Genomic DNA, 56365 nt, shown 5'->3' on the forward strand with positions numbered 1-56365 from the left:
GCATCAAGCCGCTGCCCGGCAGCCTCGAGCAGGCGCTGGAGGTCATGGAGTCCTCCGAGCTCGTCGCCGAGACCCTCGGCGAGGACGTGTTCGAGTTCTTCGTGCGCAACAAGCACCAGGAGTGGACGGACTACCGCGCCCAGGTCACGCCCTACGAGCTGCGTAGCCTGCTGCCCGGCGTCTGACCGCCGTGCGCGCACCCACGCCCACCCAGGAGCTGCTCCGGCTCGGCTTCACCGACCCGCGCCGGGCCGAGGGGCTCCTGGACGCACCGGTCCTCGCCGAGCCGCTCACCCGCGCCGAGGACGCCGGTGCGCCGCTGCCCGTCGCGCTCGGGCAGGTGGCCGACCCGGACCTGGCCCTGCTCACCCTGGTCCGCCTGCTCGAGGCGGCGGAGGACGACGACGGCGCCCCGGAGCTCGCGGCCGTCCTCGCCTCCGACGGTGGTCACCGCCGGCGGTTGCTCGCCGTCCTCGGCTCCTCCAGCGCGCTGGGGGACATGCTCGTCGCCCGGCCCGCGGACGCCGCCCTCCTCGCCGACGAGCACGCCGAGGGCGTCCTCGACCTCACGCCGCAGGACGAGCGGGAGCGGGCGCTGCGGGTCGTGGGGGCGGACCCCGGCGAGGCCGCGCCTGTCGCCACCGTGACCGGCACGGACGGGGTGGAGGCGCTGCGCCGCTGCTACCGCCGGCGGCTGCTCGAGGTCGCGGCCGCCGACCTCACCAGCCCCGACCCCCTCGCCGCCTTCCCCGCCGTCGCCGCGGCCCTGTCCGACCTCGCCGCCGCCGCCCTCGAGGCGGCGCTGGCCGTCGCCCGCGCGGACCTGCCCGACCACGGCCGCGGCGCCCGTCTCGCCGTCATCGGCATGGGCAAGACGGGAGGCCGGGAGCTCAACTACATCTCCGACGTCGACGTCGTCTACGTCGTCGCGCCAGCGGAGGACACCGACGAGGACGAGGCCACCGCGGTCGCCACCCGCCTGGCCGGCGCGCTGGCGCGCAACGTGAGCGGCGCCGTCGGGACCGAGCCGCCGCTGTGGCCCGTGGACGCGAACCTGCGTCCCGAGGGCAAGGACGGTCCGCTCGTGCGGACCGTCGCCTCCCACGTCGCCTACTACGAGCGCTGGGCCAAGACGTGGGAGTTCCAGGCGCTGCTCAAGGCGCGGCCGGTCGCGGGTGACGCGGGGCTGGGCGCCGAGTACGTCGCCGCCGTCGACCCCTTCGTGTGGTCGGCGGTGGGCCGGGAGAACTTCGTCGAGGACTCCCAGGCGATGCGCCGCCGCGTCGAGGACACGATCCCCGTCACCGAAGCAGAACGCCAGCTCAAGCTGGGCCGCGGCGGCCTGCGCGACGTCGAGTTCACCGTCCAGCTCCTCCAGCTGGTCCACGGTCGTACCGAGGAGGCGATCCGCACCGCGGGCACGCTCGACGCGATCGCGCGCCTCGCCGAGACCGGCTACATCGGCCGCGACTCCGCCGAGCGCCTGGACGAGTGCTACCGCTACCTGCGCGTGCTCGAGCACCGGATGCAGCTGCACCGGCTGCGCCGCACGCACGTCATCCCCTCCGGCGAGGCGGACCTGCGGCGCCTGGCGCGCGCGCTTCCGGGGGACGGGCCGCGCAGCGCCGAGACGCTCGAGCAGCGGCTGCGGGCCGTGCGCCGCGAGGTTCGCGACCTCCACGAGGACATCTTCTACCGGCCGATGCTCCCGCTCATCGCCAGGCTCAGCCCCGAGGACGCGCGGCTGCGCCCCGAGGCCGTCCAGGAGCGGCTGGCGGCGATCGGCTACCGCGATCCCGCCGGCGCCGTCCGGCACCTCGACTCCCTCACCGCCGGCGTCTCGCGCACGGCGGCGATCCAGCGTCAGATCCTGCCCGCGATGCTCGGCATGTTCGCCCGCGGCGCGGACCCCGACGGCGGGCTGCTCGCCTTCCGCAAGGTCTCCGAGGCGCTCGGCAGCACCCACTGGTACCTCCAGATGCTCCGCGACTCCGGAGTGGCCGCACCGCGGCTCAGCTACCTCCTGGCCACCAGCCGGTACGTCGCAGAAGGGCTGGAGGCGCTGCCCGAGGCGGCGGCGTGGCTGGGGGAGGACGAGGCACTGCGTCCGCGCACGCCCGAGCAGCTGGCCCGGGAGGCCGCCGCCCTCGTCCGCCGGCGCCCCGACCCGGAGGAGGCCGTCCGGGCGGTGCGCTACCTGCGCCGCCGGGAGCTGCTGCGCGGCGCCGTCGGGGACGCCCTGGACGGTGTGTGCGACGAGCGTGACCGCACCGTCCTGTCCGTGGCCGCCGACCAGGCGCTCACCACCGGGCTCGAGGTCGCCCTGCGTCGGGCCGCCGAGCAGCGCGGGCTCGACCAGCCGCCGGTCCGCTTCGGGATCATCGCGATGGGCCGCCTCGGCGGGCAGGAGATGGGCTACGGCTCCGACGCCGACGTCCTGTTCGTCCACGAGCCGCTGGAGGGCGAGGACGACGACGTCGCCCAGGAGTTCGCCGTCGCCGTCGCCGGGCACGTCCGCGCCCTGCTCGGGGACCCGGGCGCGGAGCTCCCGCTCCCGGTCGACTCCGCGCTGCGGCCCGAGGGGCGCAACGGGCCGATGGTCCGCTCCCTCGCGTCCTACGCCCAGTACTACGAGCGGTGGGCCGAGCCGTGGGAGCAGCAGGCGCTGCTGCGCGCACGGCCGGTGGCCGGGGACCCCGGGCTGCTCGAGCGCTTCTGCGCCCTCATCGACCCGTACCGCTACCCGGCCGGCGGCCTGGACGACCGCGGCGTGCGAGAGCTGCGGCGCGTCAAGGCCCGGGTGGAGTCCGAGCGGATGCCCCGCGCAGTGCCGGCCAACCGGCAGCTCAAGCTCGGTCGCGGGGGACTGTCTGACGTCGAGTGGACCGCCCAGCTGCTCCAGCTGCAGCACGCGGGCCGCGTCCCGGAGCTGCGGACCCCGCGCACGGTCCAGGCACTGGAGGCCGCCCGTGACGCCGGGCTGCTGGGCGTGGCGGACTGCGAGCTGCTCGTCACCGCCTGGACGCTCGCCTCACGGCTGCGTGCGGGGATCGCGCTGGCCACCGGGCGCGTCACGGGCGCGAAGACGGACGTCCTGCCGCACGACCCGGCCCAGCTCACCGCCGTCGCCCGGCTCCTCGGTCACGGCCCCGGCGAGACCGCGGAGCTCGAGGAGCACTACCTCCGCGCCACCCGCCGCGCCCGCGCCGTCGTCGAGCGCATCTTCTTCGCCTAGCCCACCCCACTCGCCGCCGACAGCGCACTTACCGCCGAGAGCCCACTTGTCGCCGACAGCGCACGTGCCGTCCCCTCCTCAGCGCCACTCGACCAGGCGGCCGGCGTGACGAACCATCTCGTCGAGCACGTCGAGGTCCAGGACGTCGGCGGAGGTGAAGGAGATGCTCGCCGAACCGACCTTCGTGCGCCCCAGGCGCGGCCCGTAGAGCTTCGCCAGGTACTGCTTCCCCTCGGCGGCGTTGACGTAGAGGCTGATGGACGTCGACTGGCGGGCGAGCCCGACGAGGAACCACTCGACGTCCGCTCCCCGTGGGCGGGGCTGGACGGTGGCGCCGTAGCCGATGATCGACTGGTCCGTGCCGCCCCAGAACACGCCCTGCCACAGCACGCGGGTCGCGCCGGGGAGCGCGGCGGTGATGACGCCGTCGAGCGTGGCGAGGGAGCCGTCGGGGTCGTTCGCGGCGATGAACGCGTCGACGGACGCGTCGGTGGGGCGCATGGACTGGCTCATGGCGCCAACCTACGCCGTGGGCGCCCCGCCCGTGCCCGGACACCTGCCGTTCGCCGGACTGGGTCATCATGGACGGCATGCGTCTCATCCTCGTCCGCCACGGCCAGACCAGCTCGAACGTCGCCGACCTCCTCGACACGGCCGAACCCGGCGCCGACCTCACCGCGCTCGGCCGCCAGCAGGCCGCCGCCGTCCCTCGGAGCCTGGCCGAGGAGGACATCGACGTCGTCTACGCCTCCACCCTCGTGCGGACCCAGCAGACTGCCGCGCCGCTCCTCGCCGAGCGGGGGCTGGAGCTGCGCGTGCGTGACGGCATCCGGGAGATCGCCGCCGGTGACCTCGAGATGCGCGGCGACGAGGCGTCGGTCCGCGCGTACGTCGGCACCATCTTCAGCTGGGCGGACGACCCCCACCGTCGGGTGCCCGGCGGGGAGAACGGGCACGAGGTGTGGCAGCGCTTCGACGAGGTCGTCGCCGAGGCCCACGCCGAGGGCGCCGGGACCGCGGTGATGTTCAGCCACGGCGCGGTCATCCGCTCGTGGACGGCGGTGCGCGCCGAGAACGTCACCGGCGAGCACGCCGCCTACCACCCGATCAGCAACACCGGCGCCGTCGTCCTCGAGGGCAGCCCCAGCGAGGGCTGGTGGGCCGAGCTGTGGGAGGGCGAGCCCCTCGGCGGCGACCGCGTGAGCGACGCCGCCCACGACGGCCCCGCCGCCGACCCGGCGCCCGCGGAGGCGGTCCCCTCCGAGTCCTGAGGACGACGACGGCGCCCGCGTGCGTCGGCACCCCGCCGTGGCACCGTGGAGGCCATGCGCGTCCTCCTCCTCGCCGACACCCACGTCCCCAAGCGCGCCCGGCAGCTGCCCGAGCAGGTGTGGCAGGAGGTCGAGGCGGCGGACCTCGTCGTCCACGCGGGGGACTGGGTGGCGCCCGAGCTGCTCGAGGAGCTCGAGGAGCGCTCGGGCGCGCTGCTCGCCTGCTGGGGCAACAACGACGGCGCCGAGCTGCGCCGCCGGCTCCCCGAGGTCGCCCGGGCCGAGGTCGAGGGGGTGCGCATCGCCGTCGTCCACGAGACGGGCCAGTCGCGGGGCAGGGACGAGCGGATGCGGGCCGCCTACCCGGACACCGACCTGCTCGTCTTCGGGCACAGCCACATCCCGTGGGACGGCACCGCGGACGGGCTGCGACTGCTCAACCCGGGCTCGCCCACCGACCGGCGCCGCCAGCCATACTGCACGTACCTGACGCTCACCCTCGAGGCGGGGCAGGTCTCCGACGTCGCGCTGCACCGCTTGCCCCCGAGGGGGCGCGCCGGTTGAGAGCCGGACGGGCCGCCGGACGTCGGAAGGTCCGCATAGGCTTCCGCCGGACCCGCCCACGCCCGCACGGAGCCTCATGACCGCCACCGCCCTGCCCGAGCACCCGCTGCGCACCGAGCGTCTGACGCTGCGCCCCGCAGTCCGCGGGGACGCCGAGCTCACCTGGCGCTACCGGCGCCTGGACGACGTCGGCACCTGGCTCACCCGCCACCACGCCGACCTCGCCGCGCACCGCGCGCACATGGAGGAGCCCGCCAACCTGGCCCTCACCCTCGTCGCCCAGCTCGGTCACGAGCCGGACGGCCCGGTGATCGGCGACCTCATGCTGCGCCGGGTCGACGCCTGGGGTCAGGCCGAGGTGGCCGACCGGGCGGCCGGGACGGAGGTCGAGCTCGGCTGGGTGCTCGACCCCGCCCACCGCGGGCTGGGCTACGGCACGGAGGCCGTCCGCGAGCTGCTGCGCTACTGCTTCACCGAGCTCGGCGTGCGCCGCGCCGTCGCCAACTGCTTCCTCGCGAACGAGCCGTCCTGGCGGCTCATGGAGCGGGTGGGCATGCGCCGTGAGGCGCACGCCGTCCGCGACTCCCTGCACCGGTCCGGAGAGTGGCTCGACTCGCTCGTCTACGCCGTCCTCGCCGAGGAGTGGGAGGCGGCCACCCGGTGACACGCCGCAGCCCCCGGCACCGAGGACGGCGCCGGGGGCTGCGGGGACGAGCGGTCTAGATGTCGAAGTACAGCTCGAACTCGTGCGGGTGGGGACGCAGCCGCAGCGGGTCGATCTCCTGGGTGCGCTTGTACTCGATCCACGTCGAGATGAGGTCCGGGGTGAACACGTCGCCCTCGGTGAGGAAGTCGTGGTCGGCCTCGAGGGCGAGGAGCGCGCCCTGCAGCGAGTCGGGAACCTGCTCGATCTGCGCGTGCTCCTCCGGCGGCAGCTCGTAGAGGTCCTTGTCGATCGGCTCCGGCGGCTCGATGCGGTTCTTGATGCCGTCCAGGCCGGCCATGAGCATCGCGGAGAACGCGAGGTAGGGGTTTGCCGACGGGTCCGGCACGCGGAACTCGATGCGCTTGGCCTTCGGCGAGGTGCCCGTCACCGGGATGCGGATGCACGCGGAGCGGTTGCGCGCCGAGTACACGAGGTTGACGGGTGCCTCGAAGCCCGGCACCAGGCGGTGGAAGGAGTTGACCGAGGGGTTGGTGAAGGCGAGCAGCGCCGGCGCGTGCTTGAGCAGGCCGCCGATGTACCACCGGGCCGTGTCGGACAGGCCGCCGTAGCCGCGCTCGTCGAAGAACAGCGGCTTGCCGTCCTTCCACAGGCTCTGGTGGGAGTGCATGCCCGAGCCGTTGTCACCGAAGATCGGCTTCGGCATGAAGGTGGCGGTCTTGCCGTTGGCCCACGCCGTGTTCTTGATGACGTACTTGAACTTCATGACGTCGTCGGCGGCGGCGCGCAGCGTGTCGAAGCGGTAGTTGATCTCCTGCTGGCCGGCGGTGCCGACCTCGTGGTGCGCGCGCTCGACCTCGAGGCCCACCTGCTGCAGGACGGTGACCATCTCGTCACGCAGGTCGGCCATCTGGTCGTTGGGGGAGACGGGGAAGTAGCCGCCCTTGTAGCGCGTCTTGTACCCGAGGTTGCCGCCCTCCTCCTCGCGGCCGGTGTTCCACGCGGCCTCGCTGGAGTTGAGGTGGTAGAAGCTCGAGTGCTGGTTCGTCTGGAACCGCACGTCGTCGAAGATGTAGAACTCGGCCTCGGCACCGAAGTAGACGGTGTCGGCGATGCCCGTGCTCCGCAGGTAGGCCTCGGCCTTGGCCGCGATGTTGCGCGGGTCGCGGGAGTAGGCCTCGTCGGTGAAGGGGTCGACGATGGAGAAGTTGACGACGAGCGTCTTCTCCTTGCGGAACGGGTCGATGAAGGCGCTCGTCACGTCCGGGATGAGCTTCATGTCGGACTCGTGGATCGCCTGGAACCCGCGGATCGAGGAGCCGTCGAACATGAGGCCGTCGGTGAAGGCGTCAGCCGCGAAGGACTCGACGGGGATGTTGAAGTGCTGCATCACGCCCGGCAGGTCGCAGAAGCGGACGTCGACGAACTTGACGCCCTCCTCCCGGGTGAAGGCGATGGCCTCCTCGGCATTGCTGAACATGTACCGCTCCTCTGGCATGGGATTCCGGGGGACCGTCACGGTCCCGACGTCGACGAACGTTATCGGCGCCGCGTTTCGTCGTCGTCACCCCTATGTGTCCGGCATGTTACGTGGACGACGACGGCGGGGGCTGCGTCAGGTGCGGACGATCCGCGTCCCGGCCCACACGTCGTGCAGACCTCGCCCGTCCAGGCCCCAGACGACCGGCGGGATGACGAGGCACAGGCTCGCGGTGCGGATGAGCACCTGGAGGGGGCGCGCCGCTCCGCCGTCGACGGCGCGGACCCGCAGCCCGAGCAGGGTGTGGCCGATGGTGGCGCCCCGCGTGGCGAGCAGGAGGAGGGTCATGACGGCGAGGACGCCGACGGTCGCCAACGGGTGGTAGTCGAGGAAGCCCGCGGAGATCGCCGACGCGATGGCCCAGTCGACGGCGAGGGCGAGGACGCGCCGGCCCAGCGGCGCCTGGACGGTGCTCGCCTCGGCGGTCACGGACGGCTCCTGTCTCACGCTCAGCGTCCGCGCATGCCCTTGCGGTCGGGACGCGCACGCATCGGGTCCACGCCCTTGGGGATCGGCGGGCGCGAGGACTGCAGTGCGCGCAGCCGCTTGGACACGGCCGCGACCTCGGCCTTGGAGAGGCTGGGCCGGAGCTTCTGGATGGTTCGCACGAGCTTGGGCAGCGAGGTCTGCCCCTCGTCGCGGCCGACCTCGACGAGGTGGATCGTCACGTTCGGCGCCACCCGCGCGACCTTCTTGCGCTCACCCTCGAGGAGGCGCTTGACGCGGTGGCTGGGCCCCTCACCGATGAGGACGACGCCGGGACGTCCGACGGCACGGAAGACGACGTCCTGGGTGCGCGGGTCGATGGCCACCGGCTGCTCCTCGACGTTCCACCCGCGGCGGATGGTCCCCAGGGCGGAGGCGGAGGCGCCGGGCGTGCCCTCGATACGCGAGTAAGCGGCCCGCTCGGCGCGCCGGGAGAGCAGGAGCATGACGACGATGAGCGCGACGGGCAGGCTCAGCAGCGTCACGTACACCGGGTGCCCGACGGCCAGACCGATGACGAGCCCGAGGGCGAGGATCCCCACGAAGGCACCGAGGAGCCACCAGACGATCGAGGGCTGCGCCTCGCGGGTCATCTGGAAGACTTCCCACAGCTGGTGGTACCAGCGCTTCTTCTTCTGCTTCGGCGCGGCGCCCTCGGCGGCGTCCTTGTTCTTCTTCAGGGCCATGATCGCCAATCCTACCGGCCTTCCGAGGTGCCTCTGCTGCCTCCGGGCCTGTGGATGACGCCAGCGGGCCGCGCCGTGGTGCGCTTGGCTTGGACCATGGCACGACGACGGCGCACCCCTGGCGTGACGGGTGGCACGCGCCCGCCGCAGCTGCCGGGCCACGAGGTCGTCGGCACGGCCGGTTTCGGCGCGAACGGGGCGGTGTGGTCGGCGCGTGACCGGTCCGGGCGGGACGTCGTCATCAGCGTGCTCGCCCTACCGCCTGGAGAGGCGGGCACGGCGCAGCTGCGGCGCCTGGCCGCGCTGCGCCCCGGCGCCCACCCCCACCTCGCCTGCATCCGCCAGGTGCTCGCCCTGGACGGTGCTCGGTGCGCCGTCGTCAGCGACCGCGTCCCGGGACCCACGCTCGCCACGGTGCTGGCGGCCCGGGGGTCGCTGCGGCCGCCCGAGCTCGCCGGTCTGCTCAGTGCGCTGGGCAGCGCCCTCGGCCACCTCCACGAGCGCGGGGTCGTCCACGGGGACGTGTCGCCGGCGAACGTCGTCGTCACGGGCGACGGCGTCCCGGTCCTCGTCGACCTCGCCGGGCAGGGCGCCCACGAGCTCGGCACCCCCGGTTTCGTGCCGCCCGAGCGGGAGCGGGGCAGCGTGGCGGGCGCGCCCGGTGACGTGTGGGCGCTGGCGCGGCTCGTCGAGTGGGCGGCCGGTCCGGTGCCGGACCCCCATCTGCTCCGGCTGCTGGGTCCAGCGCTCGACGCCGTGCCGGACCGCCGTCCGTCCGCGCGCGACCTCGCGAGCCGGGCCCCGGGCATCGGCCCTGCCGCTCCGGTGGCCGTGCCGCCCGCCGCCGCGCTGGCCCAGGCGCGGATGCGCGACGACGTCGCCACCACCCGCAGGCGCGCACCCACCCGCCGGGAACGGGAGGCCGAGCGGAGCGCGGGCCGTCCTGCGGGGACCCGTGGTCGTGTGGTCGCGGCGCAGGCGGCGGGCACCGCCCCTGCGGGGCGCCCGGGCCCGGCCACGGCCGGTGGAGGTCCGGCCCCGCCCGGCCGGACGGCCGCCCGGGCTGTCCCCGGCGCACACGCGCGCGCCCCGGCTGGACCGGCACGGGCCACGCAGGCGGCCCGACACGTGCGTGAGCAGGCCCTGCCCACCCCGTGGCTCGGTGGCGCCCTCACTCTCGGGGTGGCGGCACTGCTCACCGGGCTCATCGTCTGGTCGGCGCCGGGGGAGCGGTCCGCCGGCTACGGTCACGGACCGGCGGCCATGGGCGCGGAGCAGTACACCCAGGTGGTCGGCACGCTGCTGGCCCGGCGCGACGGCGCGCTCGTGGCCGGCGACGCGGCGGCCCTCGCGGCCACGACGGTCCCCGGAGGTCCCGCGGCACGTGAGGACGTCGCTCTCCTCGACCGTCTCGCGGCGACCGGGACGGAGCTGGAGAACCTGCGCACCGAGGTGGGCGCCGTGGACGGTGTGACGGCGGTGGACGAGGGCGTCGCCGTCGACGTCGTGCTCGTCCAGGAGGCGCACGAGCGCGTGGTGGCGGGCCGACGGACGACCGTCCCGGCGCAGGAGCCGGCCTGCGCCCGGCTCGTCCTGGAGGTGGGCCCCGGCGAGGCGTGGCGGCTGCTGGACAGCGGCCCGTGCCCCTGAGGCAGGAAGACGACGGGGCCCGCACCGGAAGGTGCGGGCCCCGTCGGAGGGGAGGTGCTCAGAGGCCGAGCTCGGCCTCGAAGGCACCCTCCTCCAGGCGCTTCTTCACCGTCTGCAGGAAGCGGCCGGCGTCCGCACCGTCCACCAGTCGGTGGTCGTAGGTGAGGGGCAGGTAGACCATCGAGCGGATGCCGATCGTCTCGTTGCCGTCCGCGTCCGCGACGACGACCGGGCGCTTGACGATCGCCCCCAGGCCGAGGATCGCGACCTCGGGCTGGTTGATGATCGGGGTGTCGAACAGCGCCCCGTTCGAGCCGAGGTTGGTGATCGTGAAGGTCGAGCCACCGAGCTCGTCCGGCTTGACCTTGTTGTCGCGGGTGCGGGCCGCGAGGTCCGCGACGCGCTTGGCGATGCCGGCGATGGTGAGGTCACCGGCCTCCTTGATCACCGGGACGAGCAGGCCGCGCTCGGTGTCGACCGCGATGCCGATGTTCTCCTCGCCGTGGTAGACGATCTGGTCGCCCTCGATCGAGGCGTTGAGGCCCGGGTGGGCCTTGAGCGCCTCGGTCGCCGCCTTGACGAAGAACGGCAGGTAGGTGAGCTTGACGCCCTCCCGCTCCTGGAAGCTGTTCTTCGCGCGGGCGCGCAGCTTGGCGATGCGCGTGACGTCCACCTCGATGACCGTGGTCAGCTGGGCGGAGGTGTCGAGGGACTCGACCATGCGCTTGGCGATGACCTTGCGCAGGCGCGACATCTTCTCCGTCGTGCCGCGCAGCGGGGAGACCTCGGGGACCGAGGGCGCCTTGGCGGCGGGGGCCTCGGACGGAGCCGGGGCGGCCTGCTGCTGGGCCTTCTCCGCGGCGGCGAGGACGTCCTCCTTGCGGATCCGACCGCCCACGCCCGTGCCCTGGAGGGACTCGAGCTCGACGCCCTTCTCCTTGGCGAGCTTGCGCACGATCGGGGTGACGTAGGAGGTCTTGGCGGTGTCCGCGGCGCTCGGGCGCTCGGGAGCCGGGGTGGTCGAGGCCTCCTGCGGCGGGGTCTGCTGCTGCTCCGCCTTCGGCTGCTCGGACTCGTTGGACCGGGGTGCCGCCTCCTCGGAGGGGACGGTGCCGGTCGCCGCGCCCTGGTGCTGGTCGGCGCGCTGCTCGGAGGGCTGCTCGGCCTCCTTGGCCTGCTCCTCGGCGTCCTGCGGGGTCTCCTCGGTCGCGGACGCGGACGCGGACGCGGACTCGGAGCCGCCGCTCTCGCCGCCGATGACGGCGAGGTCGGTGCCGACGTCCACGGTCTCGTCCTCCTGGACGAGGATCGTGCTCAGCACACCGGCGTAGGGGGAGGGGACCTCGGTGTCGACCTTGTCGGTCGAGACCTCGAGCAGCGGCTCGTCGACCTCGACCTGCTCGCCCTCGTTCTTCAGCCAGCGGGTGACGGTGCCCTCGGTGACGGACTCACCGAGCGCCGGCATCTGGACCTTCTGGCCCTCGCCGGACCCGGACGAGCCGGACCCGGCCTGCTGCTTGGCCTCCGTGGCGACCTCCTGCTCGGAGGGCTCGGAGGACTCCTCCGAGGCGGGCTCCTCCTTTTCGGCGGGCGACTCGTCGGACTGGCCCTCGTCCTCGGCGGGCTCCTCGGCGGGCTGCTCGTCCTGCGCGGGAGCGGCGTCGCCGCCGCCCTCACCGGAGCCGATGACGGCGAGCTCGGCGCCGACCTCGACGGTCTCGTCCTCCTGGACGAGGATCTTCTCGAGCACGCCGGCGAAGGGCGAGGGGACCTCGGTGTCGACCTTGTCGGTCGAGACCTCGAGCAAGGGCTCGTCGACCTCGACGCGGTCCCCCTCGTTCTTCAGCCAGCGGGTGACGGTTCCCTCGGTGACGGACTCGCCCAGGGCGGGCATCTGCACGGAGTCGGACATGACCTGGTGTCTCCTTCGATCGAGGGTCAGTTGTGGGAGTGCAGCGGCTTGCCCGCGAGGGCGAGAGCTGCCTCGCCGAGGGCCTCGTTCTGCGTCGGGTGGGCGTGGATGAGGGAGGCGACGTCGTCCGGGTACGCCTCCCAGTTGACGATGAGCTGCCCCTCGCCGATGAGCTCGCCGGCGCGGGAGCCGATCATGTGGACGCCCACGATCGGGCCGTCCTTCTGACGGACCAGCTTGACGAAGCCGGTGGTCTGCAGGATCTGGCTCTTGCCGTTTCCGGCGAGGTTGAAGTCGACCGTCTCGATCTCGCCGTACTGCTCCTTGGCCTGCGCCTCGGTGAGGCCGACCGAGGCCACCTCGGGCTCGCAGTAGGTGACGCGCGGGATGCCGGACTCGACGATCGCCTGCGGCTTGAGGCCGGCGATCTCCTCGGCGACGAACACGCCCTGCTGGAAGCCGCGGTGGGCGAGCTGGAGGCCGGGGACGATGTCACCGACGGCGTAGATGTTGGCGACGCCCGTGTGGAGACGCTCGTCGGTGAGGACGAAGCCGCGCTCCATGGGAACGCCCTGCTCCTCGTAGCCGAGGTTCGCCGTCGCCGGCCCACGGCCGACGGCGACGAGCAGGAGCTCGGCCTCGTAGGTCTTGCCGTCCTCGGTGGACACGACGACGCCGGAGTCGTTCTGCTCGACGCCGGAGAAGCGGGTGCCGGTCGCGAAGGCGATCTTGCGCTTGCGGAAGGCACGCTCGAGAGCCTTGGACAGGGCGATGTCCTCGTTCGGGACGAGGTTCGGCAGCGCCTCGATGATCGTGACGTCCACCCCGAAGGACTTCCAGACGGAGGCGAACTCCACGCCGATGACGCCGCCACCGAGGACGATCGCGCTCTTCGGCACGTAGTCGAGGTTCAGGGCCTGCTCGCTCGTGATGACCCGGCCGCCGATCTCCAGGCCGGGCAGGGAGCGGGCGTAGGAGCCGGTCGCGAGGATGATGTTGCGGCCGCGGTAGGTGGTGCCGTCGACCTCGACGGTGTCCTGACCGGTGAGGCGCCCCCAGCCGGTGATGTAGTCGATCTTGCCGGCCTTGATCAGGCCCTGCAGACCCTTGTACAGGCGGCCGACGACACCGTCCTTGTACGTGTTGACCGTGGGCATGTCGATGCCCTCGAAGGAGCTGTTGACGCCGACGTTGGAGCTGTGCTGGATCTCGTCAGCGACGGCGGCGCTGTGGAGGAGGGCCTTGGTGGGGATGCACCCGCGGTGCAGGCAGGTGCCGCCGACCTTGTCGGCTTCGATCAGGGCGATGGACAGCCCGAGCTGGGCGGCGCGCAGTGCAGCCGCGTAGCCTCCGCTTCCGGCTCCCAGGATGACCAGGTCGTAGACATTTCCTTCAGGGCTGTCGGTCACAAACCTCTCCTCGAGCACACGTGGATCCCGGCTGGCAGCCGGAGCTTGTCGTCCATCTTGTCACCGTCCACGCTACGGGGACCACCTGACACAGTGTCCGTCCGGTCACAGCCGGAGCCGTACGCTTGACGCATGCGGTTGTTCTCCCGACGCAAGCACCAGGGCTCGACGAGCACCGAGGTTCCCCCCGCGCAGCGACGCGCGGAGGTCACCGCCCACTTCCGTGACTTCGTCGCGACCCGTGTCGGGGTCGAGGCGTACATCGAGCCGCCCACCCCCAACGACCCGACGACGATGGTCCTCGTCGCTCGCACGGGGGAGTGGACGCGCCGGCGGATCCCGGACCCCAAGGCCGCGTGGGCGCTGGCCCGCGAGCTGGAGATCCCCGTCTACGACGTCAACCTCACCGGCTACCCGAGCAGCATGCGCCGCTGGAGCGCCGCCCAGCGCAGGAAGTAACAACTCAGCTCTCGACGAGGGGTTGGTGCCCCTGCGTCGAGGGCTGAGGGGGTTCCCCTGCGTCGAGAGCTGAGTTGTTACCGGGTCAGCGGATGGCGGCCTTCTCCAGGACGGTCAGGAGGGTGCGCACGCCCATGCCGGTGCCGCCCTCGGGGGTGTAGCCGCGGGGGCTGCCCTCGTTGAAGGCGGGGCCGGCGATGTCGAGGTGGGCCCACGGGGTGTCCCCGACGAACTCCTTGAGGAACAGGCCGGCGACGAGCATCCCGCCGAAGCGGTCCCCCATGTTCGCGATGTCGGCCACCTGGGACTTCATCGAGTCGGCGAGCTCGGCGGGCAGCGGCATCGGCCAGAACTGCTCACCGGCGGCGCCGGCGGCGGCCACCACCTCCTCGCGCACGTCGTCGGTGCCCATGACGGCGCCCACCTGTGAGCCGAGCGCGACCATCTGCGCACCGGTCAGCGTCGCGATGTCGATGAGGAGGTCGGGGTTCTCCTCGCCGGCGGCGACGAGCGCGTCGGCCATGACGAGGCGGCCCTCGGCGTCGGTGTTGAGGACCTCGACGGTCTTGCCGCCGCGGATGGTGATGACGTCGGAGGGGCGCTGCGCGGTGCTCGAGGGCATGTTCTCGGCCAGCGCCAGCCAGCCGGTCACCCGCACGGGCAGCTCGAGGGCCGCGGCGGCGAGGACCGTGTGGAGCACGGTCGCGGCGCCGGCCATGTCCATCTTCATCGTCTCCATACCCTTGGCGGGCTTGATGGACAGGCCACCGGAGTCGAAGGTGATGCCCTTGCCCACCAGGCCCACGTGGGCCTTGGCGCGCGCGGGGGAGTAGGTCACCTTGACGAGGCGCGGGGGACGGGCCGAGCCCATGCCCACGCCGACGAGGCCGCCGAAGCCGCCGGCCGCGAGCTCCTTCTCGTCCAGGACGGTGACCTTGACCTTGGTGCCCTTGGCCCCGGCCGTCGCCTCCTCGGCGAAGGACTGCGGGTACAGGTCCGCGGGGGAGGCGTTGACGAGGTCGCGCACACCGGCCACGGCGCCGGCGACGACGACGGCGCGGGCGTGGGCCGCCTTGGCCTCCTTGGACCTCGCGACGTCCGAGACGAGCTCGAGGCGGGCCACCGGTGCGGTGCGCGTGGTGCGGTAGCGGTCGAAGCTGTAGGCGCCGAGGAGTGCGCCCTCGGCGACGGCTCCGACCTGCTCGGCCGTGGCGGCCGGGAGGGCGAGCGCGACGTCGGCGGTCCCGGCGAGGGAGCGCACGGCCGCGCCGGCGGCGCGGCGCAGCGCCTCGAGGTCCGCGCCGCCCTCGCCCACCGGGCCCACGCCGGTGAGGACGACGACGTCGGCCGCCAGGTCCTTGCCCGCCGCCACGCGCAGCACCTCGTCCGCCTTGCCGGAGACCCCGAGGGCCGGCAGCAGCGAGGTCAGCGTCTTGACGGTCGACGAGGGGAGGTCCGCGCCGGGGACGAGGACCGTCTCCTCCCCGCGCCGGCCGACGGCGACGACGACGGCGTCGGCCTGGATGCGAGCAACGTTCTTGGTGGTCAGCGTCAGTTCAGTCACGAGCCCGATGCTATCCGGACCGTCAGGGCACGTCGTGGCGCGCCGGGGCGCCGCTTCCCGCGCCGTTAGGATGACGCGGTGCTCCCCGTCGCTCTCATCGTCTCGGTCCTTGCGGCCGCGCTCGGTGTGTGGGCACTCGTCTTCGCGGTGACCGACCGCGCGGTCGTGCTGCGCCAGCTCATCGCGGGGGGCGTGGTCGAGGGGGCGCTCGTCGTCCAGGGCCTCGTCCTCGCGGTGGAGCAGGTGACGGGCTCGCTCACGAGCGACCCGGTCCTCCTGTGGGGCTACCTGCTCGTCGCGATGATGCTCCTGCCGGGAGCGGCGCTGGCGGCGTTCGTCGAGCGGACCCGCTGGAGCTCGGTCGTCCTGGTCGTCGCGGCCTTCACCATCATCGTCATGGAGCTTCGGATGTGGCAGCTGTGGCAGGCATGAGCAAGCAGCCGGTGCACGCCGCACCGGCCACCGACGACCGCCCGCCCGCCCGCGGTGCCGGGCTCCTCGTCGTCGCCGTCTACGTCGTCTTCGCGCTGGCGGCCTCCGCCCGCGCCGGCGTCCAGCTCGTGAGGGACGCCGCCGAGGCACCGCTCGCCTACGGGCTGTCGGCCTTCGCGGCCCTCGTCTACGTCGCCGCCGCGGTCGCCCTCGCCCACAACGGGCGCCGCATGCGCCGCCTGGCGTGGACGGCCGTGACCATCGAGCTCCTCGGGGTCGTCGCCGTCGGCATCCTCAGCGTCGCCCAGCCCGGTCTCTTCCCCCGCGACACCGTGTGGTCGCACTTCGGCAGCGGGTACGGGTACGTCCCGCTCGTCCTGCCGGTCCTCGGCCTCTTCTGGCTGTGGCGCTCGAGCCCCGGACGGGTGGCGCGCGCCAACGAGGGCCGCTGACTCAGCGGCGCCCCAGCGCCCGGTTCACCGCGCCCGGCCACGACGGGCCCTGGTAGACGAAGGCCGAGTAGGCCTGGAGCAGGTCCGCGCCGGCGTCGAGCATCGCGCGCGCGGAGGCGACGTCGTCGATGCCGCCGACGCCGACGACGACGGCGTCCGGGCCCAGCCGCGCCCGCAGCAGCCGGACGACCTCGAGCGCGCGGGGCCGCAGCGGGCGACCGGACAGTCCACCGGGACCGTGGTCGTGCGCGATGGTCGTGTTCGTCGCGACGACGCCGGCCAGCGACAGCTCGGTGACCAGGTCCGCGACGGCCGCGACGTCGTCGTCGGAGAGGTCGGGGGCCACCTTGACGAGGACCGGGACGCGGCGGGCCGCGGCGGCGTCCGCCTCCCGCTGCACGGCGGTGAGGATGGGGCGCAGCGCGTCGACCGACTGCAGGTCACGCAGGCCGGGGGTGTTGGGGGAGGAGACGTTGACCGTGAGGTAGTCCGCCCAGCGGGCGAGGAGCCGGGCGCTGGTCGCGTAGTCGCCCACGGCGTCGTCCACGGGCGTCACCCGCGACTTGCCGATGTTGACCCCGACGACGACGGACCGTCCCCGGCGGGTGCTGCGCAGGGCCCGCAGCCGCTCGGCCGCCGCCTGTGCGCCCGCGTTGTTGAAGCCCATCCGGTTGCGCAGCGCCCCCTCCTCGGGGTGGCGCCACATGCGCGGACGCTCGTTGCCCGGCTGGGCGTGCGCGGTGATGGTCCCCACCTCGACGTGCCCGAAGCCGAGCATGTCCATACCCAGCACCGAGCGGGCGTCCTTGTCCATCCCCGCCGCCAGCCCGAGCACGCCCGGGACCGGCCGGCCCAGCGCCGTCGTCACCCGGGTGGCCGGCGGGCGTCCGAGCGTGGCGCGCACGGCGTGGGCCGCGAGCGGGGTGGCCGCGACGCCACGGACCAGACGCAGCGCGAGCTCGTGAGCCCGTTCGGGGTCGGTGCGGAGGAGGAGGGACCGGAAGACCAGGCGGTACAGGCGCACCCCGCAAGGGTAGCCAGCCGCGCGGGTCAGTCCCGCCGCTCGCCCCGCTTGACCTGCGGCTTGGGCGCGCGGAGGAACCGGGGCTGGAAGAGCCGGCTGAAGGCGTAGATGCCGGTGAACCGCGGGATCTGGTCCTCGTCGAAGCGCGCCTTGAGCTTGCGCTTGATGACGAGGGACAGGCCGATCGCGAAGGCGAGGGAGATCGCGAAGGCGACGTACATGACGACCATGCCGATGACGGCGACCTCGGGGACGACCGACGCGAAGAAGAGCAGGACGATCGAGGCCATCGCCAGCGGGAGGAAGTACTCGCTGGGGCTGAAGCGCGCGTCGACGTAGTCGCGGACCCAGCGCCGGACCGGGCCCTTGTCCCGCACCGGCAGGTAGCGCTCGTCACCGGTACGCATGGCCTCCTGCTGCTTGGCGTACAGCTCGTTGCGGCGCTTGCGCTCCTCCGCCTTGGCCACCTTGCGGTCGGTCGGGACCAGCGGACGCTGGTTGCGCGCCTGGGCCTCCTTGCGCCTGGGGGTGGGGCGGCCCTTGCCCGCGGGCGTCACCTCCGGCGCGGGGGCGGGCGCCGGGGTCTCCTTCTTGCTCCGTCCGATCACCCCTCGAGGGTAGTCGACCGCGGGCGCTGCCCGGGTGCGGCGCCCGGTGGTCCGGGCGATAGTGGACGGCGCGGCGTGTCCCGCACAGGCGCCGAGGCCCGACCGACGAAGGGGAGCATCCATGAGTGCCACCGTCCGCGAGGTCGCCCCCGGCGTCCACCGCGTCGCCCACGCGCACGTCAACTGCTACCTCGTCGAGGACGACGACGGCGTCACGCTCGTCGACGCCGGCCTCCCCGCGGTGTGGCGGCCGCTGGGCGAGGCGATCCGGGCGATCGGCCGCCGCCCCCGTGACCTGCGGGCGCTCGTCCTCACCCACGCGCACTTCGACCACGTCGGCGTGGTCCGCAAGGTCCAGGGGCGGGGCGTGCCGGTGTGGGCCGCGGCGGCGGAGCACCACCTCGTGGCCCACCCCTTCTCCTACGCCCACGAGAACCCGCGGGCGATCTACCCCGTCCGCCACCCGGCGGCCGTGCCGATCCTCACCGCGATGCTCCTGGCGGGGCTGCCCCTCGTGCGCGGCACCACCGGCGTCCGGACGCTGCAGACCGGCGGGATCCTCGACGTGCCCGGCCTGCCGCACGTCATCGCCACGCCCGGGCACACCGCCGGGCACGTCGCCCTCCACCTGCCCGACCGCGACGTCGTCATCTCCGGTGACGCGCTCGTCACCCTGGACCCGTACACCGCGCGGACCGGCCCGCGCATCGTCGCCGGCGCGGCGACGGCGGACTCCGCCCTCAACCTGGCGTCCCTCGACGCCATCGCGGACACCGGCGCCGGCACGGTGCTGCCGGGGCACGGTGAGCCGTGGACGGAGGGCGCCCGCTCCGCCGTCGAGCACGCCCGCGCTGCCGGCCCCGTCTGACCCGGCGCCCGCAGCCGCGGCTAGGCTGCCCCGGTGACCATCGAGGACCTGACCACCCGCACCGCCGCCGAGTTCCCCAGCATCCGCAGCGACCTCGAGTCGCTCGTGCGCATCCCCAGCGTCTCGGCGCCCGCCTTCGACGCCCAGCACCTGGAGGACAGCGCCGCCGCCGTCGCACAGCTCTTCCGCGACGCCGGCCTGCCCGAGGTCGAGGTCGTGCGGGTCACGGGGCCCGACGGCCGCCCCGGCGCCCCCGCCGTGCTCGCCCACAGGCCCGCGCCGGCGGGCGCCCCCACCGTCCTGCTCTACGCGCACCACGACGTGCAGCCGCCCGGCGACGCCGCCGCGTGGACCTCGGCGCCCTTCGAGCCCACCGAGCGGGACGGACGGCTCTACGGCCGCGGCGCCGCCGACGACAAGGCCGGGATCATGGCCCACGTCGGGGCGCTGCGGGTGCTCGGTGACGAGCTCGGTGTCGGTGTCACCGTCTTCAGCGAGGGCGAGGAGGAGATCGGCTCCCCGACGTTCCGCACCTTCCTCGAGACCTACCTCGACCGGCTGGCCGCCGACGTCATCGTCGTCGCCGACTCCTCCAACTGGAAGGTCGGCGTCCCGGGCCTCACCACGTCCCTGCGCGGGCTCGTCGACTGCACCGTCGAGCTGACCGTCCTCGACCACGCCGTCCACTCCGGCATGTTCGGCGGCCCGGTCCTCGACGCGCTCACGCTCATGTCGCGCCTCGTCGCCACCCTTCACGACGACGACGGCAACGTCGCCGTCCCCGGCCTCGTCGCCACCGACCACGCCGCCGTCGACTACCCGGAGGCGGACTTCCGCGCCGACGCCGGCGTGCTCGACGGCGTCCGCCTCGCCGGGACCGGCCCGCTCGCCGCGCGGCTGTGGACCAAGCCGGCGATCTCCCTCATCGGCCTCGACGCGACGAGCGTGGACCACTCCTCCAACACCGTCATCCCCGCCGCCCGCGCGAAGCTGTCCATGCGCATCGCGCCCGGGCAGGACCCGGCGGCCGCCGAGCGCGCCCTGCACGACCACCTCGTGACCAACGCCCCCTTCGGCGCCCGCGTCACCGTGACGCCGGGGGAGACCGGGCAGGCCTTCCAGGCGCCCGAGGACTCCGCCGCCATGCAGGCCGCCCGCTGGGCCTTCACCACGGCGTGGGGCACCGAGCCGGTCGACCTCGGCGTCGGCGGCTCCATCCCGTTCATCGCGGACCTCGCCGAGGTGTACCCCGAGGCCGCGATCCTCGTCACCGGCGTGGAGGACCCCGACTCCCGTGCCCACTCGGAGAACGAGTCGGTGCACCTGGGCGAGCTGGAGAAGGTCGTCCTCGCCGAGGCGCTGCTCCTCGCCCGCCTCGCCGACCGCCTGTGACCGCGCCCCGTCGAGGCCAGGAGGTCGCGTGCGTCTGCTCGTGAGCCCCGGCGCGCTGTCCGGTGCGCTGAGCGCCGCACAGGTCGCGGCCGCCGTCCGGCGCGGGTGGCTGCGCACCGCCCCGGACACCGAGGTGCGCGCCCTGCCGATGTCCGACGGCGCCGCGGGCCTGCTCGACGCCGTCCACACCGCCCGCGGGGGACAGCTCGTCTCGGTCACCGCGCGCGGACCGCTCGGGGAGCCGGTGCCCGCCACGCTGCTCCACGTGCCGGGCACCGGCGGTGGGACCGCCTACGTCGAGGCCGGCCAGGTGCTCGGACGCCAGCTCGTCCCCGCGGGTCAGGAGCTGCGGCACGCGGAGGAGGGCAGCAGCGCCGGGCTCGGTGAGCTGCTCCTCGCCGCACGGGACCTCGGCGCCGGGCGCGTCGTCGTCGGGCTGGGGGAGTCCGCCACCCACGACGGCGGTGCGGGGCTGGTCCGCACCCTCGCCGGTGCCTCCCCGGAGGCGGACATCGACGGGGACGTCCTCGCGTCGGCGCACCGTGTGCTGGCCGGGGCCGACGTCGTCGTCGCCGCGGCGACGCAGGTGCCGCTCCTGGGCCTGCACGGTGCCGGCGCGCTGCTCGCGGACCGTCTCGGGTCCGCCGAGGCGCAGCGGCTGGACACCCGCACCGGTGAGCTCGCCGCGCGCCTGGAACGCCTCGGACGCGGGCTGCCCGCCCGTCCGACCCTCCTGCCCGGCGGCCACGAGCACGGCGGGCCCAGCCGCCCGGGCCGGGCCGACGGGGCCGGTGCAGGGGGAGGGGCGGCCTACGCGCTCACCGTCCTGGGCGGGCGGCTCCTCCACGGCCCGGACGTCGTCGCGACCGCCGTCGGGCTGGCCGAGGAGATGGCACGCACCGACGTCGTCCTCACGGCCACGGCGGTGCTCGACGCTCCCGCGGTGGACGCCTCCGTGGTCGCGACGGTGGGCCGAGCGGCCATGGAGCTGGGGCTGCCCGTCGTCGTCCTCGCCGAGGAGGTGCACACCTCCCGGCGGGAGGTCGCACGTGCGGGGATCAGCGCCACCTACGAGACCGGGCCCGGCGGCGTCGACGCGCTGGAGGAGTGGGCCCGACGTCTTGCGCGCACCTGGGCGCTCGGGGCGTAGGCTGGACGGGAACAATCGCGGCCGCGCCGTGGTTGGCCCGGTTGTACTGCCCCAAAGACAGCGGAGATGTGAGCATGAGCGAGACGACGGCTACGACGCCCACCGAGGTCCCGACGCACGAGATCGAACTCACCGACGTCGCCGCCCAGAAGGTCAAGACCCTGCTCGCGCAGGAGGGTCGTGACGACCTGCGGCTGCGGATCGCCGTGCAGCCCGGCGGCTGCTCCGGCCTCATCTACCAGCTCTACTTCGACGAGCGTCTCCTCGACGGTGACGCCGTGCGCGACTTCGGCGGCGTCGAGGTCATCGTCGACCGGATGAGCGTGCCCTACCTCGCCGGCGCGACGATCGACTTCGCCGACACCATCGAGAAGCAGGGCTTCACGATCGACAACCCGAACGCGGGCGGCTCCTGCGCCTGCGGCGACTCCTTCCACTAAGGACACGCCACAGGCGGACCTTCGCCGCGGCCCGTTGGGACCAGGGTTACACCCCTGGCCCGGCGGGCCGTTTCGCGTACCAGGGCAGTGTTCGCGGTAAGGTGACCGAAGGGACGTAGGTCCTGTCTGAAATGCCCTAAACGCGTCGTGTCGGAAGGTCTTGAAGTGCGATCACCGTCCTCCGGTAGCCGCTCGCCCCGCGGGTGGCGACTGGTAGTCCTGGGCCTCGTGGCGGCCCTCACCCTCGCCGGCTGTGCCGAGCTCGGCGCCCCGCAGAACGGCTTCCTGCCCTCCCAGCCAGGCCTGACCGACAAGACCGAGACGATCATCGACCACTGGAGCGGCGCCTGGGTCGCCGCCCTCGCCGTCGGTGTCATCGTGTGGGGCCTGACGATCTGGTGCGTCGTGGCCTACCGCAAGCGCAAGAACGACAACGCGCTGCCGGTCCAGCTGCGCTACCACGTGCCGCTGGAGCTCATGTACGTCGTCGTGCCGATCCTCATGATCGGGGTGCTGTACTTCTACTCCAACCAGGTCACCGACGACCTCACCGACGTGAGCGAGGACCCGGACCTCACGATCCAGGCCTACGGCAAGCAGTGGAGCTGGGACTTCAACTACCTCGACGACGGCGTGTTCTCCGAGGGCGGCCGCGTCCAGCTCACCGGTGAGGAGGGTGTCGAGGAGACCCTCCCGACCCTGTACCTGCCGGTCGGGGAGACCGTGGAGTTCATCGTCGACTCCCGCGACGTCCAGCACTCGTTCTGGATCCCCGCGTTCCTCTTCAAGATCGACATGATCCCGGGCCACACGAACTCCTTCCAGGTCACCCCCCAGGAGGAGGGCGTCTACCAGGGCAAGTGCGCCGAGCTGTGCGGGGAGTTCCACTCCGAGATGCTCTTCAACGTCGAGGTCGTCGACCGCGAGACCTACGACGCCCAGATGGACGCGCTGCGCGAGGCCGGCAACGTCGGTGTGCGCGGTGAGGAGTACAACCGCGTGTACGACCAGCGCGGCTACCTGCAGGACGGAACGGGGAACAACTGATGGCCACCACCGACGAGGCACGCACCGAGCTGGTGCCCGGGCTGCGGCCCGAGCGCCAGAGCCTGGGCCGGACGGTCGTCAGCTGGGTCACCTCCACCGACCACAAGGTCATCGGGTACCTCTACCTCATCACCGCCTTCGGGTTCTTCCTCATCGGCGGCGTGCTGGCGATGGCGATGCGCCTGGAGCTCTTCGACCCCGGCATGACGCTGTTCCAGTCCAAGGAGCAGTACAACCAGTTCTTCACCATGCACGGCACGATCATGCTGTTCCTCTTCGCGACGCCGCTGTTCACGGGGTTCGGGAACGTCTTCGTGCCGCTGCAGATCGGCGCCCCGGACGTCGCCTTCCCGCGGCTCAACATGTTCGCCTACTGGCTGTTCCTCTTCGGCGGGCTCATCGCGCTGGCCGGCTTCCTCACCCCGAAGGGCGCGGCGAGCTTCGGCTGGACGGCCTACACCCCGCTCTCCCTCGAGCCGTTCTCACCGGGGCTGGGCGGGAACCTGTGGGTCCTCGGCATCGGGCTGACCGGTTTCGGCACGATCTTCGGATCCGTGAACTTCATCGCGACGATCATCACGATGCGCATGCCCGGCATGACGATGTTCCGGATGCCGATCTTCACCTGGAACATCCTCATCACCTCCCTGCTCGTCCTCATGGCCTTCCCGATCCTCGCGGCGGCGCTGTTCGGCCTGGCCTTCGACCGCATCCTCGGCGGGCAGATCTTCAACCCGGAGAGCGGCGGGGCGCTGCTGTGGCAGCACCTGTTCTGGTTCTTCGGCCATCCTGAGGTGTACGTCATCGCGCTGCCGTTCTTCGGCATCATCAGCGAGGTCCTGCCGGTCTTCTCCCGCAAGCCGCTCTTCGGCTACAAGGGCATCGTCTTCGCGACCATCGCGATCGCCGCCCTGTCGATGACCGTGTGGGCCCACCACATGTACACGACCGGCGGCGCGCTGCTCGACTTCTTCGCCCTCATGACGATGCTCATCGCCGTGCCCACCGGCGTGAAGTTCTTCAACTGGATCGGCACGATGTGGCGCGGCAAGCTCACCTTCGAGACGCCGATGCTGTGGTCGCTGGGCTTCATCGTCACCTTCCTCTTCGGTGGCGTCACCGGCATCATCCTCGCCAGCCCGGCGATGGACTTCCAGGTCCACGACTCCTACTTCGTCGTCGCGCACTTCCACTACACGGTCTTCGGCACCGTCGTCTTCGCGATGTTCGCGGGCTTCTACTTCTGGTGGCCGAAGATGACCGGGCGGATGCTCAACGAGCGTCTCGGCAAGGTGCACTTCTGGATGCTCTTCCTCGGCTTCCACGGCACCTTCCTCATCCAGCACTGGCTCGGCGCGCAGGGCATGCCCCGCCGCTACGCCGACTACATGGTCGAGGACGGCTTCACGCTGATGAACCAGGTCTCGACCGTCGGTGCGGCGCTGCTGACGCTGTCGACGCTCCCGTTCCTGTGGAACGTCTACGTGACCTCCCGTGGTCCGCGCACCGTGTTCGTCGACGACCCGTGGGGCTTCGCCAACTCCCTCGAGTGGGCTACGAGCTGCCCGCCGCCGCGGCACAACTTCACCTCCCTGCCCCGTATCCGCTCCGAGCGTCCGGCGTTCGACCTGCACCACCCCGAGGTCGCGGCGATGGACCAGGCGGCGGTCCCGGACCAGGGCGTCCTCGAGCAGGCGCTGGGCGACGCCCAGCGCACCGGTGGCGGGGACGCCGCCTCCCAGCCGCAGCCGGGACACACGTCCACGGCCACGCTCGAGCGTGAGGACGACGACGAGAAGAAGGGCAAGGCCTGATGGCACGCGAGCACGACCGCGCACCCGGCGAGCAGTCCGCCGAGCACCCCAAGCCCCTGAGCGTGGAGAAGTGGCTGTTCATCGCCGGTGTGGGCTTCTTCCTCCCGGTCTCGCTGCTCTACGGCTTCTGGACCGGCTGGGAGCCGATCGGTACCGTCGCCCTGTTCCTTCTCGTGGGGCTTTACGGGCTCTCCGGCTTCTACCTGGCCCTGCTCGCCCGCCGCGTCGACCCGCGCCCGGAGGACAACCCGGTCAGCGACGTCGACGAGCACGCCGGTGAGATCGGTGTGTACGCGCCGCACTCGTGGTGGCCGCTGGTCCTCGGCGTGGCCGCGGCGGTGACGTTCGCCGGCGTGGCGATCGGCTGGTGGATCTTCGGGATCGGCGTCGTCATCGGCGTCATCGGTCTGGTCGGCCACACCTACGAGTTCTCCCGCGGTCAGCACGCCCACTGAGCTGATCTCACGTCCCCACGGGCGGCACTCCACCCGGAGTGCCGCCCGTCGGCGTCTCTACGACCACGCAGCCTGCCGCCCACGCCCGCACCATGCGCCCCGTGGGCCACTGTGCGCCCCGTCTACGGGGCGCATGGTGGAAGCAGCGGGCGCACGGTCGGGGAGCGTGTCCGGCTGCCGCGAGGCTCCCTCTGGGCACCCGCCGCGACCACTGTGCGCCCGCCGGGACCACTGTGCGTGTCGTCTACGAGGCGCACGGTGGCCCGGCGGGCGCATCGTGCGTCCGGGGCGCGCTGTCGCGCGTGCCGGGGCGCGCGCGAGCCGGGGGCCGCGCGGGCGGTGCCGCGGGACGACGAAGGCCCGGTAGCCCCCAAGGGAGCTCCGGGCCTTCGCGGGCGTCAGGGACGCGTCAGACGACCGTGACGGGGGTGATGAGGCCCGCCGTCTGGGTGCGTGCGCGCTCGAGGCGAGCGGCGACGTCGCGCCAGTTGACGATGTTCCAGAACGCCTTGACGTAGTCCGCCTTGACGTTGAGGTAGTCGAGGTAGAAGGCGTGCTCCCACATGTCGAGCATGAGTACCGGGGTCAGGCCGAGCGGGACGTTGCCCTGCTGGTCGAAGAGCTGGAAGATCGACAGCTTCTGCCCGATGGAGTCCCAGGCCAGCACGGACCAGCCGGAGCCCTGGATGCTCGTCGCGTTGGCGGTGAACTGCGCCTTGAAGCCCTCGAAGGAGCCGAGCTGGTCCTTGATGGCCTCGGCCAGCTCGCCCTCGGGCTCGCCCCCGCCCTCGGGGGAGAGGTTGTTCCAGAACACCGTGTGGTTGACGTGGCCACCGAGGTTGAAGGCCAGGTTCTTCTCGTAGAGGTTGATCGCCGCGTTGTCGCCGCTCTCGCGCGCGGCGGCGAGCTTCTCGAGCGCGGTGTTCGCGCCGTCGACGTAGGTCTTGTGGTGACGGTCGTGGTGCAGCTCCATGATCTTGCCGCTGATGTGCGGCTCGAGGGCGCTGTAGTCGTACGGGAGATCCGGCAGGGTGTACACGGTCATGTGTCCTCCTCAGGGTCGTCCCGGTGCGGGTGCACCGGCGTACATACGGCATGTGCCCGGCAGTGATGCCGGGCACATGCACTCATGGGTCTAACTTACGACGACGTCGTGGTGTTCCGCCCATCGGTCCCGCGACCGGCGCCGATGGCCGCACGGTCCTGCTGCTCGGGGCGGTCGAAGGCGGCGTGCAGGCCACCCTCCTCGACCTCGCCGTGCGTCCCGTTGCCGTGGCCTCCGTGCTCGGCGTGCGCGGCCGCGAGCTCGGCCGGGTCGACCGGCTCGACACGGTCCTCGTAGAGGAACCGGGACAGGCGCTGGAGCTGCTTGTCCTTGCCGTAGCCGGGGCGTCGCACGCCGTTCTCGTCCTCGGGCGGGTCGATCTCCAGCATGCGGTCGGCCTCGTGGTGGACGAGCAGCCAGCGCTCCTCCTGCGTGAGGGGCTGGTGCACCTCGAGGAACTCACCGGTGGGCATCCGCACGATCCGGCCGGTCTCGTGGCCGTGGAGCGCGAGCTCACGGTCGCGCCGCTGCAGCGACAGGCAGATGCGCTTGGTGAGCCAGAACGCGAAGACCGGCGCGACGAAGAGGGCGATCCGCAGGAACCACGTGATGCCGTTGAGCGAGAGCTCGAAGTGGGTGGCGATGAGGTCGTTGGCACCGGCGACGTTGAGCACCATGAAGGCGGTGACGATCGCGACGCCGACGCCCGTGCGGACCGGTGCGTTGCGCGGGCGGTCCAGGACGTGGTGCTCGCCGCGGTCCTTGGTGGCGGCGGCCTCGAGGAACGGCCACAGGGCGAGCGCCGTGAACAGGATGCCCGGCACGACCACACCGGGGATGAGCACGTTGAGCGACAGGACGTAGCCGAAGATCGTGAACTCGGCGAAGCCCGGCATCAGGCGCAGGGCACCCTCGAGGAAGAGCATGTACCAGTCTGGCTGGGCACCCGCGCCCACAGGCGAGGGATCGTAGGGCCCGTGGATCCACACCGGGTTGATCGAGACGAGGCCGCCGAGGAGGGCGAGGAAGCCGAAGACGATGAAGAAGAACCCACCGGCCTTGGCGGCGTACACCGGCAGGACCGGGTAGCCCACGACGTTCTTCTCGGTCTTGCCGGGCCCGGGGTACTGCGTGTGCTTGTGGACCACGACGAGGATGAGGTGGACCGTCACCAGCGCGATGATCAGACCGGGCACGACGAGGATGTGGATGGTGAACAGCCTCGGCACGATGTCGGTCCCCGGGAACTCCCCACCGAAGAGGGCGAGGGAGGCGTAGGAGCCGATGATCGGGATGGCTCGTGCGACGCCGTCGGCGATGCGCAGGCCGTTGCCGGACAGGACGTCGTCGGGCAGCGAGTAGCCGGAGAAGCCGGCGAGCAGCGCAAGGATCATCAGCGTGAAGCCGATGAGCCAGTTGAGCTCACGAGGCTTGCGGAACGCGCCGGTGAAGAACACGCGGAGCATGTGCGCGACGATCGACGCGACGAACAGCAGGGCGGCCCAGTGGTGGATCTGCCGCATGAGCAGCCCGCCGCGCACCTCGAAGGAGATCCTCAGCGTCGAGGCGAAGGCCTCGGACATCCCCACGTTCTGCATCGCCTCAGGCAGCGCGTCCTCGGGGTAGGTGACGTGTCCCATGCTGGGCACGAAGAACATCGTGAGGAAGAAGCCCGACAGCACGAGCACGATGAAGCTGTAGAGCGCGACCTCGCCGAGGAGGAAGGACCAGTGGTCCGGGAAGACCTTGCGGGCGAACTCCCTGACGGCCTTGCCGATGCCGGTGCGCTGGTCGAGGTAGTCAGCGGCCGGTGCCGCCTTGCTGGGCTTGCGAGCCGCGGTGGTGCTCATCGGTTCTCATCCATTCGCTCGCGCTCCCAGAAGCTCGGGCCCACGGTCTCGTGGAAGTCCGACCGCGCCACGAGGTAGCCCTCGGTGTCCACGGTGATCGGCAGCTGGGGCAGGGCGCGGTTGGCCGGTCCGAAGACCACCTTGGCCTCGTTGGCGAGGTCGAAGGTGGACTGGTGGCAGGGGCAGAGCAGGTGGTGAGTCTGCTGCTCGTAGAGGGCGACGGGGCAGCCCACGTGGGTGCAGACCTTGGAGTACGCGATGATGCCGTCGTAGCTCCAGTCCCGGCGCTCGGGGGAGATGTTGAGCTCGCTGGGGTCGATGCGCGTCATGAACACGACCGCCTTGGCCTTCTCCTCCAGGTAGTGCTCCTGGTCGCTGATGCCGTGCGGGATGACCTGGAAGGCCGACCCGTTGGTGACGTCGGCGGCGCGGATGAGGCGGTTGTCCGGGTCGGTCGCGAGGCGACGGCCCAGGGTGCCGTCGGGCAGGCGGCCACCGGTGCCCTCGGGCACGTCGCCCCAGGCGGTGTGGCGGAACTTGCGGGTGTCCCACGAGGGGCTGAGCTCGCCGACCAACGGGACGACGAAGGGCAGCGGCGCGAGGGCCGCGGCACCGACGAGTGCGCCCTTGAGGACGGGACGGCGGGCGATGCCGGACTCGGCGACGCCGATCTCGAGCTTGGCGACGGCCTCCTCGCGCACCTCGGGGGAGGAGGCTGCGGGCTTGCGCTGCTCGACGTACTCGGTGTTGGACATGAGCGTCTTGGACCAGTGGACCGCGGCGAGGCCGATGCCGAGCATGCCCAGGCCCAGCCCGACGCCGAGCGCGATCGTCGACAGACGCACGTCCAGGAGCGTGGTGCCGACCGGGATGAAGAGGAAGCCGACGATGCCGCCGATGGAGGCGAGGATCGAGACGAGCAGGAGGGTGACGACCTGGCGCTCGGCGCGCTTGGCGGCCTTGGGGTCACGGTCCGCCATGCGCTCGGGGTGGTGCGGCAGGCCCGGGTCCTCGAAGCGATCGGGGACGTCGGCGACCGGTGCCCCGCCCGTGGCGGGGGTGAGGTCACCAGAGGGGCGATTCGTGCTCACGAGGACCGTGCTCCCATCCACACTGCGATACCGATGATGCCGCCGATCCCGACGAGCCAGATCCAGAAGCCCTCGGAGACGGGGCCGAGGTTGCCCAGGGTGAGACCGCCGGGGGAGACCTCTCGCTGCTCCATGATGTAGGCGATGACGTCGCGGGCGCCCTCGTCGGTCACCGACGCCTCGTTGAAGACCGGCATGGACTGCGGTCCGATGCGCATGGCCTCCCAGATCTGGGTGGCGGTCGCCTCGTCGAGCGGCGGGGCGACCTTGCCCTCGGTCAGCGCACCACCGGCGCCGACGGCGTTGTGGCACATCGAGCAGTTCGTGCGGAACAGCTCCATGCCGTTGGCGGCGTCACCGAGCTCGGGGTCGACCTGCTCCGAGGAGGGGATGGCGGGACCGGGGCCGAGGCTCGCGACGTACGCGGACATCGCGGCCGTCTGCTCCTCGTTGAACTGCGGGTCCTTGCGCTCGGCCTGCGGGGAGTTGTTCGCCATCGGCATGCGGCCGGTGGACACCTGGAAGTGCACGGAGGCCGCGCCCACGCCGACCAGCGACGGTGCGAGGTCGGTGCCCTGGGCGTCCAGGCCGTGGCAGGTGGAGCAGTTCGAGCGGAACAGCGCCTCGCCTTCCTCGATCATGTCCTGGCTGGCGGCCTGGGCGTTGGCCGGCTCGGAGGTGACGGCGGAGTACGCCACCCCCGTGAGGATCAGGGCCAGGAGCAGGAGGACGACCGGCGCGAGCCGGTGCCTTCTGCTGGCGGCGAGTGCCTTCACGGTGATGAGTCCTTCTCTGGCGTTGCGGGTGGAACCGGGGGCAGGTCGCGCGGTGCTCTAGAACATCTCGAGGAAGTAGATGATGAAGAACATCGCGACCCAGACGACGTCGACGAAGTGCCAGTAGTAGGACACGACGACTGCGCCGGTGGCCTCGTAGTGGCCGAAGCGCTTGGCCGCGAAGGAGCGGCCGAGGATGAAGAGGAAGGCGATGAGCCCGCCGAGCACGTGGAGGGCGTGGAAGCCCGTCATGATGTAGAAGACCGAGCCGTAGGGGCTGGAGGCCACCGTGAGGCCGTGCGAGACGAGCTCGGCGTACTCGAAGGCCTGACCGGCGACGAAGAACGCGCCCATGATGAAGGTGAGGACGAACCACTCCTCCATGCCCCAGCGACGGACGTCGAGCAGCTTGCCGGTACGGCGCGGCTGGAAGCGTTCGGCGGCGAACACGCCCATCTGCGCGGTCACCGAGCTGGCGACGAGGACCAGGGTGATGGTCAGCGCCCAGGGGATGTTGAGCATCGAGTAGCTCTCGGGCCAGATCTCCGCCGACACCGACCGGTGGGTGAAGTACATGGCGAAGAGACCAGCGAAGAACATCAGCTCGCTGGACAGCCACACGATGGTGCCGACCGACACTGCGTTCGGCCGGTTGACGTTCACGTGGGGGGCGCTCGGAGCAGCCGTAGTAGACGACACGATTGCCATTATGGCCCGAAAGTTCGCCCTGGTGACCACTCCGGGGCCGTGCGATTCCTCCCTCGCGCCGTCCCCACCGTAGGAGTTCCGCGACATCCCGCGCCTGAGTCCTTGGTCCCGATCCGGTCACGAGGCAACACGCCGGTGGTACCGGTGTCCGGTTCGTCTCATTCACGCATCGGCGGCGTGCCCCTGGGCCGGGATGTGCGTCACGGTCCCGCGCCGTGACTACCATTCGAGGAGGTCACCGCGCCGCGCGGTGTGTACCGAGCGAACCTGGAGGACGACGATGACGCCCGCGCAGCCCGACGCAGCCGCCACCACCGACACCGACGTCGTGGACGTGCTGCTCTACAGCGACGACGTCACGACCCGCGAGCAGGTCCGCCGGGCCATCGGCCGGCGCGCCGCGGTCGACGTCCCGCGGATCCGGTGGACGGAGGCGGCCACGCACGAGGGTGTGGTCATGAAGGCCAAGGAGGGTGACTTCACTCTCCTCGTGCTCGACGGCGAGGCCGCCAAGGCCGGTGGAATGGCGGTGAGCCGGCAGCTGAAGTCCGAGATGTACCAGTGCCCGCCGGTCGTCATCCTCACCGCACGCCCGCAGGACGCGTGGCTTGCGACGTGGGCGCAGGCCGACGCGATCGTCCAGGCGCCGGTGGACCCGATCGAGATCCAGGAGGTCGTGGCCGGACTGCTGCGCTCGGGCGGTCGTCGGTGACCGTGGAGGGTGTCGAGCCGGTCCAGCCCACCTGGGCGGACCTCATCACCTCGCTCGTCGCCGGTGAGCACCTGAGCGCCACGCAGACCGGCTGGGCGATGGACCAGGTGATGTCGGGCCTGGCGAGCCCCGTCCAGCTCGCGGGCTTCCTCGTCGCGCTGCGCGCCAAGGGCGAGACGGTGACCGAGCTCACCGGCCTGGCCGACGTGATGCTCGCGCACTCCGTGCCGATCGACGTGCCCGACGACGTCGTCGACATCGTCGGTACCGGCGGTGACCGTGCCCGCACGGTCAACATCTCCACGATGTCCTCGCTCGTCATCGCCGGCGCGGGCGTGCCGGTGGTCAAGCACGGCAACCGGGCCTCGAGCTCGGCGAGCGGCTCCGCGGACGTCCTCGAGCAGCTCGGGGTACGCCTGGACATGGAGGTCCGGCAGGTCGAGGCGGTGTTCCGCGAGGTGGGCATCACCTTCTGCTTCGCCCAGACGTTCCACCCCTCGATGCGGCACGCGGCCGTCGCGCGCCGTGAGCTGGCCGTGGCCACGGCCTTCAACGTGCTGGGCCCGCTCACCAACCCCGCCCGTCCGCGGGCGGCGGCGATCGGCGTCGCCGACCGGCGCATCGCCCCGCTCGTCGCGGGAGTGCTCGCGCGCCGGGGGACGCGCGGGCTCGTCTTCCGTGGCGAGGACGGGCTGGACGAGCTGACGACGACGGCGGCCAGCCGGGTCTGGCACGTCGCCGACGGTGAGGTCACCGAGCACGTCATCGACACCCGGGAGGTCTTCGACCTCGCACCGGCGACCGTCGCGGACCTGCGCGGCGCGGACGCGACCTTCAACGCCGGTGTCGCCCGCGACATCCTCGACGGTGCCACGGGCCCGGTCCGTGACGCCGTCCTGCTCAACTCCGCCGCCGCGCTCGTCGCGCACGGCAGCCTCCCCGGCACGGGGACCGGCGACGGCGACCTCGTCAGCCGGCTGCGTGCCGGCGTCGACCTGGCCGCCGCGGCCATCGACGACGGCCGGGCGCGCGGCGTGCTCGACCGGTGGGCGGCGGCTAGCGCCGCCCTCTGACGCAGCCGGCACCGGCCGTCTGCGAGACCGTCGGCGGGACCCCGCCGACAGCGAGACGAAGGAGACCCCATGCTCACCGCCATCGTCCTCATCGACACCGACGCCTCCCGCGTGCCCGAGGTCGCCAAGGAGGTCGCCGAGCTGGACGGGATCAGCGAGGTCTACTCGGTCACCGGTGACGTCGACCTCATCGCGCTGGCGCGGGTGCGCCGCCACGAGGACCTCGCCGACGTCGTCGCCGACCGCGTGGGCAAGGTCAAGGGCGTGACGAACACCCGGACCTACATCGCCTTCCAGGCCTACTCCAAGCACGACCTCGAGTCCGCCTTCGCGATCGGCCTGGGCGACTGACGGTCAGGCGGTCGGGGGCAGGGGGTACTTGGCGGCGGCGTCGACAGGCCACGCGAGCGGCTCGTCGCCCTCGTCGTGCTGGACCAGGCGCGTGGCGGGGTGCTCGACCCAGTCGGCGATGAGCTCTGCCTCCTCCGAGCCGGAGGCACCGAGGACGGTGGACGGCGCCGGGACATCCTCCCCGGTCGCGACGAGGGCATCGATGGCCGGCATGGGGTTGACCCCGCGCGGCACCGTGCACGTGCCGGCGAGCCGGCCGTAGCGCACGAGGACGACCTCCCAGCCGCCGTCCTCGGTGCGCCGGGCGGCGACGAGCTGGGGACTGCGCCACAGCGGGCGCAGGCGCTGTGTGCGCCGGGCAGCGACGAGGTACGCCCGGAGCCGGTCCCGCTCGGCGGCGGCCTCCTCGTAGCGCTCCTGGGCGGCGAGGGAGCCGATACGGGCGCGCAGCGCCGCGACGACCGGCCCGGCAGCGGAGGTGAGACCGGCGCGCACGGAGGCGGTGACCTCCGCGTACTCCGCGACGTCCTGCCCGCCGACGCAGGGGGCGCCGCAGCGTCCCATCTCCGCCAGCGCGCAGGCGCGGGCCTCGGGCGAGGGGACGGCGGGGAGTCGCTGGCTGCAGCGCCGCACGGTGAAGGCCTCCTCGAGCGCCTCGAGCGCCGACTGCGCGGCGGCCCGGGAGGCGAAGGGGCCGATCGCCTCCGCGCTGCGCCCGGCGGGCACGCTGCGCACGATCGACAGGCGGGGGAAGGGCTCGTCGGTCAGCCGGATCCACGGCCGGCGGTGCGGCTTGCGCGAACGGCGGTTGTAGGGAGGGTCGAGCTCGGCGATGAGCCGCAGCTCCCGGACGGCGGCCTCCAGCTCGGTGGCGCAGGGGATGGGGCGGACCTCCTGGGTGAGGTCGACCATCTCTCCGATGCGCTTGCGCTTCTCCGCGGCCGTGAAGTACGAGCGCACCCGGCGGCGCAGGTTGACGGCCTTGCCCACGTAGAGCACCTCGCCGGCGGGCCCGAGGAACTGGTAGACGCCGGGACCGGTGGGCAGGGAGTCGGCGAGGGTGGCCTTGCGACGCCGCTTGTGGGGGACGGGGTCCCCGAGGGTGGCGAGGTCCTCCAGGTGGGTGGCGCCGAGGGGCGCGAGCCGGCCGAGCAGGCCGTGCAGGACGTCCACGGTGGCGCGCGCGTCGTGCAGCGCCCGGTGGTCAGGGCTCGTGGTGGCACCGAAGAGGGCCGCGAGCGTGCCGAGCTTGTTGTTGGGCGCCTCGTCGCGCGTGACGACGCGGCGGGCGAGGGCGACGGTGTCGACGACGGCAGGGGAGGGCCAGGTCAGCTCCAGCCGCGCGGCGGCCGCGCGGAGGAACCCGACGTCGAAGCGCGCGTTGTGGGCCACGAGCACCGTGGTGGGCCCGAAGCCGGCGAACTCGAGGAAGGAAGGCAGCACCTCCGCGATGCGCGGGGCGCCGACGAGCATGGCGTCGGTGATGCCGGTGAGGACCGTGATCATCGGCGGGACCGGGCCGCCCGGGTCCACGAGGGTCTGGAACTCCCCGAGGACCTCCCCGCCGCGGACCTTGACGGCGCCGATCTCGGTGATCTCGCACTGGGTGGGGGAGCCGCCGGTGGTCTCGAGGTCGACGACGACGAAGGTCACCTCCGACAGCGGCACGCCGATCTCGTCGAAGCCGATCTGGAGCGGCGTCCCGGCCCCCGCGCGGGACGCGCCCTCGAGGTCCAGCCGTCCACCGGGGGCGGGAGCAAGCAGGTTCGCGGTCACGAGTCCGACCGTACGTGCGACCACCGACACGGCCGCCGACGCCGCACCGTGGCCGGCGATGTCGGAGGTCACCCCTACCGTCGCGGCATGATCATCGACTGCGACTCCTGCACCATGCGGACCATCGCCTGCGACGACTGCGTGGTCAGCTTTCTCACCGACCCTGCCCGCGGGCAGGCGCCGGCGGCCCGTGACCTCGGGGAGGACGAGCGCACCGCGCTGGCCGTCCTCGCCGACAGCGGGCTCGTGCCGCCGCTGCGGCTGCGGCGGGCAGGGACGGCCTGAGCCGTGCCCGTCCGCCGCTCTCGAGCGCCGGCGGTGGTACGCCGTGCCCCGCACGCACCACGGCCGGTGCCGGCGCGGTCGCGGGCACCGGCCGTGGCGGTCGGGTGGGGACGGTCAGCCGCGGGTGGCGGCGGGTGCCTCGGCGTAGAGGTCGTCGATGGTCTTCGCGTAGTCGCGCAGCACGGCGTTGCGGCGCACCTTCATCGAGGGCGTGAGGTAGCCGTTGTCCACGGTGAAGTCCTCGTCGAGGATGACGAACTTCCGGATGGACTCGGCGCGCGAGACCTTCTTGTTCGTCCGGTCGATCTCCATCTGGATGTGCTCACGGACGAGCGGGTCCTGCGTGGCCTCTTTGACGCTCATCGGCTCCTTGCCGTGGTTCTTCAGCCAGCTGGGCAGCATCTCGGCGTCGAGCGTGATGAGCATGCTGATGAAGTGCCGGCGGTCGCCGATCGCCAGGCACTGGGAGATCAGCGGGTGGGCGCGGGTGGGGTCCTCGAGCTGGCTGGGCGCCACGTTCTTGCCCCCGGCCGTCACGATGATCTCCTTCTTGCGGCCGGTGATCGTCAGGCAGCCGTCCTCGTCGAGCCGGCCGACGTCGCCGGTGTGGAACCAGCCGTCGGAGAACGCCTCGGCGGTCGCCTCGGAGTTGTTGTGGTAGCCCCGGAACACCGCGATCCCCTTGGCGAGGATCTCGCCGTCGTCGGCGATCTTGATCCCACAGCCCGGCAGCGGGGTGCCCACGGTGCCGATCTTCACGCGCCCGGGGCGCGCGACGGCCACCGGAGCGGTGGTCTCGGTCAGGCCGTAGCCCTCGAGCACCACCAGGCCCAGACCACGGAAGAAGTGCCCGAGGCGCTCACCGAGCGGGGCGCCGCCCGAGACCGCGTACACGGCCTGCCCGCCGAGCACGGCGCGGATCTTCTTCAGGACGAGGGCATCGGCGACCTTGTGGAGCGCCTTGAGCCGCACCCCGGGGCCGCCCGGCTCGTCGAGCGCGCGGGAGTAGGCGATGTTGACCTTCGCGGCCCACCGGAAGATCTTCACCTTGCCGCCGGCCGCGGCCTTCTGCTCGGCGGCGTTGTACACCTTCTCGAAGACACGCGGGACCGAGAGGATGAAGGTCGGGCGGTAGGTGCCCATGTCGGCGACGAGGTCCTTGGTGTCGGGCGTGTGGCCGAGCGGCACACCGGCGGCGACGACGAGCACCTCGACGAAGCGTGCGAACACGTGGGCCAGCGGCATGAACAGCAGCGTGCGCGCGCCGGGGTAGTCGAAGACCTCGTGGAGGTCCTCGATGGCGTTGCGGCAGAGCTCGACGAAGTTGCCGTGGGTGAGCTCGGCTCCCTTGGGCCTGCCGGTGGTGCCGGAGGTGTAGATGACCGTGGCGATGTCCTCGAGACCGACCGCGGAGTGCCGGGCGGCGAGGTCTGCGTCGCTGACGTCGCGGCCGCGCGCCACGAGGGTGTCGAGGGCGCCGTCGTCGATCGTCCAGACGTCGCCCAGGTGCGGCAGGCCGCCGTTCTCCTCGCGGGCCTGCGCGACGGTCTCGGCGTGTGCGGAGGTCTCCACCACGGCGGCCACGCAGTCGGAGTCGCCGAGGATCCAGGCGCACTGGTCGGCCGAGGAGGTCTCGTACACCGGCACCGGGACGGCGCCGGCGTGCCAGATCGCGAAGTCGAGGATCGTCCACTCGAACCGGGTGCGGGACATGATCGCGACGTGGTCCCCGGGCCCGACACCGGCGGCCATGAGCCCCTTCGCGACACCCTCGACGAGCTCGAGGACCGCGGTGGTCGTGTACTCGCGCCACACGCCGTTCTCCTGACGCTCGATGAGCCCCTTGGAGGGGGAGGACGTCGCCTGCGCGATGAGGAGGTCGCTCACGCTGGTCGACGATTCGGACGTCACGGCAAGGGGGACATGGAACTCGTCCATACTGACTCCAGTGGCAGCGGTGGGAGGGAATGACTACCGGCTCCACGATATGGCAGATCTGGGCGTTTCGGGGCCACCTCCACAAGGTGGCGCCGTCTCCACGACGACGGACAGGATTCATCGATGACGACGATCGGTATCGACATCGGCGGGACGAAGATCGCCGCCGGTGTCGTCGACGAGACCGGCCGGGTGCTGGCGCAGACCCGTCGAGCCACGGACGCGCTGGACCCCGAGGCGATCGAGAGCGCGGTCATCGCCTGCGTCGCCGAGCTGCGGTCCAAGTACGAGGTGAGCGGCGTGGGTGTGGCCGCGGCGGGCTTCGTCAGCCCGAACCGCGACGGCATGCTCTTCGCCCCGAACATCGCCTGGCGGGACTACCCGCTCCGGGAGCGGCTGTCGCGCGGGATCGAGGTGCCGATCGTCGTCGAGAACGACGCGAACGCCGCCGGCTGGGCCGAGTTCCGCTTCGGTGCCGGCCGCGACGTCCACTCGATGGTCATGCTCACGCTCGGCACGGGGCTCGGCGGTGCGATCGTCCTGGACGACCGCCTGCTCCGCGGGGCCTTCGGCGTGGCCGCCGAGCTGGGCCACATGCGCATGGTGCCCAACGGTCACTACTGCGGCTGCGGCCACGAGGGCTGCTGGGAGATGTACGCCTCCGGCCGCGCCCTCACCCGCGCCGCCCGCAACGCCCTCATCACCGACGAGGACCGCGCCGGGCGCCTGCGCGAGCTCGCCGCCGCCGACGGCGGCAAGACGCGGGGCCAGCACGTCACCCAGGCGGCCGCCGAGGGTGACCCGCTCTCCCGCGACCTCGTCACCGAGCTCGGCCGCTGGGTGGGTGCCGGCATCGCCGACCTCGTCGCCGTCCTCGACCCCGAGCTCTTCGTCATCGGCGGCGGGGTGGCCGACACCGGGGACCTCGTCCTCGAGGCCGCCCGCGCGTCCTTCCGCGCCGAGCTCTCCGCCCGTGGCTACCGTCCCGAGGCGCAGATCCTCCTCGCCGAGATGGGCAGCGAGGCCGGCATCGTCGGGGCTGCCGACCTCGTCCGGCACTGACGTGGGCGCCCGCCCGGCCGGCGTGGCCGGGCGGGACCCGCGAGGCGGTCAGACGACGGCGCCGTCGTCGTAGTCGTCGGTGTCCCGGCGGGCGGGCATGCGCCACAGGAGCAGGCCCACGCCCACCGCGAGCGCGCCGGCGGCGACGAGCCACACCAGGCCCGGCGCCGAGCGCCACAGCAGCACGCACAGCAGCATGACGGCCAGGCCGCCCAGCACCCCGCCCCACGCGACGACGAGAAGCGGCTCGGAGCGGGACAGGGGCTCCGGGTCGGGCGCGACGAAGCCGTCGACGACATCGCGCGCGCGGTCGTCGTCCTCCGTCTCGGCCGCGGGGGAGTAGTCCCGCGGGCCCGGTGCGGGCGCCGCCGCGGGGGGCCGTGGTTCGGGCTGCGGCTCGAGCTCCTCCTCGGCGGGCAGCCGCAGCTCGCCCAGACGTGCGGTGAGCGCGGCCCACTGGGCGTCGAGGTCGTCGTCGGGCACGTGGTCGCCGTCAGCGGCGCCCCGGGTAGGACCAGCCATGGTGAGCACTCTAGAGTGCTTCAGGAACGCGCGGCCCGATCCGGCGCCGCCGCCAGCAAAAGGGGTAGTGAGTGTTCTACGGCTTGATGAAGGCGACGCTCGGCACGACGCTGCGTGTCTTCTACCAGCCGTGGATCCGCGGGGCGGAGAACGTGCCGGAGGACGGCGCGGCGATCCTCGCGAGCAACCACCTCGCCGTCATCGACTCCTTCTTCCTCCCGCTCATGGTCCGCCGCTCGGTGGTCTTCCTCGGCAAGCAGGACTACTTCACCGGGCGCGGGGTCAAGGGCAAGCTCGTCGCCGGCTTCATGCGCGGTGTCGGCACCATCCCCGTCGACCGCAGCGGCGGCCGGGCCGGTGAGGCGGCGCTGCGCACCGGGCTGCGCCGGCTCGAGGAGGGCGGCCTGTTCGGGATCTACCCCGAGGGCACCCGCAGCCCCGACGGTCGGCTCTACCGGGGCAAGACCGGCGTGGCGCGCCTGGCGCTGCAGTCCGGGGCCCCCGTCATCCCGGTCGCGATGATCGGCACGAACATCGCCCAGCCGATCGGCACGCGCATCCCGCGGCTACGCCCGATCGGCATCGTCATCGGCGAGCCGCTCGACTTCAGCCGCTACGCCGGTCTGGAGGACGACCGCTTCGTCCTGCGCTCGGTGACCGACGAGATCATGTACGAGATCCTGCGCCTGTCCGGCCAGGAGTACGTCGACGCCTACGCCGCCTCCGTCAAGGCACGCGCCGCCTCCGGCACCGCACCCGCCACGGCCGCACCCGCTGCGCCGGCCGGGCCCGGCGGTCGCCGCGTCCCGGGCACCGCGGTGCCCGAGCCCACCGCGCGGGAGCTGGCCGAGGGCAAGGAGCGCCTCGAGGCCGCCGCGCACGAGGCCGAGGCGGCGGCCGGCGAGGACGACGACGGCACGGACTCACCGCCGTCGTCGTCCACGAGCTAGGCGACTCCCGGCAACCGGCCCAGCGTCACTACACTGGGTGACGCGCGCGAGCAGTCCTGCTCGCCGGCCGCTGCCCGGCGGCCGTCGCCCGACGAAAGGTTGCCGATGTCCGTCCGCCGTGTCGCCCTGCTCACCGCAGGTGGCTTCGCCCCCTGCCTGTCCTCCGCGGTCGGAGGCCTGATCGAGCGCTACACCGAGGTGGCGCCGGACGTGGAGATCATCGCCTACCAGTACGGCTACCACGGCCTGCTGACCGGCACCAAGGTCGTCATCGACGACGAGGCCCGCGCCAAGGCCGGCGTCCTGCACGACTTCGGTGGCAGCCCGATCGGCAACAGCCGCGTCAAGCTCACCAACGCCAAGAACCTCGTCGAGCGCGGACTCGTCAAGGAGGGCGACGACCCGCTCAAGGTCGCCGCCGAGCAGCTCCGCGCCGACGGCGTCGACGTCCTGCACACCATCGGTGGCGACGACACCAACACGACGGCCGCGGACCTCGCCGCCTACCTCGAGGACAACGGCTACCACATGACCGTGGTGGGCCTGCCGAAGACGATCGACAACGACATCGTCCCCATCCGCCAGTCCCTCGGTGCCCACACCGCCGCGGACCAGGCCAGCCGCTTCGCCCAGAACATCATCGGCGAGCACCGCTCCAACCCGCGGATGCTCATCGTCCACGAGGTCATGGGCCGCCACTGCGGCTGGCTCACCGCGGCCGCTGCCCGCGACTACCACCAGTGGGTCGCCGAGCGTCCCGAGTGGAACCCGAGCGCCGGCCTGAGCAAGGAGCGCTGGGACGTCCACGCCGTCTTCCTGCCCGAGATGAAGCTCGACCTCGAGGGCGAGGCGCAGCGCCTGCGCGCCGTCATGGACGAGATCGGAAACGTCAACATCTTCCTCTCCGAGGGCGCCGGCGTGCCCGAGATCATCGCCGAGCTCGAGGCCAAGGGCGAGGAGGTCCAGCGCGACCCCTTCGGCCACGTCAAGCTCGACACGATCAACCCGGGGCAGTGGTTCGCCAAGCAGTTCGCCGAGCTCATCGGCGCGGAGAAGGTCATGGTCCAGAAGTCGGGCTACTTCTCGCGCTCTGCCGCGGCCAACGAGCAGGACCTCGAGCTCATCCGCACGATGGTCAACCTCGCCGTCGACAGCGCCTTCCAGGACGTCTCCGGCGTCGTGGGCCACGACGAGGAGAACGGCGACGAGCTGACGACGATCGCCTTCCCCCGCATCGCCGGCGGCAAGGCCTTCGACATCACCCAGCCGTGGTTCACCGAGCTCATGGCGAGCCTGGGCCAGGACGTCACCCCGGCGGACACCCCCGCCCACTGACCCGACGGGACCCCGGCGCCGCCGGTCCCACCGATTCCCACGGTGCGGACCGGCGGCGTTCCACGTACCGGACCTCCCGTATCCTGACGCCGTGAGTATCGAGGCTGATCCCGCGGTCCTGCGCGGGCTGGACAACTGGCGCGACCTCCCGGCATCCCAGCAGCCGGAGTGGCGCAGCGCCGAGGAGCTGCGAGCCGTCACCGACGAGCTCGCCGCGTCCCCGCCGCTCGTCTTCGCCGGCGAGGCCGACCAGCTGCGCGAGCAGCTGGCCAAGGCGTCGCGCGGCGAGGCGTTCCTCCTCCAGGGCGGTGACTGCGCCGAGACCTTCGCGGAGTCGACGGCGGACAACATCCGCAACAAGATCCGCACCATCCTGCAGATGGCGGTGGTCCTCACCTACGGCGCGAGCCTGCCGATCATCAAGATGGGCCGGATGGCCGGCCAGTACGCCAAGCCGCGCAGCAACACGATGGAGTCGCGCGACGGGGTCGAGCTGCCCGCCTACCGGGGCGACGCCGTCAACGGGCACGCCTTCACGCCGGAGTCGCGGGTGCCGGACCCGAACCGGCTGCTGTCGGCCTACCACCGCTCCGCGACCACCCTCAACCTCATCCGTGCCTTCACCGGCGGCGGCTACGCCGACCTGCGTCGCGTCCACGAGTGGAACCGCGGCTTCACCACGAACCCGGCCTACAAGCGCTACGAGCAGCTGGCCGCCGAGATCGACCGCGCCGTGCGCTTCATGGCCGCCGCGGGCGCCGACTTCGACGCCCTGCGCACCGTCGACTTCTCCTCCAGCCACGAGGCGCTGCTCCTGGACTACGAGCGGGCGATGACCCGCATCGACTCGCGCACCGGCCTGCCGTACAACACCTCCGCGCACTTCCTGTGGATCGGGGAGCGCACCCGCGAGCTCGACGGCGCGCACGTGGACCTGCTGTCCCGGGTGCGCAACCCGATCGGCGTCAAGCTCGGGCCGACGACCACGCCGGAGACCGCCCTCGCCCTGCAGGAGAGGCTCAACCCCGAGGGCACGCCCGGCCGCCTCACCTTCATCACCCGCATGGGCGCCGAGCGCATCCGCGACGTCCTGCCGGGCCTGCTGTCCGCGGTCGCCGCGGAGGGCAGCCCCGTCACCTGGGTGTGCGACCCCATGCACGGCAACACCTTCTCCTCCCCGAGCGGCTACAAGACCCGCCGCTTCGACACGGTCCTCGACGAGGTCCGCGGCTTCTTCGAGGCGCACCAGGCGGCGGGCACCGTCCCCGGTGGCCTGCACGTGGAGCTCACCGGCGACGACGTCACCGAGGTGCTCGGCGGCGGCGAGGAGATCGACGAGGGCGCGCTCAGCCGCCGCTACGAGACGCTCGTCGACCCCCGGCTCAACCACCAGCAGTCCCTGGAGATGGCCTTCGCCGTCGCGGAGATGCTCCGCGGGAGCTGATGGACAGGGAACGGGGGGAGAGGTGAGCACCGCCGGCGCGATCGAGGTCCCGCCCGAACGGAGCGTCCCGCCCGGGCAGCACCTCGTCGCCGAGGCACCGGTCATGCACTACGGGCCGGTGCCCAGGCCGCGCCCCGACCGGTGGGACTTCACCGTCGGTGGGCTCACCCGCCACGGCGGGGAGCAGCGGTTCGCGCTGGACGAGGTCCTCGCGATGACGCCGGTCGAGGTCCTCGGCGACCTCCACTGCTCCGCGCGGTGGAGCACCCTGGACGAGCGGTGGTCCGGTGTGGCCGCCCGAGCCCTGGTCGAGGCCGCACCTCCCGCCGACGGTGTCGAGGACGTGCTCGTCTTCGCCGAGTACGGCTACAGCGCCACCATCCGGGTCGACGACCTCATGTCCGCCCGCGCCGTGCTGGCCACCCACCACGACGGCGTGCCGCTCACCCAGGAGCGGGGGGCGCCGCTGCGCCTGGTCATCCCGCACCTGTACTCGTGGAAGGGCCCCAAGTGGGTGCGCGGGTGGAACTACACCGCCGCACCCGAGCGCGGCTTCTGGGAGCAGCGCGGCTACCACCTGCGCGGCGACGCCTGGCGCGAGGAGCGCTACTCCTACCAGGAGTGACCGGCCCTCCACACACACGAGCGCCAAGAGCGGAGTTGTTACCGGGTGACAACTCCGCTCTCGGCGACTCTTGGGGGGCGGGACCGGCGGGTCAGCTCACCACTCGCGGTCGGCGGGGATGAGGCTGCCGGGGTTGAGGTTGCGGCCGGGGTCCACACCCTGGAGCAGCGAGACCTGGACGTCGACGCCGGCGGGGGAGATGTCCTGCTCCAGCCAGTGCGCGTGGTCGGTGCCCACACCGTGGTGGTGGGAGATCGTGCCGCCGTGGTCGACGAAGGACTGCTGGATCGCCTTCTTCACCACCCAGTACTGGCGCAGCTGCTCGTCCATGTCCGCGCTGCGGGACACGAGCGCGAAGGTGAAGTACAGGCACGCGCCGGAGTGGTAGCTGTGGGACAGGTGGCACATGATGTAGCCGCGCACGCCCAGGGAGTCGAAGGCCTCACGCGCCGCACGGATGGTGAGGTGGTAGACCTCCATGAGCCGCGACCACGGCATCGCGGTCTCCGAGACGTCGGCGAGGGCGCCGATGTCGAGCAGGAAGTCGCGGATGTAGGGCGTGTCGAACTTCTTCTGGTCGTACAGCGCGCCGGGGCCCTTGCCGAGCTTGACGCCGCCGTGCTCGCGGACGATCTTGCCGACCGTCGCCTTGTCCGCCTTGACCCGGGCGCTGCCGCCCTCGTAGCCGACGTAGCTGAGGCAGGCCTTGTCCAGGTCCCAGCCGCGCTTCTCGAGGAAGCCGAACAGCCCGTCCTGCACCGCCTTCTTCGCGCCCTTGGACGCCTTCTGCGTCGACAGCGAGAACGCCGTCTCGTTGCCGTCGGAGACACGGGTGACGGACGGGTGGGCGTCGGACACCGAGATGGCGTGCATGGCCTGGACCGCGCTGCCCCAGTTGGGGAAGAGGTAGGCGATGATCTCGCGGTTCTCCGGCAGCCGGTGGACGTGCACCCACGCCTCGGTGATGACGCCCAGGCGCCCCTCGGAGCCGAGGATCATCTCCCGCACGCTGGGGCCCGAGGAGGTGCTGGGCAGCGGGCGCAGCACGATGACCTTGCCCGGCAGCACGACCCGCATGCCACGGGTGATGTCGGCGATGTCGCCGTACTTGTCGGACTGCATGCCCGAGGAGCGGGTGGCGATCCACCCACCGAGCGTCGAGTGCTTGAAGCTGTCGGGCTGGTGGCCCATCGTCCACCCGCGGGCGGTCAGCTGCTCCTCGAGGTCGGGGCCCAGCGCACCGGCCTGCACGCGCGCGAGCCCCGCGTCCTCGTCCACCTCGAGGACACGGTTGAGGCGTCCGAGGTCGAGGGAGACGATCGGGCGGGTCTCCTCGGCCGGCGGGGTGAGGGAGCCGGAGATGTTCGAGCCGCCGCCGAAGGGGATGAGGACGGCGTCGCTCGCGACGACGGCGTCGACGACGGCGCGCACCTCCTCCTCGGTGCCCGGGTAGACGACGACGTCGGGCACGCGGGGCAGGTGGCCGGCGCGGATCTTGACGAGGTCGACGAGGCCCTTGCCGTAGGTGTGGACGACCCGGTCGAGGTCGGAGGTGACGACGTGGTCCTCACCGAGGGCCGACCGCAGCTCGGCGGCGAGGTCCTCGGGGAGGCGGGGGGCGGGGACGTCGATGTCGTCGAAGGACGGGGGCGGTGTGCCCGGGGCCGAGAGGTCGATCCCGATCCTGTCCATGACGAAGGGCGCCATCCTCGGCTTGTCCCGGTAGTTGAAGGCGATGCCCTCCACTCCCCAGCCCCACCACTTCTGGTGCGTCACTCCCGTCACGAAGCCTCCTCCTGGGACCGGCCCTCCGGCCCGCCCCTCCTCGAGTCGCCGACGACGTACGGCGTCTGCATGGTCATCATGGTGCTGATGTGCTGGGCGACGCGGTCGCTGAACGCGCGTGCCGGCTCCCCGGGGTGGGGACGCATCGGCCGGCCGACGAGCACCCGGACGCGCGGGCGGCCCGGCACGGGCCAGAAGCGTCCCACCGGCATCGCCTCGTGGGTGCCCAGGAGCGCGACGGGGACGCACGGGACGCCCGAGGTCGCGCAGAGCACCGCCGCACCGGGCTTGAAGGGGCGCATGACGCCGTCGCGGCTGCGCGTGCCCTCCGGGAAGAGCAGGATCGGTAGGCCGCTGGTGAGCAGGCGCTGGGACATGCCCTTGTTGCGCCCCCGTCCACCGGTGCGCTCGATCGGGTAGGTGTTGAAGAAGAGGGAGGTCAGTGCCTTGACCCACCAGCGGGAGTAGAAGTAGTCGGCGGCGGCGCCGACGGTCATCCGCTTGGTCAGCCGGTAGGGCAGCTGGGACACGAGCACACCGGTGTCCAGGTGGCTGCAGTGGTTGGCGACGACCACGAAGGGGCCGCGCAGCGAGTCGACGTTGTCGGTGCCCTCGACCGTCGTCGTCGTCACCGCCGAGACGACGGGGCGCAGCACCAGCCGCTGCGCGACGAAGCGCAGGACCCGGTGCCACCGGGCGTGGTAGCGGCCCAGGCGGGGGGCTCCCTCGCCCCCACGGCTGCCGCGTGCGGAGTCCCCCTCGGTCACGACCGACCTCCCTGGATGAGTGCGGTGGCGCGCCGCACGAGCGGCCGCGGCGCGTGCGCGGCGAGGAACGCGATGACGCGGAAGCGCAGGGAGGGCACCGAGCGGACCCGCCCGCGCTCGATGTCCTCGAGGGCGTCGGAGACGACCCGGTCGGCCTCGAGCCAGAGGAAGCCCGGGATGGCGCTCGTGCGGATGTTCGCCCGCTCGTGGAACTCGGTACGCACCCAGCCGGGCAGGAGGGCGGTGGCCTGGACGCCGGTCCCGGCGAGCTCGACGGACAGGGACTCGGAGTACGTCGCCACCCAGGACTTGATCGCCGAGTAGGCGCCCATGGGGACGAGACCGGCCACCGAGGCGACGTTGACGACGACGCCGCGGCCGCGGGAGACCATCGCGCGGCCCGCGGCGTTGCCCAGGACGAGGACGGCGCGGACCATGACGTCCAGCGACCGCTCGACCTCGCCGAGGTCCTCGGCGAGGAGCGGCACGTGCACGCCGTGGCCGGCGTTGTTGACGAGGACGTCGACGGGGGAGTCCGCGTCCAGCAGGCGGGCCGCGACGGCGTCCACGTCGTCGCGCGCCGCCAGGTCGGCCACGAGCGTCTCCACCTCGACACCGTAGCGCCACCGCAGCTGGTCGGCCGTCTTCTCCAGCCGCTCCCGGTTGCGGGCGACGAGGACGAGCGACAGGCCGCGCGCGGCCAGCGCCCGGGCGAACTCGAGCCCGAGGCCGGACGTGCCGCCGGTGACGAGCGCACGCCCGCCGAGGACGGAGTGCTCGGAGGGCGCCGAGAGGGGGCGCCGGGGACCGGTGGTCATCGCTGGACGCCCTCCTTCAGGCTGCGCAGGACGGGCGCGACCCGGCCCTCGACCGTCGTCGTCCAGGAGTGGACGGGCCAGCGCTGGGCGCGAGCGTACCGGTAGAGCTGGGCGTCGGGGTTGACCACGTGCGGGTTGCCGACCACCTCGAGCCAGGGCCGGTCGGCGTAGCTGTCGCCGTAGGCGTAGGAGGCGGACAGGTCCAGACCCTCGTCGCGGGCGTAGCGGGTGAGCCACGTCGCCCGGGACTCCCCGACGAGGGGGGAGGTGAGGAGGTGGCCGGTCCAGCGGCCGTCGTCGTCGGTCTCCATCTTCCCCGCGACGACGACGTCGAACAGCGGCGCGAGGGGCTCGACGAACACGTCGATCTCGCCGGTGACGAGGACCGTGCGGTGGCCCGCCGCGCGGTGGGCCCGGATCTGGGCGACGGCCTCGGTGAGGACGTCACGGCGCAGGGAGTCCTGGACGCGCTCGGCGATCGCGGTGCGCAGCTCCGCCTCGTGGGTGCCGGCGTAGCGCCGCATGAAGGTGCGGATGAAGTCGCCGCGGTCGCGCATCTCGGCCTGGAGGTAGCGCGGGCCGAGGGCGACGAGGTTGCCCAGGGCCTTGGGCCAGCCGGCCGGCGGACGGGTGGCGAGCTCGACCCACAGGTACTGCTCGACGAGGGTCGCGGCGATGACCGTGCGCTGGAGGTCGAAGACGGCGACGACGTCGCTGCGCCGGGGCAGCTCCGCCTCGCGCGGCGTCCCGGCCTTGGGCCGTTCCCCGCGCATGAGGCCGGGGACCCCGGCGATGTGGACGTCCTGGAGGTAGTGGCGCCAGTCGATCTCGGTGACGTCGAAGCCGTGCTCGACCTGCCGCTCGGGCGGCAGGGAGGCGTGCAGCGCCCGGGTGCGGGCGTCGTCGAAGATGACCTCAATCTGCGTGTACGGCTGGTAGAGCGCGGTGAACTTGCGCAGCGTGTTGATGTCCCGACGCGCCTTGTACAGCGTGGACATCCACTCGCGGGTGCGGGCGCGGGCCGGGAGGCGCCCGACGGCGCGGTCGGCGATCTCCACGGCCTTCTCCCGGCGGCGCACGGCGCGCTCGACGGAACCGCGGTGGGGGAAGGACCACGAGGGCACCGACACGTGGGAGCCGCTGGAGTCCTTGAGGGGGTGGGCGGAGAAGTACTCGCGGACGTACTCGTAGAGCTTGCCGAAGCGCAGGGGGTTGGTGATCCCGGAGGACACCTGGAAGTAGTTCGCCTCCGCGGCCGCGGGCGGGACGGCCGCCGCGGCGAGGATCGCGTTGACGACGAAGTCGACGGGGATGACGTCGAGGACGGTGTCGGCCAGCGCCGGGAACTCCGGGAGCATGCCGCGCCCGTAGGCGGCGATGAGGGGGTCGGCGACCTTGAAGCCGTCGATCCAGCCCGGGTAGGGGTGGCGGAAGGAGGACTCGATGATCGTGGGCCGCACGACCGACAGGCGGTGACCGCCGCCCTGCCACAGGTCCTCGGCGACCCGCTCGCCCATGGCCTTGGTGAAGGTGTAGACGTCCGGCCAGCCCAGCGACTCGGCGCGGGTGCGGGCGTGGTGGACGAGCTCCTCGCGCACCCAGGCGGAGCGGGCGGCCTCGGCGGCCTGGGAGACGGCGCGGGGCCCGGCGCGGCGGTGGTCGGCGTCGGCCTGGCGGAGCAGGGGCTCGAGCACCTCGGGGCGCCGGGAGGCCTCCTCGGCGGACTGGCGGGCCGCGAGGGCGGAGCGGAGCTCGGTGCGGTAGTCGACGTCGTGGTCGAGGCTGCGCTCCTCGGCCACGCCCTTGCGCAGGCCGGCGACGTAGCTCGTCGAGACGTGGACGACGTGCGGGTCGGTCCCGGTGGCGAGGAGACGCTCGTACAGGTTGACCGGCCCGGCGACGTTCGCGGCGAAGGCCTCGTCGATCGGCAGGTCGAAGGACACGCTCGAGGCGGAGTGGACGACGACGTCGAGGTCGGCCGGCAGCTCGGGGACGTCCTCGAGGTCGCCGGGGATGACGGTGACGCGCTCGGTGAACGCGGCCAGAGCGTTCTCCTCGCCGACCGACTCGCGCCAGCTGCGGAAGACCGGCTTGCGCAGCAGCTTCTCGGCGCGCCGCTGGGCGCTGAGGTCGCCGCGGGGGCGCACGAGGATGCTGATGCGCGTCGTCGGGTAGGCGGCGAGCAGCTTCTCGACGACGGCCTGGCCGACGAAGCCGGTGGCGCCCGTGACGAGGACGTGCGCGTGCTCCAACGGTGAGTGCATTTGCCGAACTCTATAGCCGAGAGCCCCGTCACCAGAACTGGCGCCCCCTCCGCGCGCCGACCCACCTCCGGTCATGTGCGGGATCGCTGCGGCCCCCCGCCGCCTACGGCTGCAGCTTTCCCGCACCTGCGGTCGGTCGGGGGCGGTCAGGCGGGGCGGAGCTCGTAGTGGTCCAGCTCCAGGGCTCTGATCTGGTCGTCCAGCCTTGTCACCTCCTCCTGCCAGGCGCGGGGGTCCGCCGCGGCGTGCCGGGCGGCGAACTCGGGGCGCGTGCCCGTGGTCCGCACGACCTGGAGGGCGAAGGCGCGGGCACCCGCGTCGCGTGCCCGCCGCGCGATCTCGACGGCGTGAGCGGCCGCGGGGGAGCCGGGCGCCACCGTCGTGCGCACCTCGTGGTCGACGCCGGAGGCGACGAGCAGGTCGAGGCACTCCCACGCGAGGTGGCCCGCACCGGGGCGCCGGACGACGTCGTCGTAGTGCTCGGGCAGGGCCTTGAGGTCCAGGCCCACCCAGTCGACGTCGTCGAGCACCGCCGTGAGCCGCCGCGGGTAGGGGCCGGCGGTGTGGAGGCCGACGGCGAACCCGAGCGCGCGCACCTCGCGGACGGCCCGGACGAGGGCCGCCTGACGGGTGGCCTCCCCACCGGACAGGACGACGGCGTCCAGGAGGCGCCGTCGTCGGCGGAGGAAGGCGAGCACGTCCTCCCACGGGAGCACGCCGGGGGAGCGCGGCGCGATGAGGTCCGGGTTGTGGCAGTAGGAGCAGTCCCACGGGCAGCCCTGGCAGAAGACCGTCGCGGCGAGCCGCCCGGGCCAGTCGACCGTCGACAACGGTGTCATCCCGGCGACCTGGAGGTCCTCGGCACGGGCGGGCGTGGTCGGGCGGCCCGCCGCGACGGCGCTCACGGCGCCGCGACGGGGGAGCAGGCGGCGGCGTGCTCGGTGAACATCTCCCGCTCGGCGTACTCGCCCTTCTTGCCGATGTTGAACGAGCTCACCGGCCGGAAGTAGCCCATGACGCGGGTCCACACCTCGCAGGCCACCGCCTCGTCACGCTCGACGGCGCAGCGCGGGCAGGTGGGGTGCTCGCCGGAGAGGTAGCCGTGGTTCGGGCACACCGAGAAGGTCGGGGTGATGGTGAGGTAGGGCAGGCGGAAGCTCTCCAGTGCCCGGCGCACGATCTCCTTGCAGGCCTGTGCGGTGGAGATCCGCTCGCTCATGTACAGGTGCAGGACGGTGCCGCCGGTGTACTTGCGCTGCAGCTCCTCCTGGCGCTCGAGGGCCTCGAAGGGGTCGTCGGTGAAGCCGACCGGCAGCTGCGAGGAGTTCGTGTAGTACGGGTTGGCGTCGCTGCCGGCCTGGAGGATGCCGGGGAAACGCTTGCGGTCCTCCTTGGCGAAGCGGTAGGTCGTGCCCTCCGCCGGGGTGGCCTCGAGGTTGTACAGGTGCCCGGTGGCCTCCTGGTACTCGACCAGCCGGTCGCGCACGTGGTCGAGGAGGCGGGCGCACAGGGCGTGCCCGCGGGGGTCGGTGAGGTCGTACTCGCCGGCGGAGACGTTGCGGACCATCTCGTTCATGCCGTTGACGCCGATGGTGGAGAAGTGGTTGTCCAGCGTCCCGAGGTAGCGGCGGGTCCACGGGAACAGGCCGCCGTCGATGTGCTCCTGGATGACTACGCGCTTGCGCTCGAGGGTGTCGCGGGCGATGTCCATGAGCTCGTCGAGACGTCGCACGAGCCCGGCCTCGTCGTGCGGGTGGAGGTAGCCCAGGCGGGCCATGTTGACGGTGACGACACCGAGGGAGCCGGTCTGCTCCGCCGAGCCGAACAGGCCGTTGCCGCGCTTGAGGAGCTCACGCAGGTCCAGCTGGAGGCGGCAGCACATCGAGCGGATCATGCCGGGGTCGAGGTCGGAGCCGATGAAGTTCTGGAAGTAGGGCAGCCCGTACTTCGCGGTCATCGCGAAGAGGCGCTCGCTGTTCTCCGAGTCCCAGTCGAAGTCCTCGGTGATGTTGTACGTGGGGATGGGGAAGGTGAAGACCTGCCCGTCGGCGTCCCCCTCGGTCATCACCTCCATGTAGGCGCGGTTGACGAGGTCCATCTCGTGCTGGAGCTCGCCGTAGGTGAAGTCGCAGGGCTCACCGCCGACTAGCGGCACCTGCTCGCGCAGGTCCGGTGGGCAGGTCCAGTCGAAGGTGAGGTTGGTGAAGGGCGTCTGGGTGCCCCACCGGGAGGGGACGTTGAGGTTGTAGACGAGCTCCTGCACGCCCTGCTTGACCTGCTCGTAGGTCATCGCGTCGAGCCGCACGAAGGGGGCCATGTAGGTGTCGAAGGAGCTGAAGGCCTGCGCCCCGGCCCACTCGTTCTGCAGGGTGCCGAGGAAGTTGACGATCTGCCCGACGGCGGAGGAGAAGTGCCGTGCGGGCGCGGCGGAGATGGCCCCCGGCACGCCGTTGAACCCCTCCTCGAGGAGCCGGCGCAGGGACCAGCCGGCGCAGTAGCCGGCGAACATGTCGAGGTCGTGGATGTGGAGGTCGCCCTCGCGGTGGGCGCGGCCGGCCTCGGGGGCGTAGACGCGGTCGAGCCAGTAGTTGGCCACGACCTTGCCCGAGGTGTTGAGCATCATCCCGCCGAGCGAGTAGCCCTGGTTGGCGTTGGCGTTGACCCGCCAGTCGCTGCGGTCCAGGTACTCCTCGACGGTGGTGATCGGGTCGACGTGGGTGGGGCGGTGGTCCATGGGTCCTCCGGGCTCGTGCTGTCTGGGCACGACCGACGCTAGGAGCGCCAGAGCCGGGCGGGACCACAAGGTGTGGGGGTGTGTCGCGGGTGTCGCCACAACATGTGGTGGTCAAACCGGGCGAACGTGACCGCGGCGGGACCTTGGTCCCGGCGGCCGGACGGCGTCAGACGACGGTGAGCGTGACGGTCGTGCCCGGCACCGCGAGCTCGCCGGCGTCCGGCGACATGCTCCGCACGGTGCCGAAGATGCCGCCGAGCACCCGCTCGACCTCGACGACGAAGCCGGCGGCCTCGAGCTCCTCGGTGGCGGCGCCCACCTGGCGCCCGACGAGGTCCGGCAGCTCGACGGGCTGGGGGCCGAGGGAGACGATGATCGTGACCTCGTCACCCCGGTACAGCTGGACGTCCTCGCCCGGCGAGGGGTCCTGGCTCACGACGCGCCCGGCGGGCACCTCCGGGTGGTGATCCTCCTCGACGACGGCGCTCAGGCCGGCGCTCTCGAGGTCGGACACCGCCGTGTCGGTGTCGGCGCCGACCACGGAGACGAGCTCGACGGGCTCCCGCCCGGCGGACACGACGAGGTCGACGGGCACGTCGTAGGGGATGACCTCGCCGACCTCCCGGCTGGCGGACATCACCTCACCCGCGGGGACGTCGTCGTCGTAGGGGGTCTCGACCTGCCCGACGGTGAGCTGGGCCTCCTCGAGCGCGGCGGTCGCGTCCTCCTGGGTGAGGCCGACGAGCTCGGGGACCTCGACCATGAGGATGCCGCGGGAGACGTGCAGGACGACGGTGCCGTCGGTGCGGACGCGGTCTCCCGGGGCAGGCTCCGCGGAGACGACCTCGTGCTCGGGCACGGTGTCGTGGTGGTCGCGTTCGACGGTGAGGTCCAGCCCTGCGTCGCTGAGCACGGCGACGGCGTCGTCCTCGGTGAGGCCGACGACCTCGGGGACCGTGACGTAGGCACCGGGGCCGTGGGCGAACCACCACCACGAGCCGCCGCCGGCGAGGGCGAGCAGGAGCAGCACCGTCGTGAGGGCGAAGCCGCGTCGGCGCCGGCGGCGGCGCGCCGGGGCGGCGGGGCCGGGGTCCGCAGGCCCGGAGTGGATCGCCCCGATCGGCAGGGCGACCGTGCCGGCGGGCAGCGGCGTCACGTCCGTGGGGGAGTCGCCGGGCGCCTCCGCGTCCTCCTCCTCGACGGCGGGGGGCACGTCCGCGCGACGGGCGAGGGTGGTGTCGTCCAGCGCGGCACGCGTGCGGCGGAGCAGCGCGAGGGCGGCACCGGCGTCCGTGGGACGGTCCTCGGCGTCGCGCTCGGTGAGGGCCGCGACGAGCTCGTCGACCTCCGCGGGGAGCCACTCGACCAGGGAGGAGGGGCGTGGCACGCCGTCGTTGACGTGCTGGAAGGCCACCCGGATGGGTTGGTCGGCGACGAAGGGCTGGGTGCCGGTGATGAGCTCGAACAGCACGATGCCGACGGCGTAGACGTCCGCGCGCGCGTCGGCGACCCCGGAGGTGACGATCTCCGGGGCGAGGTACGCGACGGTCCCCAGCACGGTGCCGGTCGAGGCCGCCGTGGCCTCGGTGACGGCGCGCGCGAGCCCGAAGTCGGTGACCTTGGGGCGCCCGTCGGGCTCGAGGAGGACGTTCTCCGGCTTGACGTCGCGGTGGACGACCCCGGCGCGGTGGGCGGAGGCGAGGGCGTCGAGCACGCCGTCGACGACGTCGAGGGCGCGACCCAGGGGCAGGGCTCCCTGCCGGCGCAGCTCGGTGCGCAGGTTGTGGCCCTCGATGAGCTCCATCGTGAGGTAGCTCGTGTCGTCGGCCAGGCCCTGGTCGTAGATCGCGACGATGCCCGGGTGGTTGAGCCGGGCGGCCGAGCGCGCCTCGCGGCGGAAACGGGCGACGAAGTCGGCGCTCTCGGCCAGGTGCGGGTGCATGGCCTTGAGGGCGACGGTCCGGTCCAGGCGCCGGTCCAGGGCCCGGTAGACGGTGGCCATGCCACCCCGGGCGATGCGGGCGCGCACCTCGTACCGGCCGTCGACGAGACGGCCGAGCATGGGGTCGCTCACGGTGCGCTGCACGGGGCCGAGTCTAGAGCCGCGCGCCCGCCCCGACCGGTAACGGGGCCGGTGAGGCGGGCCGCGGCGTCGCGGCAGGTCAGAACTGTCGCATGAGGGTCTTGATGCCCGCGACGTAGTTGCGGGTGTCGGCGTACATGCCGTTGCGCTTGACCCCGGCCAGGCCCTGGTAGTACCCGGCGACGGCCTGGTCGAAGCTGTCCGCGGTGCGCACGAGCTGACGCAGGATCGCGACGCCGGCGACGACGTTGTCCTGCGGGTCGAGCAGGTTGAGCCGGCGACCGACGAGGTCCGAGGCCCACTGGCCCGAGCTCGGGATGACCTGCATGACGCCGACGGCGTTCGCGGGGGAGACGGCGCGCATGTCGAACCCGGACTCCTGCTGGGCGATGGCCAGGGCCAGCGCCGGGTCCACGCCCATGCTCACCGCGGTGTCGCGGACCATGGCCCGCATCTGGTCGCGGGAGGGGACGCTCATCGACAGCAGCGTCGCCTTGTTGGTGTTGGCCGCGCCGACGACGTCACTCGCGTAGGTCCGCCCGAGGAAGGTGCTGCCGACGAGCTGGCCACCGCCGCTCGCGCTCGCCGGAGCGCCCGAGGCGCCCGGGACGGTGAGGCGCTGCCCGACGTAGATGAGTCCGGAGCCGGAGAGGTTGTTGGCGGAGATGATCGCCGACGTCGTGGAGCCGTAGCGCGAGGCGAGGCCCGAGACCGTGTCGCCGGCCGCGACGACGTGCGTGCGGGAGGCCGTGGTGGCCGACGGGGCGGGCGTCGCGGGCTTGGCGGCGGGCGCGGCCGAGGCGGAGCCGCCGCCCGAGACCGTGAGGCGCTGGCCGATGCGGATGAGGCCGGGGTTGCGCAGGCCGTTGGCCGAGGCGATGCGCTCGACGGTGGTGCCGTAGCGCTGGGCGATGCCCGAGACGGTGTCCCCGGCGCGGACCACGTGGCTGCGCGCGCTCGCGGTGGCGGAACGGCTCGCCGCGGGGGCGGCGCTCACACCGGTGGCCGGCGCGGAGGTGCCGGGGATGGTGAGGCGCTGGCCGATGATGATGAGGGCGCGGGAGTCGAGCCGGTTGGCCGACACGATGCGCTCGACCGTCGTGCCGTAGCGCTTGGCGAGCGCCGAGACGGTGTCGCCGGCGGCGACGGTGTGCGTGGTGGCGCTCGTGGGGGCGGCGGTGGCGGCCTTGCCGGCGGGCAGGCGCAGGACCTGGCCCACCCGGATGAGCGCCTGGGAGCCCAGGTTGTTCGCCGAGACGATCGCGGAGACGGTCGTGCCCGCGCGGGCGGCGATGGCACTGACGGTGTCGCCGGCGCGGACCAGGTAGGTGCCCGTCGGCAGGCTGCGCTGGGTGGCGGGCGAGGTGAGCGCGAGCGCCGTCGCGCCCACGGTGGGCGCAGCGGTGGCCGCGGTGGCGGCGCCGGCCGGCACGGTCATCGCCGCGACGGTGGTCGCCGCGAGCACGAGGCCCACGCCGGCGCGGCCGACGGGGCGGGGCGCCCGGGTGTGAGTGCGAGCCTTCATCGATGTCCTCCGACGGGTCCCGGCGTGTCGGCAGGCGGGACCACAGTGACTGGTGTTATTGGTGGGGCGAGTGTGAACGCTGTGACACTAGCGTTATCGAGGCGGCACGTAAAGACGGGGACGGCAGTGGCCGGTGCGGCTCAGTAGGCTGCCGGGATGACCGACGCCTCAGACTCCCGCTGGTGCTCCCTCCCCGAGGTGGCCGAGCTGCTCGACGTGCGGCTGCGCGACGTCCGCGACCTCCTGCGTGACCACCACCTGGCCGGGACTCGCCCGCAGGAGGGCGGGCCGTTCCTCGTCCCGCGCGACTTCCTCCTCACCGTGGAGGACGGCGCCGCCCAGCCCGCGCCGGTGCCCTCCCTGCGCGGGACGCTCATGCAGCTCACCGACACCGGCTTCACGGTCGACGAGGCCGTGGAGTGGCTGCTCAGCGAGCAGGAGGAGCTCGGCGCCACGCCGATCGCAGCCCTGCGGGCACAGCGGATCCACGAGGTACGCCGGCTCGCCCAGACCTTCGCGGTCTAGGAGGCCAGGCGGGCGGGTCGGCGCTCAGGCCGCCCGGGCGGTGAGCATGCGGGCGAGCCCGGTGAGCATCTCGTGGCTCGCGGCGGGCAGGCCGAGGCCGTCGAGCGCGGCGAGTCCCTCGGCGAGGTGGCTGTCGACGAGCCGCTGGTGCTCCTCGACGGCGCCCGTGGCCTCGAGCACGGTGCGCAGCAGCGCGACGTCCTCCTCGGACAGGTCCGGACGGCCCACGTGCCGCTGCAGGGTGGCGCGCTGCTCGTCGTCCGCGCCCCGCAGCGCCAGGGCCAGGAGCACGGTGCGCTTGCCCTCGCGCAGGTCGTCGCCGGCGGGCTTGCCGGTCACCTCGGGCTCGCCGAAGACGCCGAGGACGTCGTCCCACAGCTGGAAGGCGACGCCGAGGGGCAGACCGACCCGGCGCAGCGCCGCCAGGGCCTCCTCCGGCGCGCCCGCGAGGGCGGCGCCGAGGACGAGGGGGTGCTCGACGCTGTAGCGCGCCGACTTGTGCTGGACCACCGTGAGCGCCCGCGCGACGTCGTCCTGCGCGCTCCACGGCAGCACCTGGGAGCGCACGTCGAGGTACTGGCCCACGGCCACCTCGGTCGTCATGAGGTCCCACGTGGCGCGCGCCCGCACGGAGGCGTCGTCGCCGACGAGCCGCCGCGCGAGGTCCATCTCGACCGAGGAGACCGACAGGAGCAGGTCGCCCAGGAGGATGGCGCCGGCGGCCCCGTGACGGTCGGGGTCCCCCAGCCAGCCGTTCGCGGTGTGCTCGGCCGCCATCCGCCGGTGCACGGCCGGGAGGCCGCGGCGGGTCAGTGACCCGTCCATGAGGTCGTCGTGGGCGAGCGCGGCGCCCTGGAACAGCTCGAGGGCGCTGCCGGCGAGGACGGGCGCCGACCCGGCGGTGACCGGGCTGTCGGTGAACGCCGTCCAGCCGGCGGTGCAGAACGCTGCCCGCAGCCGCTTGCCCCCGCCGAGCAGGGTCTGACCGGCGGACAGCAGCTCCTCCACCCCCTCGAGCGACGTGAAGGGGCGGGTGTGCTCGCGCAGGGCGGTGGCGACACGGTCGGTCACGAGCGTGGCCAGGCCGGCGGTGAGTGCTGCCATGCGGGCAGCCTACGGCGGCGGGCCGGTGCTCCCCAGACGAGCGACGTGGCGGGCCGCTCCACAGCGGGCGCCCGCGCCGCGGCGACGGAGGCCGG

General features: G+C 72.6%; 52 protein-coding genes (1 of these 52 only partly in view). 26 read left to right on the forward strand and 26 right to left on the reverse strand.

The features are described from left to right. Positions 1-185: the 3' end of a type I glutamate--ammonia ligase gene (gene glnA / locus DSZ44_RS02145; protein ID WP_110850923.1), read on the forward strand. The gene continues 1153 nt to the left of window position 1, outside the view; the window shows 185 of its 1338 coding nt (coding positions 1154-1338); its start codon lies beyond the left edge, outside the window; the stop codon is at positions 183-185. Between the two features lie 5 nt (positions 186-190). Next, positions 191-3235: a bifunctional [glutamine synthetase] adenylyltransferase/[glutamine synthetase]-adenylyl-L-tyrosine phosphorylase gene (locus DSZ44_RS02150; RefSeq protein ID WP_258369156.1), complete on the forward strand. Its 3045-nt coding sequence runs from the start codon at positions 191-193 to the stop codon at positions 3233-3235. A gap of 78 nt (positions 3236-3313) precedes the next feature. Here DSZ44_RS02150 and DSZ44_RS02155 read toward each other — a convergent pair whose 3' ends face one another. Next, positions 3314-3748, reverse strand: coding sequence for a hypothetical protein (locus DSZ44_RS02155; RefSeq protein ID WP_146237460.1), 435 nt, complete (start codon positions 3746-3748; stop codon positions 3314-3316). Between the two features lie 77 nt (positions 3749-3825). Here DSZ44_RS02155 and DSZ44_RS02160 point away from each other — a divergent pair, with 77 nt between their 5' ends. The 3 genes from DSZ44_RS02160 (at position 3826) to DSZ44_RS02170 (ending at position 5734) form a co-directional block, all read left to right on the forward strand. Then, positions 3826-4506: a histidine phosphatase family protein gene (locus DSZ44_RS02160; RefSeq protein WP_110851312.1), complete on the forward strand. Its 681-nt coding sequence runs from the start codon at positions 3826-3828 to the stop codon at positions 4504-4506. A 54-nt stretch (positions 4507-4560) separates the two neighbouring features. Next, positions 4561-5070 carry a metallophosphoesterase family protein gene (locus DSZ44_RS02165; RefSeq protein ID WP_110850926.1) on the forward strand — a complete coding sequence of 170 codons (510 nt, stop codon included), beginning with the start codon at positions 4561-4563 and terminating at the stop codon, positions 5068-5070. Positions 5071-5146: 76 nt separating this feature from the next. Further along, complete coding sequence (locus tag DSZ44_RS02170) at positions 5147-5734, forward strand: GNAT family N-acetyltransferase (protein WP_110850927.1); 588 nt, start codon at positions 5147-5149, stop codon at positions 5732-5734. Between the two features lie 55 nt (positions 5735-5789). Here DSZ44_RS02170 and glnA (DSZ44_RS02175) read toward each other — a convergent pair whose 3' ends face one another. The 3 genes from glnA (DSZ44_RS02175) to DSZ44_RS02185 form a co-directional block, all read right to left on the reverse strand. Continuing rightward, positions 5790-7214, reverse strand: a complete 1425-nt coding sequence (gene glnA, locus DSZ44_RS02175) for a type I glutamate--ammonia ligase (RefSeq protein ID WP_110850928.1) — start codon at positions 7212-7214, stop codon at positions 5790-5792. 135 nt (positions 7215-7349) lie between these two features. Continuing rightward, positions 7350-7703, reverse strand: a complete 354-nt coding sequence (locus tag DSZ44_RS02180) for an RDD family protein (protein ID WP_110850929.1) — start codon at positions 7701-7703, stop codon at positions 7350-7352. Positions 7704-7723: 20 nt separating this feature from the next. Then, positions 7724-8446, reverse strand: a complete 723-nt coding sequence (locus tag DSZ44_RS02185) for a DUF4191 domain-containing protein (protein ID WP_110850930.1) — start codon at positions 8444-8446, stop codon at positions 7724-7726. A 96-nt stretch (positions 8447-8542) separates the two neighbouring features. Here DSZ44_RS02185 and DSZ44_RS02190 point away from each other — a divergent pair, with 96 nt between their 5' ends. Then, positions 8543-10096, forward strand: coding sequence for a protein kinase domain-containing protein (locus DSZ44_RS02190; RefSeq protein WP_181424506.1), 1554 nt, complete (start codon positions 8543-8545; stop codon positions 10094-10096). Positions 10097-10154: 58 nt separating this feature from the next. On the opposite strand, the gene sucB is transcribed toward DSZ44_RS02190, so the two are convergent. Together sucB and lpdA are read right to left on the reverse strand one after the other, a co-directional pair. After that, positions 10155-12008, reverse strand: a complete 1854-nt coding sequence (sucB, locus tag DSZ44_RS02195; RefSeq protein ID WP_110850932.1) for a 2-oxoglutarate dehydrogenase, E2 component, dihydrolipoamide succinyltransferase — start codon at positions 12006-12008, stop codon at positions 10155-10157. Positions 12009-12034: 26 nt separating this feature from the next. Next, positions 12035-13417, reverse strand: a complete 1383-nt coding sequence (gene lpdA, locus DSZ44_RS02200) for a dihydrolipoyl dehydrogenase (RefSeq protein ID WP_110850933.1) — start codon at positions 13415-13417, stop codon at positions 12035-12037. A 132-nt stretch (positions 13418-13549) separates the two neighbouring features. On the opposite strand from lpdA, the gene DSZ44_RS02205 reads away from it, so the two are divergent. Then, positions 13550-13876, forward strand: a complete 327-nt coding sequence (locus tag DSZ44_RS02205; RefSeq protein ID WP_110850934.1) for an oxidoreductase — start codon at positions 13550-13552, stop codon at positions 13874-13876. A gap of 85 nt (positions 13877-13961) precedes the next feature. Here the strand turns inward: DSZ44_RS02205 and DSZ44_RS02210 are convergent, their stop codons facing one another. After that, positions 13962-15440: a leucyl aminopeptidase gene (locus DSZ44_RS02210; RefSeq protein WP_110850935.1), complete on the reverse strand. Its 1479-nt coding sequence runs from the start codon at positions 15438-15440 to the stop codon at positions 13962-13964. A 78-nt stretch (positions 15441-15518) separates the two neighbouring features. On the opposite strand from DSZ44_RS02210, the gene DSZ44_RS02215 reads away from it, so the two are divergent. Both DSZ44_RS02215 and DSZ44_RS02220 read left to right on the forward strand, forming a co-directional pair. Beyond that, complete coding sequence (locus DSZ44_RS02215; protein ID WP_110850936.1) at positions 15519-15872, forward strand: hypothetical protein; 354 nt, start codon at positions 15519-15521, stop codon at positions 15870-15872. Further along, the gene (locus DSZ44_RS02220; RefSeq protein WP_110850937.1) at positions 15869-16324 is read left to right on the forward strand and encodes a hypothetical protein; all 456 of its coding nucleotides are present in this window, start codon (positions 15869-15871) and stop codon (positions 16322-16324) included. Before DSZ44_RS02215 ends, DSZ44_RS02220 begins: the two co-directional genes overlap by 4 nt. 1 nt (position 16325) lies before the next feature. On the opposite strand, the gene DSZ44_RS02225 is transcribed toward DSZ44_RS02220, so the two are convergent. Together DSZ44_RS02225 and DSZ44_RS02230 are read right to left on the reverse strand one after the other, a co-directional pair. Then, entirely contained in the window at positions 16326-17348 is a 1023-nt protein-coding gene (locus DSZ44_RS02225) for a dihydroorotate dehydrogenase (protein WP_502530276.1), read from the reverse strand. 26 nt (positions 17349-17374) lie between these two features. Next, on the reverse strand, positions 17375-17956 hold the full coding sequence (locus tag DSZ44_RS02230) for a DUF3043 domain-containing protein (protein ID WP_258369158.1): 582 nt from the start codon (positions 17954-17956) through the stop codon (positions 17375-17377). Between the two features lie 121 nt (positions 17957-18077). Between DSZ44_RS02230 and DSZ44_RS02235 the strand changes: the two genes are divergently transcribed. From DSZ44_RS02235 to DSZ44_RS02265, 7 genes are all read left to right on the forward strand, one after another. Continuing rightward, a complete protein-coding gene (locus DSZ44_RS02235; protein ID WP_110850939.1) occupies positions 18078-18824 on the forward strand; it encodes an MBL fold metallo-hydrolase in 747 nt (248 codons plus the stop codon). Between the two features lie 33 nt (positions 18825-18857). Beyond that, positions 18858-20216, forward strand: a complete 1359-nt coding sequence (locus DSZ44_RS02240) for a dipeptidase (RefSeq protein ID WP_110850940.1) — start codon at positions 18858-18860, stop codon at positions 20214-20216. Positions 20217-20244: 28 nt separating this feature from the next. Further along, positions 20245-21366 (forward strand): glycerate kinase, encoded by a 1122-nt coding sequence (locus DSZ44_RS02245; protein WP_181424507.1) that lies wholly within the window; start codon positions 20245-20247, stop codon positions 21364-21366. Positions 21367-21440: 74 nt separating this feature from the next. Further along, on the forward strand, positions 21441-21806 hold the full coding sequence (locus DSZ44_RS02250) for a HesB/IscA family protein (protein WP_110850942.1): 366 nt from the start codon (positions 21441-21443) through the stop codon (positions 21804-21806). 165 nt (positions 21807-21971) lie between these two features. Then, a complete protein-coding gene (gene ctaC, locus DSZ44_RS02255; protein WP_441316594.1) occupies positions 21972-22853 on the forward strand; it encodes an aa3-type cytochrome oxidase subunit II in 882 nt (293 codons plus the stop codon). Next, positions 22853-24667 carry an aa3-type cytochrome oxidase subunit I gene (gene ctaD, locus DSZ44_RS02260; protein ID WP_110850943.1) on the forward strand — a complete coding sequence of 605 codons (1815 nt, stop codon included), beginning with the start codon at positions 22853-22855 and terminating at the stop codon, positions 24665-24667. The genes ctaC and ctaD overlap by 1 nt, the downstream gene beginning before the upstream one ends. Further along, positions 24667-25122: a cytochrome c oxidase subunit 4 gene (locus tag DSZ44_RS02265; RefSeq protein WP_258369160.1), complete on the forward strand. Its 456-nt coding sequence runs from the start codon at positions 24667-24669 to the stop codon at positions 25120-25122. Before ctaD ends, DSZ44_RS02265 begins: the two co-directional genes overlap by 1 nt. 409 nt (positions 25123-25531) lie before the next feature. On the opposite strand, the gene DSZ44_RS02270 is transcribed toward DSZ44_RS02265, so the two are convergent. From DSZ44_RS02270 to ctaE, 5 genes are all read right to left on the reverse strand, one after another. Further along, positions 25532-26167 carry a superoxide dismutase gene (locus tag DSZ44_RS02270; protein ID WP_110850944.1) on the reverse strand — a complete coding sequence of 212 codons (636 nt, stop codon included), beginning with the start codon at positions 26165-26167 and terminating at the stop codon, positions 25532-25534. Positions 26168-26262: 95 nt separating this feature from the next. Continuing rightward, the gene (gene qcrB, locus DSZ44_RS02275) at positions 26263-28017 is read right to left on the reverse strand and encodes a cytochrome bc1 complex cytochrome b subunit (RefSeq protein WP_110850945.1); all 1755 of its coding nucleotides are present in this window, start codon (positions 28015-28017) and stop codon (positions 26263-26265) included. Continuing rightward, a complete protein-coding gene (gene qcrA, locus DSZ44_RS02280) occupies positions 28014-29108 on the reverse strand; it encodes a cytochrome bc1 complex Rieske iron-sulfur subunit (RefSeq protein ID WP_258369161.1) in 1095 nt (364 codons plus the stop codon). Before qcrA ends, qcrB begins: the two co-directional genes overlap by 4 nt. Continuing rightward, a complete protein-coding gene (gene qcrC, locus DSZ44_RS02285; RefSeq protein WP_110850946.1) occupies positions 29105-29884 on the reverse strand; it encodes a cytochrome bc1 complex diheme cytochrome c subunit in 780 nt (259 codons plus the stop codon). The genes qcrA and qcrC overlap by 4 nt, the downstream gene beginning before the upstream one ends. A gap of 57 nt (positions 29885-29941) precedes the next feature. Beyond that, on the reverse strand, positions 29942-30592 hold the full coding sequence (gene ctaE, locus DSZ44_RS02290; RefSeq protein ID WP_110850947.1) for an aa3-type cytochrome oxidase subunit III: 651 nt from the start codon (positions 30590-30592) through the stop codon (positions 29942-29944). A 280-nt stretch (positions 30593-30872) separates the two neighbouring features. On the opposite strand from ctaE, the gene DSZ44_RS02295 reads away from it, so the two are divergent. The 3 genes from DSZ44_RS02295 (at position 30873) to DSZ44_RS02305 (ending at position 32728) form a co-directional block, all read left to right on the forward strand. After that, positions 30873-31304 carry a response regulator transcription factor gene (locus DSZ44_RS02295; protein ID WP_110850948.1) on the forward strand — a complete coding sequence of 144 codons (432 nt, stop codon included), beginning with the start codon at positions 30873-30875 and terminating at the stop codon, positions 31302-31304. Continuing rightward, complete coding sequence (gene trpD / locus DSZ44_RS02300; protein ID WP_110850949.1) at positions 31301-32377, forward strand: anthranilate phosphoribosyltransferase; 1077 nt, start codon at positions 31301-31303, stop codon at positions 32375-32377. Before DSZ44_RS02295 ends, trpD begins: the two co-directional genes overlap by 4 nt. 69 nt (positions 32378-32446) lie before the next feature. Next, positions 32447-32728, forward strand: a complete 282-nt coding sequence (locus DSZ44_RS02305; RefSeq protein ID WP_110850950.1) for an Lrp/AsnC family transcriptional regulator — start codon at positions 32447-32449, stop codon at positions 32726-32728. 3 nt (positions 32729-32731) lie between these two features. Here the strand turns inward: DSZ44_RS02305 and DSZ44_RS02310 are convergent, their stop codons facing one another. Further along, complete coding sequence (locus tag DSZ44_RS02310; protein WP_258369162.1) at positions 32732-34504, reverse strand: DEDD exonuclease domain-containing protein; 1773 nt, start codon at positions 34502-34504, stop codon at positions 32732-32734. Positions 34505-34591: 87 nt separating this feature from the next. Between DSZ44_RS02310 and DSZ44_RS02315 the strand changes: the two genes are divergently transcribed. Next, positions 34592-34789, forward strand: coding sequence for a hypothetical protein (locus DSZ44_RS02315; RefSeq protein WP_110850951.1), 198 nt, complete (start codon positions 34592-34594; stop codon positions 34787-34789). Positions 34790-34903: 114 nt separating this feature from the next. On the opposite strand, the gene DSZ44_RS02320 is transcribed toward DSZ44_RS02315, so the two are convergent. Beyond that, on the reverse strand, positions 34904-36727 hold the full coding sequence (locus tag DSZ44_RS02320; protein WP_110850952.1) for an AMP-dependent synthetase/ligase: 1824 nt from the start codon (positions 36725-36727) through the stop codon (positions 34904-34906). Positions 36728-36850: 123 nt separating this feature from the next. Here DSZ44_RS02320 and DSZ44_RS02325 point away from each other — a divergent pair, with 123 nt between their 5' ends. Further along, entirely contained in the window at positions 36851-37789 is a 939-nt protein-coding gene (locus DSZ44_RS02325; protein WP_110850953.1) for an ROK family glucokinase, read from the forward strand. A gap of 48 nt (positions 37790-37837) precedes the next feature. On the opposite strand, the gene DSZ44_RS02330 is transcribed toward DSZ44_RS02325, so the two are convergent. After that, the gene (locus DSZ44_RS02330) at positions 37838-38311 is read right to left on the reverse strand and encodes a hypothetical protein (RefSeq protein WP_146237462.1); all 474 of its coding nucleotides are present in this window, start codon (positions 38309-38311) and stop codon (positions 37838-37840) included. A gap of 71 nt (positions 38312-38382) precedes the next feature. Here DSZ44_RS02330 and DSZ44_RS02335 point away from each other — a divergent pair, with 71 nt between their 5' ends. The 4 genes from DSZ44_RS02335 (at position 38383) to DSZ44_RS02350 (ending at position 42665) form a co-directional block, all read left to right on the forward strand. After that, positions 38383-39261 carry a lysophospholipid acyltransferase family protein gene (locus tag DSZ44_RS02335; protein WP_110850955.1) on the forward strand — a complete coding sequence of 293 codons (879 nt, stop codon included), beginning with the start codon at positions 38383-38385 and terminating at the stop codon, positions 39259-39261. A 105-nt stretch (positions 39262-39366) separates the two neighbouring features. Next, positions 39367-40596, forward strand: a complete 1230-nt coding sequence (locus DSZ44_RS02340) for a pyrophosphate--fructose-6-phosphate 1-phosphotransferase (RefSeq protein WP_110850956.1) — start codon at positions 39367-39369, stop codon at positions 40594-40596. Positions 40597-40687: 91 nt separating this feature from the next. Next, complete coding sequence (locus DSZ44_RS02345) at positions 40688-42040, forward strand: class II 3-deoxy-7-phosphoheptulonate synthase (protein ID WP_110850957.1); 1353 nt, start codon at positions 40688-40690, stop codon at positions 42038-42040. A 103-nt stretch (positions 42041-42143) separates the two neighbouring features. After that, positions 42144-42665 carry a molybdopterin-dependent oxidoreductase gene (locus DSZ44_RS02350; protein ID WP_110851318.1) on the forward strand — a complete coding sequence of 174 codons (522 nt, stop codon included), beginning with the start codon at positions 42144-42146 and terminating at the stop codon, positions 42663-42665. Positions 42666-42761: 96 nt separating this feature from the next. Here DSZ44_RS02350 and DSZ44_RS02355 read toward each other — a convergent pair whose 3' ends face one another. From DSZ44_RS02355 to DSZ44_RS02390, 8 genes are all read right to left on the reverse strand, one after another. Beyond that, positions 42762-44450: an FAD-binding oxidoreductase gene (locus DSZ44_RS02355; protein ID WP_258369164.1), complete on the reverse strand. Its 1689-nt coding sequence runs from the start codon at positions 44448-44450 to the stop codon at positions 42762-42764. Next, complete coding sequence (locus tag DSZ44_RS02360) at positions 44447-45217, reverse strand: lysophospholipid acyltransferase family protein (protein WP_110850958.1); 771 nt, start codon at positions 45215-45217, stop codon at positions 44447-44449. The genes DSZ44_RS02355 and DSZ44_RS02360 overlap by 4 nt, the downstream gene beginning before the upstream one ends. Then, a complete protein-coding gene (locus tag DSZ44_RS02365; protein WP_110850959.1) occupies positions 45214-46035 on the reverse strand; it encodes an SDR family NAD(P)-dependent oxidoreductase in 822 nt (273 codons plus the stop codon). Before DSZ44_RS02365 ends, DSZ44_RS02360 begins: the two co-directional genes overlap by 4 nt. Then, positions 46032-48299, reverse strand: a complete 2268-nt coding sequence (locus DSZ44_RS02370; protein WP_110850960.1) for an HAD-IB family hydrolase — start codon at positions 48297-48299, stop codon at positions 46032-46034. The genes DSZ44_RS02365 and DSZ44_RS02370 overlap by 4 nt, the downstream gene beginning before the upstream one ends. A 146-nt stretch (positions 48300-48445) precedes the next feature. Continuing rightward, positions 48446-49204 carry an anaerobic ribonucleoside-triphosphate reductase activating protein gene (locus DSZ44_RS02375; protein WP_258369165.1) on the reverse strand — a complete coding sequence of 253 codons (759 nt, stop codon included), beginning with the start codon at positions 49202-49204 and terminating at the stop codon, positions 48446-48448. Beyond that, positions 49201-51033 (reverse strand): ribonucleoside triphosphate reductase, encoded by a 1833-nt coding sequence (locus DSZ44_RS02380; protein WP_110850961.1) that lies wholly within the window; start codon positions 51031-51033, stop codon positions 49201-49203. Before DSZ44_RS02380 ends, DSZ44_RS02375 begins: the two co-directional genes overlap by 4 nt. A 166-nt stretch (positions 51034-51199) precedes the next feature. Next, positions 51200-53119: a Stk1 family PASTA domain-containing Ser/Thr kinase gene (gene pknB, locus DSZ44_RS02385; RefSeq protein ID WP_110850962.1), complete on the reverse strand. Its 1920-nt coding sequence runs from the start codon at positions 53117-53119 to the stop codon at positions 51200-51202. A 76-nt stretch (positions 53120-53195) separates the two neighbouring features. Then, on the reverse strand, positions 53196-54641 hold the full coding sequence (locus DSZ44_RS02390; RefSeq protein WP_258369166.1) for a lytic transglycosylase domain-containing protein: 1446 nt from the start codon (positions 54639-54641) through the stop codon (positions 53196-53198). Between the two features lie 156 nt (positions 54642-54797). Here DSZ44_RS02390 and DSZ44_RS02395 point away from each other — a divergent pair, with 156 nt between their 5' ends. Continuing rightward, positions 54798-55166: an Rv2175c family DNA-binding protein gene (locus tag DSZ44_RS02395; RefSeq protein WP_110850963.1), complete on the forward strand. Its 369-nt coding sequence runs from the start codon at positions 54798-54800 to the stop codon at positions 55164-55166. A gap of 24 nt (positions 55167-55190) precedes the next feature. Here DSZ44_RS02395 and DSZ44_RS02400 read toward each other — a convergent pair whose 3' ends face one another. Next, positions 55191-56270, reverse strand: coding sequence for a polyprenyl synthetase family protein (locus tag DSZ44_RS02400; protein WP_110850964.1), 1080 nt, complete (start codon positions 56268-56270; stop codon positions 55191-55193). Positions 56271-56365: the final 95 nt, after the last annotated feature.

This window comes from Georgenia satyanarayanai (assembly GCF_900116375.1).
GTDB classification, from domain to species: Bacteria; Actinomycetota; Actinomycetes; order Actinomycetales; family Actinomycetaceae; genus Oceanitalea; species Oceanitalea nanhaiensis.

Excerpts from the sequence above, each read along its gene's own strand:
- DSZ44_RS02155 (WP_146237460.1), bottom strand. The coding sequence starts at position 3,748 with ATGAGCCAGTCCATGCGCCCCACCGACGCGTCCGTCGACGCGTTCATC.
- DSZ44_RS02160 (WP_110851312.1), top strand. The coding sequence starts at position 3,826 with ATGCGTCTCATCCTCGTCCGCCACGGCCAGACCAGCTCGAACGTCGCC.
- DSZ44_RS02165 (WP_110850926.1), top strand. The coding sequence starts at position 4,561 with ATGCGCGTCCTCCTCCTCGCCGACACCCACGTCCCCAAGCGCGCCCGG.
- DSZ44_RS02170 (WP_110850927.1), top strand. The coding sequence starts at position 5,147 with ATGACCGCCACCGCCCTGCCCGAGCACCCGCTGCGCACCGAGCGTCTG.
- glnA (WP_110850928.1), bottom strand. The coding sequence starts at position 7,214 with ATGTTCAGCAATGCCGAGGAGGCCATCGCCTTCACCCGGGAGGAGGGC.
- DSZ44_RS02185 (WP_110850930.1), bottom strand. The coding sequence starts at position 8,446 with ATGGCCCTGAAGAAGAACAAGGACGCCGCCGAGGGCGCCGCGCCGAAG.
- DSZ44_RS02190 (WP_181424506.1), top strand. The coding sequence starts at position 8,543 with ATGGCACGACGACGGCGCACCCCTGGCGTGACGGGTGGCACGCGCCCG.
- sucB (WP_110850932.1), bottom strand. The coding sequence starts at position 12,008 with ATGTCCGACTCCGTGCAGATGCCCGCCCTGGGCGAGTCCGTCACCGAG.
- DSZ44_RS02205 (WP_110850934.1), top strand. The coding sequence starts at position 13,550 with ATGCGGTTGTTCTCCCGACGCAAGCACCAGGGCTCGACGAGCACCGAG.
- DSZ44_RS02220 (WP_110850937.1), top strand. The coding sequence starts at position 15,869 with ATGAGCAAGCAGCCGGTGCACGCCGCACCGGCCACCGACGACCGCCCG.
- DSZ44_RS02235 (WP_110850939.1), top strand. The coding sequence starts at position 18,078 with ATGAGTGCCACCGTCCGCGAGGTCGCCCCCGGCGTCCACCGCGTCGCC.
- DSZ44_RS02250 (WP_110850942.1), top strand. The coding sequence starts at position 21,441 with ATGAGCGAGACGACGGCTACGACGCCCACCGAGGTCCCGACGCACGAG.
- ctaD (WP_110850943.1), top strand. The coding sequence starts at position 22,853 with ATGGCCACCACCGACGAGGCACGCACCGAGCTGGTGCCCGGGCTGCGG.
- DSZ44_RS02265 (WP_258369160.1), top strand. The coding sequence starts at position 24,667 with ATGGCACGCGAGCACGACCGCGCACCCGGCGAGCAGTCCGCCGAGCAC.
- DSZ44_RS02270 (WP_110850944.1), bottom strand. The coding sequence starts at position 26,167 with ATGACCGTGTACACCCTGCCGGATCTCCCGTACGACTACAGCGCCCTC.
- qcrB (WP_110850945.1), bottom strand. The coding sequence starts at position 28,017 with ATGAGCACCACCGCGGCTCGCAAGCCCAGCAAGGCGGCACCGGCCGCT.
- ctaE (WP_110850947.1), bottom strand. The coding sequence starts at position 30,592 with ATGGCAATCGTGTCGTCTACTACGGCTGCTCCGAGCGCCCCCCACGTG.
- DSZ44_RS02295 (WP_110850948.1), top strand. The coding sequence starts at position 30,873 with ATGACGCCCGCGCAGCCCGACGCAGCCGCCACCACCGACACCGACGTC.
- DSZ44_RS02305 (WP_110850950.1), top strand. The coding sequence starts at position 32,447 with ATGCTCACCGCCATCGTCCTCATCGACACCGACGCCTCCCGCGTGCCC.
- DSZ44_RS02315 (WP_110850951.1), top strand. The coding sequence starts at position 34,592 with ATGATCATCGACTGCGACTCCTGCACCATGCGGACCATCGCCTGCGAC.
- DSZ44_RS02320 (WP_110850952.1), bottom strand. The coding sequence starts at position 36,727 with ATGGACGAGTTCCATGTCCCCCTTGCCGTGACGTCCGAATCGTCGACC.
- DSZ44_RS02325 (WP_110850953.1), top strand. The coding sequence starts at position 36,851 with ATGACGACGATCGGTATCGACATCGGCGGGACGAAGATCGCCGCCGGT.
- DSZ44_RS02330 (WP_146237462.1), bottom strand. The coding sequence starts at position 38,311 with ATGGCTGGTCCTACCCGGGGCGCCGCTGACGGCGACCACGTGCCCGAC.
- DSZ44_RS02340 (WP_110850956.1), top strand. The coding sequence starts at position 39,367 with ATGTCCGTCCGCCGTGTCGCCCTGCTCACCGCAGGTGGCTTCGCCCCC.
- DSZ44_RS02350 (WP_110851318.1), top strand. The coding sequence starts at position 42,144 with ATGCACTACGGGCCGGTGCCCAGGCCGCGCCCCGACCGGTGGGACTTC.
- DSZ44_RS02365 (WP_110850959.1), bottom strand. The coding sequence starts at position 46,035 with ATGACCACCGGTCCCCGGCGCCCCCTCTCGGCGCCCTCCGAGCACTCC.
- DSZ44_RS02370 (WP_110850960.1), bottom strand. The coding sequence starts at position 48,299 with ATGCACTCACCGTTGGAGCACGCGCACGTCCTCGTCACGGGCGCCACC.
- DSZ44_RS02380 (WP_110850961.1), bottom strand. The coding sequence starts at position 51,033 with ATGGACCACCGCCCCACCCACGTCGACCCGATCACCACCGTCGAGGAG.
- DSZ44_RS02390 (WP_258369166.1), bottom strand. The coding sequence starts at position 54,641 with ATGAAGGCTCGCACTCACACCCGGGCGCCCCGCCCCGTCGGCCGCGCC.
- DSZ44_RS02395 (WP_110850963.1), top strand. The coding sequence starts at position 54,798 with ATGACCGACGCCTCAGACTCCCGCTGGTGCTCCCTCCCCGAGGTGGCC.
- DSZ44_RS02400 (WP_110850964.1), bottom strand. The coding sequence starts at position 56,270 with ATGGCAGCACTCACCGCCGGCCTGGCCACGCTCGTGACCGACCGTGTC.